This is a genomic window from Actinosynnema sp. NPDC037264 (assembly GCF_055603705.1).
Genome location: NZ_JBVJVK010000055.1, coordinates 1 through 52,061 on the forward strand (window position 1 = coordinate 1; position 52,061 = coordinate 52,061).

The 52,061-nt window shown below is 70.1% G+C and carries 45 protein-coding genes; 11 read left to right on the top strand and 34 right to left on the bottom strand.

The window, feature by feature from the left end; translation table 11 throughout:
• Window positions 1-193: 193 nt before the first annotated feature.
• The 15 genes from ACZ7GX_RS36375 to ACZ7GX_RS36445 form a co-directional block, all read right to left on the bottom strand.
• Window positions 194-469 (bottom strand): hypothetical protein, encoded by a 276-nt coding sequence (locus tag ACZ7GX_RS36375; RefSeq protein WP_498783678.1) that lies wholly within the window; start codon window positions 467-469, stop codon window positions 194-196.
• A gap of 85 nt (window positions 470-554) precedes the next feature.
• Window positions 555-1,688 (bottom strand): lycopene cyclase family protein, encoded by a 1,134-nt coding sequence (locus ACZ7GX_RS36380; protein ID WP_498783680.1) that lies wholly within the window; start codon window positions 1,686-1,688, stop codon window positions 555-557.
• 235 nt (window positions 1,689-1,923) lie between these two features.
• The gene (locus tag ACZ7GX_RS36385; protein WP_498783682.1) at window positions 1,924-2,127 is read right to left on the bottom strand and encodes a hypothetical protein; all 204 of its coding nucleotides are present in this window, start codon (window positions 2,125-2,127) and stop codon (window positions 1,924-1,926) included.
• A gap of 456 nt (window positions 2,128-2,583) precedes the next feature.
• Entirely contained in the window at window positions 2,584-3,843 is a 1,260-nt protein-coding gene (locus ACZ7GX_RS36390) for an MFS transporter (protein WP_498783684.1), read from the bottom strand.
• A gap of 43 nt (window positions 3,844-3,886) precedes the next feature.
• The gene (locus tag ACZ7GX_RS36395; RefSeq protein WP_498783686.1) at window positions 3,887-5,422 is read right to left on the bottom strand and encodes an amino acid adenylation domain-containing protein; all 1,536 of its coding nucleotides are present in this window, start codon (window positions 5,420-5,422) and stop codon (window positions 3,887-3,889) included.
• The gene (locus ACZ7GX_RS36400) at window positions 5,422-6,183 is read right to left on the bottom strand and encodes a ketosynthase (protein ID WP_498783688.1); all 762 of its coding nucleotides are present in this window, start codon (window positions 6,181-6,183) and stop codon (window positions 5,422-5,424) included. The genes ACZ7GX_RS36395 and ACZ7GX_RS36400 overlap by 1 nt, the downstream gene beginning before the upstream one ends.
• Window positions 6,180-6,857 carry a methyltransferase gene (locus ACZ7GX_RS36405; protein ID WP_498783690.1) on the bottom strand — a complete coding sequence of 226 codons (678 nt, stop codon included), beginning with the start codon at window positions 6,855-6,857 and terminating at the stop codon, window positions 6,180-6,182. The genes ACZ7GX_RS36400 and ACZ7GX_RS36405 overlap by 4 nt, the downstream gene beginning before the upstream one ends.
• Complete coding sequence (locus tag ACZ7GX_RS36410) at window positions 6,854-8,254, bottom strand: class I adenylate-forming enzyme family protein (protein ID WP_498783693.1); 1,401 nt, start codon at window positions 8,252-8,254, stop codon at window positions 6,854-6,856. Before ACZ7GX_RS36410 ends, ACZ7GX_RS36405 begins: the two co-directional genes overlap by 4 nt.
• Window positions 8,255-8,266: 12 nt before the next feature.
• Window positions 8,267-9,442, bottom strand: coding sequence for a beta-ketoacyl-[acyl-carrier-protein] synthase family protein (locus tag ACZ7GX_RS36415; RefSeq protein WP_498783695.1), 1,176 nt, complete (start codon window positions 9,440-9,442; stop codon window positions 8,267-8,269).
• On the bottom strand, window positions 9,435-11,537 hold the full coding sequence (pabB, locus tag ACZ7GX_RS36420; RefSeq protein WP_498783697.1) for an aminodeoxychorismate synthase component I: 2,103 nt from the start codon (window positions 11,535-11,537) through the stop codon (window positions 9,435-9,437). The genes ACZ7GX_RS36415 and pabB overlap by 8 nt, the downstream gene beginning before the upstream one ends.
• Window positions 11,534-12,541 carry an LLM class flavin-dependent oxidoreductase gene (locus ACZ7GX_RS36425; RefSeq protein ID WP_498783699.1) on the bottom strand — a complete coding sequence of 336 codons (1,008 nt, stop codon included), beginning with the start codon at window positions 12,539-12,541 and terminating at the stop codon, window positions 11,534-11,536. Before ACZ7GX_RS36425 ends, pabB begins: the two co-directional genes overlap by 4 nt.
• Complete coding sequence (locus ACZ7GX_RS36430) at window positions 12,538-13,482, bottom strand: hypothetical protein (RefSeq protein ID WP_498783701.1); 945 nt, start codon at window positions 13,480-13,482, stop codon at window positions 12,538-12,540. The genes ACZ7GX_RS36425 and ACZ7GX_RS36430 overlap by 4 nt, the downstream gene beginning before the upstream one ends.
• A complete protein-coding gene (locus tag ACZ7GX_RS36435; protein WP_498783702.1) occupies window positions 13,479-13,754 on the bottom strand; it encodes a phosphopantetheine-binding protein in 276 nt (91 codons plus the stop codon). The genes ACZ7GX_RS36430 and ACZ7GX_RS36435 overlap by 4 nt, the downstream gene beginning before the upstream one ends.
• Window positions 13,747-15,216: an NAD(P)/FAD-dependent oxidoreductase gene (locus ACZ7GX_RS36440; RefSeq protein ID WP_498783704.1), complete on the bottom strand. Its 1,470-nt coding sequence runs from the start codon at window positions 15,214-15,216 to the stop codon at window positions 13,747-13,749. The genes ACZ7GX_RS36435 and ACZ7GX_RS36440 overlap by 8 nt, the downstream gene beginning before the upstream one ends.
• Window positions 15,217-15,285: 69 nt before the next feature.
• The gene (locus ACZ7GX_RS36445) at window positions 15,286-15,588 is read right to left on the bottom strand and encodes a hypothetical protein (RefSeq protein ID WP_498783706.1); all 303 of its coding nucleotides are present in this window, start codon (window positions 15,586-15,588) and stop codon (window positions 15,286-15,288) included.
• A gap of 878 nt (window positions 15,589-16,466) precedes the next feature.
• Here ACZ7GX_RS36445 and ACZ7GX_RS36450 point away from each other — a divergent pair.
• The 4 genes from ACZ7GX_RS36450 (at window position 16,467) to ACZ7GX_RS36465 (ending at window position 20,530) form a co-directional block, all read left to right on the top strand.
• Complete coding sequence (locus ACZ7GX_RS36450) at window positions 16,467-18,347, top strand: condensation domain-containing protein (protein WP_498783708.1); 1,881 nt, start codon at window positions 16,467-16,469, stop codon at window positions 18,345-18,347.
• A gap of 111 nt (window positions 18,348-18,458) precedes the next feature.
• Window positions 18,459-19,259 carry an aminotransferase class IV family protein gene (locus tag ACZ7GX_RS36455; RefSeq protein WP_498783710.1) on the top strand — a complete coding sequence of 267 codons (801 nt, stop codon included), beginning with the start codon at window positions 18,459-18,461 and terminating at the stop codon, window positions 19,257-19,259.
• A 244-nt stretch (window positions 19,260-19,503) separates the two neighbouring features.
• The gene (locus ACZ7GX_RS36460) at window positions 19,504-19,827 is read left to right on the top strand and encodes a hypothetical protein (protein ID WP_498783712.1); all 324 of its coding nucleotides are present in this window, start codon (window positions 19,504-19,506) and stop codon (window positions 19,825-19,827) included.
• A gap of 322 nt (window positions 19,828-20,149) precedes the next feature.
• A complete protein-coding gene (locus ACZ7GX_RS36465; protein WP_498783714.1) occupies window positions 20,150-20,530 on the top strand; it encodes a hypothetical protein in 381 nt (126 codons plus the stop codon).
• Between the two features lie 321 nt (window positions 20,531-20,851).
• Here the strand turns inward: ACZ7GX_RS36465 and ACZ7GX_RS36470 are convergent, their stop codons facing one another.
• From ACZ7GX_RS36470 to ACZ7GX_RS36515, 10 genes are all read right to left on the bottom strand, one after another.
• Window positions 20,852-21,292: a hypothetical protein gene (locus ACZ7GX_RS36470; protein WP_498783716.1), complete on the bottom strand. Its 441-nt coding sequence runs from the start codon at window positions 21,290-21,292 to the stop codon at window positions 20,852-20,854.
• 926 nt (window positions 21,293-22,218) lie between these two features.
• Window positions 22,219-22,923, bottom strand: a complete 705-nt coding sequence (fabG, locus tag ACZ7GX_RS36475; protein ID WP_498783717.1) for a 3-oxoacyl-ACP reductase FabG — start codon at window positions 22,921-22,923, stop codon at window positions 22,219-22,221.
• Window positions 22,924-22,946: 23 nt separating this feature from the next.
• Window positions 22,947-24,134 (bottom strand): cytochrome P450, encoded by a 1,188-nt coding sequence (locus ACZ7GX_RS36480; RefSeq protein ID WP_498783719.1) that lies wholly within the window; start codon window positions 24,132-24,134, stop codon window positions 22,947-22,949.
• Between the two features lie 38 nt (window positions 24,135-24,172).
• The gene (locus ACZ7GX_RS36485; RefSeq protein WP_498783721.1) at window positions 24,173-26,161 is read right to left on the bottom strand and encodes a carbamoyltransferase family protein; all 1,989 of its coding nucleotides are present in this window, start codon (window positions 26,159-26,161) and stop codon (window positions 24,173-24,175) included.
• Between the two features lie 18 nt (window positions 26,162-26,179).
• Window positions 26,180-27,223: an LLM class F420-dependent oxidoreductase gene (locus ACZ7GX_RS36490; RefSeq protein WP_498783723.1), complete on the bottom strand. Its 1,044-nt coding sequence runs from the start codon at window positions 27,221-27,223 to the stop codon at window positions 26,180-26,182.
• Window positions 27,224-27,242: 19 nt separating this feature from the next.
• Window positions 27,243-28,454, bottom strand: coding sequence for a cytochrome P450 (locus ACZ7GX_RS36495; protein ID WP_498783725.1), 1,212 nt, complete (start codon window positions 28,452-28,454; stop codon window positions 27,243-27,245).
• A gap of 5 nt (window positions 28,455-28,459) precedes the next feature.
• The gene (locus ACZ7GX_RS36500; protein ID WP_498783727.1) at window positions 28,460-28,720 is read right to left on the bottom strand and encodes an acyl carrier protein; all 261 of its coding nucleotides are present in this window, start codon (window positions 28,718-28,720) and stop codon (window positions 28,460-28,462) included.
• Window positions 28,721-28,754: 34 nt separating this feature from the next.
• On the bottom strand, window positions 28,755-30,470 hold the full coding sequence (locus ACZ7GX_RS36505) for an acyl-CoA dehydrogenase family protein (RefSeq protein WP_498783730.1): 1,716 nt from the start codon (window positions 30,468-30,470) through the stop codon (window positions 28,755-28,757).
• Entirely contained in the window at window positions 30,467-32,170 is a 1,704-nt protein-coding gene (locus tag ACZ7GX_RS36510; protein ID WP_498783732.1) for an acyl-CoA dehydrogenase family protein, read from the bottom strand. The genes ACZ7GX_RS36505 and ACZ7GX_RS36510 overlap by 4 nt, the downstream gene beginning before the upstream one ends.
• Complete coding sequence (locus tag ACZ7GX_RS36515; protein WP_498783733.1) at window positions 32,167-33,942, bottom strand: fatty acyl-AMP ligase; 1,776 nt, start codon at window positions 33,940-33,942, stop codon at window positions 32,167-32,169. Before ACZ7GX_RS36515 ends, ACZ7GX_RS36510 begins: the two co-directional genes overlap by 4 nt.
• A 660-nt stretch (window positions 33,943-34,602) precedes the next feature.
• On the opposite strand from ACZ7GX_RS36515, the gene ACZ7GX_RS36520 reads away from it, so the two are divergent.
• Genes ACZ7GX_RS36520 through ACZ7GX_RS36535 form a run of 4 tightly spaced genes read left to right on the top strand, consistent with a single transcriptional unit; the run spans window position 34,603 to window position 40,428 of the window.
• The gene (locus tag ACZ7GX_RS36520; RefSeq protein ID WP_498783735.1) at window positions 34,603-35,976 is read left to right on the top strand and encodes a condensation domain-containing protein; all 1,374 of its coding nucleotides are present in this window, start codon (window positions 34,603-34,605) and stop codon (window positions 35,974-35,976) included.
• Window positions 35,976-37,823, top strand: a complete 1,848-nt coding sequence (locus ACZ7GX_RS36525) for an ABC transporter ATP-binding protein (protein WP_498783736.1) — start codon at window positions 35,976-35,978, stop codon at window positions 37,821-37,823. Before ACZ7GX_RS36520 ends, ACZ7GX_RS36525 begins: the two co-directional genes overlap by 1 nt.
• The gene (locus tag ACZ7GX_RS36530) at window positions 37,823-39,649 is read left to right on the top strand and encodes an ABC transporter ATP-binding protein (protein WP_498783738.1); all 1,827 of its coding nucleotides are present in this window, start codon (window positions 37,823-37,825) and stop codon (window positions 39,647-39,649) included. The genes ACZ7GX_RS36525 and ACZ7GX_RS36530 overlap by 1 nt, the downstream gene beginning before the upstream one ends.
• 29 nt (window positions 39,650-39,678) lie before the next feature.
• Window positions 39,679-40,428 (top strand): SDR family NAD(P)-dependent oxidoreductase, encoded by a 750-nt coding sequence (locus tag ACZ7GX_RS36535; RefSeq protein ID WP_498783740.1) that lies wholly within the window; start codon window positions 39,679-39,681, stop codon window positions 40,426-40,428.
• A gap of 121 nt (window positions 40,429-40,549) precedes the next feature.
• Here the strand turns inward: ACZ7GX_RS36535 and ACZ7GX_RS36540 are convergent, their stop codons facing one another.
• The 3 genes from ACZ7GX_RS36540 to ACZ7GX_RS36550 all read right to left on the bottom strand — a co-directional run bounded on the left by ACZ7GX_RS36540 (window position 40,550) and on the right by ACZ7GX_RS36550 (window position 41,384).
• Window positions 40,550-40,702 carry a hypothetical protein gene (locus tag ACZ7GX_RS36540; protein ID WP_498783741.1) on the bottom strand — a complete coding sequence of 51 codons (153 nt, stop codon included), beginning with the start codon at window positions 40,700-40,702 and terminating at the stop codon, window positions 40,550-40,552.
• Window positions 40,699-40,926, bottom strand: a complete 228-nt coding sequence (locus tag ACZ7GX_RS36545; protein ID WP_498783763.1) for a recombinase family protein — start codon at window positions 40,924-40,926, stop codon at window positions 40,699-40,701. The genes ACZ7GX_RS36540 and ACZ7GX_RS36545 overlap by 4 nt, the downstream gene beginning before the upstream one ends.
• An 83-nt stretch (window positions 40,927-41,009) precedes the next feature.
• The gene (locus tag ACZ7GX_RS36550) at window positions 41,010-41,384 is read right to left on the bottom strand and encodes a hypothetical protein (RefSeq protein ID WP_498783743.1); all 375 of its coding nucleotides are present in this window, start codon (window positions 41,382-41,384) and stop codon (window positions 41,010-41,012) included.
• Window positions 41,385-41,775: 391 nt separating this feature from the next.
• On the opposite strand from ACZ7GX_RS36550, the gene ACZ7GX_RS36555 reads away from it, so the two are divergent.
• Window positions 41,776-42,315, top strand: coding sequence for a pyridoxamine 5'-phosphate oxidase family protein (locus ACZ7GX_RS36555; RefSeq protein ID WP_498783745.1), 540 nt, complete (start codon window positions 41,776-41,778; stop codon window positions 42,313-42,315).
• A gap of 223 nt (window positions 42,316-42,538) precedes the next feature.
• Here ACZ7GX_RS36555 and ACZ7GX_RS36560 read toward each other — a convergent pair whose 3' ends face one another.
• From ACZ7GX_RS36560 to ACZ7GX_RS36575, 4 genes are all read right to left on the bottom strand, one after another.
• Window positions 42,539-43,105 (bottom strand): hypothetical protein, encoded by a 567-nt coding sequence (locus ACZ7GX_RS36560; protein WP_498783747.1) that lies wholly within the window; start codon window positions 43,103-43,105, stop codon window positions 42,539-42,541.
• Entirely contained in the window at window positions 43,102-44,268 is a 1,167-nt protein-coding gene (locus ACZ7GX_RS36565) for a ferritin-like domain-containing protein (RefSeq protein ID WP_498783749.1), read from the bottom strand. Before ACZ7GX_RS36565 ends, ACZ7GX_RS36560 begins: the two co-directional genes overlap by 4 nt.
• Window positions 44,269-44,352: 84 nt before the next feature.
• Window positions 44,353-46,266: a GMC family oxidoreductase gene (locus ACZ7GX_RS36570; protein WP_498783751.1), complete on the bottom strand. Its 1,914-nt coding sequence runs from the start codon at window positions 46,264-46,266 to the stop codon at window positions 44,353-44,355.
• A gap of 892 nt (window positions 46,267-47,158) precedes the next feature.
• On the bottom strand, window positions 47,159-48,049 hold the full coding sequence (locus tag ACZ7GX_RS36575) for a LysR family transcriptional regulator (protein ID WP_498783753.1): 891 nt from the start codon (window positions 48,047-48,049) through the stop codon (window positions 47,159-47,161).
• A 16-nt stretch (window positions 48,050-48,065) separates the two neighbouring features.
• Here ACZ7GX_RS36575 and ACZ7GX_RS36580 point away from each other — a divergent pair, with 16 nt between their 5' ends.
• Window positions 48,066-48,884 carry a flavodoxin family protein gene (locus tag ACZ7GX_RS36580; RefSeq protein ID WP_498783755.1) on the top strand — a complete coding sequence of 273 codons (819 nt, stop codon included), beginning with the start codon at window positions 48,066-48,068 and terminating at the stop codon, window positions 48,882-48,884.
• A gap of 79 nt (window positions 48,885-48,963) precedes the next feature.
• Here the strand turns inward: ACZ7GX_RS36580 and ACZ7GX_RS36585 are convergent, their stop codons facing one another.
• Both ACZ7GX_RS36585 and ACZ7GX_RS36590 read right to left on the bottom strand, forming a co-directional pair.
• A complete protein-coding gene (locus ACZ7GX_RS36585; protein ID WP_498783757.1) occupies window positions 48,964-49,602 on the bottom strand; it encodes a response regulator in 639 nt (212 codons plus the stop codon).
• Between the two features lie 76 nt (window positions 49,603-49,678).
• Window positions 49,679-50,908, bottom strand: coding sequence for a sensor histidine kinase (locus ACZ7GX_RS36590; protein ID WP_498783758.1), 1,230 nt, complete (start codon window positions 50,906-50,908; stop codon window positions 49,679-49,681).
• Between the two features lie 220 nt (window positions 50,909-51,128).
• Between ACZ7GX_RS36590 and ACZ7GX_RS36595 the strand changes: the two genes are divergently transcribed.
• On the top strand, window positions 51,129-51,824 hold the full coding sequence (locus ACZ7GX_RS36595; protein WP_498783760.1) for a hypothetical protein: 696 nt from the start codon (window positions 51,129-51,131) through the stop codon (window positions 51,822-51,824).
• Window positions 51,825-52,061 lie beyond the last annotated feature (237 nt).

Consider the following 52,061-nt stretch of genomic DNA (forward strand, 5'->3'; position numbering starts at 1 on the left):
TGCACTGGCAGGCCACCAACGACATCGTCGAGACCATCGACTGGATCCGAGCCGCACCAGACAAAACCCGATCATGACCCGGCGGACACGCCCTACGCCGAGGTGCCGCGCCGGCGGCACCCCGGGCAGGAGTTGCACGCGATCGTCGAGGAGGCCCGCGCCGACGTGCCGGCAGCCCCGTCGGTCGTGGAGGTCACCACGACCCACGGGGCCTCCGACGCCCTCGCCGAGGGTGCCGGGAACGCGGACCTGCTCGTGGTCGGCACACGCGGCCCCGGCGCGGCGGCGGGCATGGTGTCGGGCGCGGCAGCACCTCGCGCACGGCCGCTTCGCCGTGCTCCCGGAACACCTTCGGTGCGGCGCGGAACCCCTGCGGCATGTCGTCCACGTCCGCTTCGGTCAGCGGTGCGAGCGCGACGGCCCGGTCGTCGAGCAGGTCGGTGTCCACACCACCCGGACCGGTCACCACGAGCGGCCCGAACCGGGGTCGGTCACCACGCCGACGAGCAGTTCCCGCCCGCCCTCGGCCATCGGCTGGACGAACACGCCGGACCTCACGCTTCGTCGTCAGGACACCTGTCGAGCGCTGCCGCGCCTCGCGGCGCCGGAGCGCCGAGCCGTCGGCGCACGGCCGCCAGGTAGGTGGCCTTCGGCATGGCGGCGAACAGCCGCATCTCCTGCGCGAGGGACGTGCGCTCGTCCAGGAACCGCAGCCCGGGTTCGGCGGTGGTGTGCAGGAAGACGGCGGCGAACGCCCGTTCCAGTTCGGCGGGCCGCCCGGTGATGACGTCGAGCAGAGTGCCGTCGTAGAGCCGGAACCGCCTCGGCGGCTCGGGCAGGTCGAACGGGTGGCCGTGCCGGCGCAGCGACCGGGCGATGGCCGCGCTGTCGCGTTGAACGCGCTGGTAGGCGTAGCCGGTCGAGGCTTTGAGCAGGCCACCCTTGGCGCCGATGGTCAGCACGTCGCCGTGCCGCCGGGGTGTGGCGCGCGCGGAGAGCGGCAAGGTCGCGGCTTCCAGGCGCTCGACCGCGTAGTCGTCGGCGCCCAGGAGGTCCAGGTACTCAGCCAGCGCGTCGTCCTGGCGCGGCACGGTGGCGTCCGGTGCGACGAACGACGTGTGCTCGACCAGGGCCCGGTGCGCGTCGACGGGCAGCACGTAGACGAAGCTCGCACCGCCGAGCTGCGGAGTGCGGAAGTCGAACAGGGTCGGCACGTCCGGGTCGAACACCGGTCGTTCGACCCGGACGTGCCAGCCGCGGAACGTGAGCCTGGCGTCAACCGTCGCGTCAACACCCAGCACGCTGTCGAACACCCAGGCCGCCGCCATCGGCGTGCCGTCCACGACGAGCCGCCCGTCCTCGATCCGGTCCACGTGGCCCCGGTGGAACCGGCAGGCCGGGGCGATCCCCCGGACCACCCGCACGAGATCGGCACCGCGCACCACCCTGTACCGGTAGCGGCCGAGGCCGAGCACCCGCGTCCGTCCGGCGACGTGCACGCGGATCCGGTCGAACCGCCGGGACACCGCGGCGTCGAGCAGGCCGGGCCGGTCGCTCCAAGAGGCCCACGACATCGCCTCGACGGGTCTGTGCCCGTCGTCGAAGACAACCACCGGTGCGGGCGCCAGGTAAGCGGCCAGGGTCAGGCCGCTCATACCGCCCCCGGCGATGACGAGAGGATCGCTCACCGTCCCATCGTGACCGTCGGACGTGCCGGTCGCAGCCGGCCCCGCAGCGGCGGAGACGATCTCACCGGAACAGTGCGAGTTGGGGGCGGTGCAGTCACCCACTCCGGCTCCGACTCCGACCCCTTCTGGTGTGAGGGTGGCGCTTTCGACGGCTACCAGGTGTCGCCAGAGTAGTGAGTTGGCCGATTCGCCGGACGTCGTGCGACGTGATGGCAACGCATCGGCTTGAGCTGGATCACCCTGTAGCGCGGGCGAGGACGTCGGCCGGCAGTCCGTGACCGTCCGAGGTCACCGGCATCTCGGCCCAGCGCTGCACATCGGTGTCGGTCACGCCCGGCAGGCGTTCCCAGGTGGCGCGCTGCGGCACGCCGAGCACGGTCACAGCCTTGCCGACGCGTCGACCACGGCGGCCGGCGAGCGGGTCTCGGTGCCGCGCCACCGGACCTGACTCTTGGTGTCCAGCCATCCGGCCAGGTCACCGACCAGCAGGCTAACCGACGTGGCCGAACCCTTGGCGCTGCGAGCCGTCTGCGCCCTGTACGGCGGGCCCCTGCCGCAGGACGAGCGGCGGCTGCGTGAAGCCTCGCGCACGCTCGCCCTGGGGCTGGACTCCGGGCTGGCCCCCGAGCGCCGCGCCCCTCGCCGGACGCGCGGGAGACGCTCAACGCGATGATCGACCAATGGCGTGCCGCGGCCCGTCCCGGTGGCGTACCGGCCGCCGTGCACCCGACGAGCAGGTGCTGCGCAAATCAGAGCAAATGAGCACCACCCGCTTCGCGGACAGGCTCCAGCGCCGACCTCGCGGCGGTCACCGTCGGCCCGGTGCCCGGGGTTCAGTCGCCGACGTGGCGGCGGTGGCCCAGCGGCCACCGCCGGCCGACACCGGTCGTGGTCGTCACGGTTTCCCTTCTGAGAGCTTGGTCAGCTCGGCACCCGGCGACTCCGCGGGCTCGAGCACCGGCGCCGGCTCGCCGGCTTTCCACCACCGGACACCGGCCCCCGCGATCAGCAGCGCGAGCACACCGGCGGCGGTCGGGATCAGGAAGCCGGACGTGCCTCCGTAGTGGGTGACGAGCAGTCCGCCGACCGCCGCGCCGCCGGCCATGCCGACCACCACGCCGGCGTCCGCGAGAGCCATGCCCTCGTTCATCCGCTCCTCCGGCGTCAACTCCTGCAGCAGCCCCATGCTCGTGATCATCGTCGGCGCCAACGCCGCACCAACGATGAACGTCCACACCCCGAACAGCAGCAGGTTGCCACCGATGACCAGGGGGACGGGCAGCAGGCAGACGCAGAGGATGGCCGAGAGCGCGAGGGTGCGTCGGCGCGTGTCGCCCTTGAGCTTGCGCGTGCCGAAGTACAAACCGGACAGGGTCGAGCCGAGACCGATGAGGGCCAGGAACACGCCGGAGAACGACCGGGAACCCTGCAGGGCGACATACGCGACCGTGGTGACCTCCATGGCACCCGCGGACAACCCGAGGACGGGGAACAGGGAGACCGCGGCGCTGATCCCGGGCACGCGCAGCCGGCGGCGCGGCTCGCCTTCGTCGGACTTCAGCGGTGCGGGCTCCGTCTTGCGCTGGGCGGCGAAGAGCAGGGTGCCCACCAAGAGCAACGCGTTGGCCGCGGTCAGCCCGGCGGCGGGACCGATCGCACCGCACAGCAGTGCGGCCACGGCCGGACCGGAGATGAAGACGATCTCGTCGACGGTCCGCTCGAAGGAGTTGGCCGCGTGCAGCATGTCCGGCTGCCCCTGGTAGATGCGCACCCAGCGGGCACGGGCCATGGTACCCACGAACGGGACGCCGGCGGAGAGGAAGTACGTGACGTGGAGCGTCCAGACCGGTGCGCCGTACACGGCGCACAGGACCGTGCCGGTGCACGCGACCACCGAGATCACGGTGGCCGGGACGGCGACCCGGGCTTGCCCGTACCGGTCGACCAGCCGCCCGACGATCGGCGCGCAGATGGCGACGCCGACGAGACCTACCGCCGACACGCCCCCGGCCACGGCGTAGGAGCCGCGGGTATCAGCCACGAGGAGCACGACGCTGATACCGAACATTCCCATGGGCAGACGGGCGAGGATTCCGGTGAGCGTGAAGGCCACACTGCCTTCCGCGGAGAACAGCCGTCGGTATTGGCCGAGCATTGAACGAGACTCCCCGTCGTCGAGATGAGTGGTTGCTGGACGTTCATCCAGTGGCTGGTCGTTGGAGCACTGTCGAGGCAATTTCGGTGCTGACAAGGGCCGACGCGGCTCGGCGGTCCACCTTGCCGTTGGTGTTGCGAGGAAGCTCTGCGACGACCAGGACCCGCCGGGGCACCATGTACGGCGGCAGATCGCGGGCCAGTTCGGCGCGGACGTCGGTTGGATCGCGGTCCGGTGCCACGCAGACCGCGTAGAGCCCGAGCGCGTCGGCCGTGTCGTGGCACACCACGGCGACGGCGTCCGCCACGCCCGCGAGGGCCCGCAGCGCCGCCTCGACCTCGCCCAGCTCCACCCGGTACCCGTTGATCTTGACCTGCTGGTCGGTCCGCCCGAGGAAGTTCAGCGTGCCGTCGCGCAGCGTCACCCGGTCCCCGGTTCGGTACCAGCGGTCCGGCGCGACCACCGGGTCCCCCGCCTCGGCCTCGGGGTGGAACCGGCCGGTGTTGGCCATCGGGTCCAGGTAGCCGGAGAAGCGCTGCGGCCCCCGGACGCACAGCTCGCCCTCCGCGGCCGGGCGGCCGGATCCGTCGAGGATCGCGTGGTCGAGCCCCCGGTAGGGCAGACCGATGGGCACGACGCCGTGAGGTGAGGACGGCCAGTCGGCGGGATCCGGGGGCACGACGAAGTCGCTGCAGCTGATCGTGAGTTCCGTCGGCCCGTACAGGTTGGTCAGCGTGCTCGCGGGGGCGGCCGCCTTCCAGGCCCGGGCCTGCTGCCAGGTGAGCTGCTCGCCGCAGAACAGGCTGTGCCGCAGCGACGGCATGCTGTCCGGCGTCAGCCGTCCGCCTGCCTGCGCCCGGCTGATCGCCGACGGCACCGAGAACCAGTGGGTGAGGGCGTTGTCGACGACGAACCGCACTGGCCGCAGCAGGTCGTTGCGGCTCGCCACGACCACGGTGGCGCCCGCGGACCAGACCGCGAACAGGTCGAACACCGACAGGTCGAAGGTGAGGTCGAAGGTCTGCGAGCAGCGGGAGCCGGGAACGAGGCCGTACCTGCCCCGGACCGCTTCCAGGAAGGCGGAGACGTGGCGATGCCGGATCGGCACCCCCTTGGGCGTGCCGGTCGAACCCGAGGTGAACAGCAGGTATGCCTCCGACTCGGGCGCGTCGGCCAGCGGCGGCACCGGCGGCAGCCCCGCCGGGTCCGGTGCCGGGTCTGGGGTCAGCGTGCGGATCCCGTCGAGACTCGGGACCGTCGACCGGGGGTCGGCCAGGACGAGGCCGGCGCCCGACGCCGCCACCATGTGCCGGGTCCTCGCCTCCGGGAAGGCCGGGTTGAGCGGGACGACGGATCTGCCCAGCCGCTGGATGGCGAGGTAGCCCACGTAGGCGGGCACGCTGCGCTCGGCCAGCAGACCGATCCGCGCGGGTACGGTGTCCGACTCGCGCACGATGCGCGCCGCTAGGGACTCCGCCATGTCCGCGAGCTGCCGGTAGTCGAGGCGTACGCCGCCGACCTCGAGGGCCGGCCGCGTGCCGTGGCGCGCGACGGAGGCGGCGAACCAGTCGTAAAGCATCATGACTCCGTCCAGGACAACGTGCCGGCCGACGAGGTGGCGGTGCCCATCCCGAGCCGCAGCAGGTCCGTCCCCCGCCGGCAGAGCCGCATGGCACCGTCCAGCCAGCCGAGGTCCCCGGCGTCCTCCACCGGGCCGTGGCCGTCGACGCGAAGGCGCAGCCCTCCGTCGCCGGCGACCGGTCGGGCGAGCAGCAGTGCGAAGGCCGCCTCCGAGGCGGGTGCCTTGGCGTGCACCGCCGGCGCGTCCAGCTCCAACCGCGTGACCCGGGCGTTGGGTGCGGACTCGGCGCCCACCAGCAGCACGTCCCGGATCCCCTCCAGCCCCAACAAGGTGTCGGCGACGGAGAAGGCACGCGGGAGGAGGTCCGTTCCGAGGGCCGAGACGCAGGCCATGGGCCCGAAGAAGCCGTGAACACGGCAGAGGTGCCCGAGCGCCGCGGTCGGCGCCGACTGGAAGAACAGCAAGGGACCGACGCGCCGGTCGGCGGCCAACCGGCGCGACGCGCCGTCCAAGGTCTCGGTGTCACCGTGGCCGCCGACCAGGACGAGCGCCGTCGCCTCGCCACCCGCGGCCCCGCCGGGCGCGCGGTCGAGGCAGTCGCCGGCGACGGCGACGACGAGCGGGCCGAACCGGGAGTGGCCGAAGCCGGGGATGGAGGGCAGCGATGCGGGCGCCGCGCCGGGAAGCCCGCCGGCCTGTTCTCCCCACGGTGCCCGGCAGCTCAGGCCCTTCACGGTGAAGACGGGATCGGCGGTCACGCGGCGCTCCTCGCCCGGACGAACTCGAGGAGCGAGTACTCGAGCCGGGCCGGTCCGGGAACGGTCACCGTGTCGAGGACCTCCGTGCGCAGCCCGGCCTCGTCGGCGATGCGCCCGAGCAGGTCCTGGTTCCCCAGGCTGCCGAAGCCGAGCAGCAGGCGTCCGCGCGGAGACAGGAAGTCCCGGGCCTCGCGGAGGTAACGCCGGTGGATCAGGTAGCCGGGGTCGAACACGATCCGCGCGAGGTCCTCCGTCACGCCCTCGGGCGCCGGCGCGTCGACGAAGGACGAATTCCAGAAGATGATGTCGAACTCGCCGGCCGGCACCTCGGCGAACAGGTCGCTGTGGACGGTGTGCACGGTGTCGGCCACGCCGTGGCGGCGGGCGTTCAGCTCGGTGTTGCGCACGGCCGAGGCGTTGACGTCGACGGCCGTCACGTGCGAGCTGCCCTTGAGAGCCGCGGTGACCGCGGTGACGCCCGCACCACAGCCCATCTCCAGGAACGGACCCGGGCCGTACGGGAGGCGGAAGGTGAACCAGGCCGTGGAGAAGTCGTCGGTCGGGCAGTGGACGCCGTCGAGCACGTCCCATTCCCGTCCCAGCAGCGAGCAGACGATGGGCCCGGTGCGCTCCGCCGGTCGCCGGGCCAGGCGCGTAGCCAGATCGAGGTTCACCGCGAAGCCTCCGTCGTGAAGCGGTGCGCGTCCGCATGGTGCCGCAGGGCGTCCGGGTCCCGCACCACCTTTCCGGAGACCGTGCGGGGCAGGGTGTCGCAGAGGACGAAGACGTTCGGGATCTTGAAGCCGGACAGGTGCTCGCGGCACCAGGCGATGAGATCGGCGGCCTGGACGCCGCCCTCCCGGGCCGTGACGTACGCCTTGATCGACGAGTCGTGGACCACCACGGCGTCGGAGACGTCCGGATGACGGTTCACCAGCACCTCCACCTCGCGCAGGTCGACCTTCAGGCCGCCGATCACCACCAGCGAGTCGGCGCGACCGTGCAACTCCAGGCGTCCGTCGGCGGCGAAGGCTCCCCGGTCGAAGGTGCGCAGCCAGCCGTCCCGGACGCGGTCCTCCATGCCGGGGCCCAGGTACGGGGACTCACCGACGTGCACGTGGACCTCGTCGTCCTCGACCTTGACCCGGCCCTCCTGGAGAACCTTCCCGACGGACGGGGGCGGGCAGGGCGTGACCAGGTCGGCCGTGATGATCCCGGTCTCGGTGGTGCCGTACACCGGGCTGATGGGAATCCCGAGGCGCTCGTGGAACCGCGACCACAACTCCTGCTTCATCAGCTCGCCGGCCGACACGGCGAGCCGCAGCGCGGGCAGGTGCAGGGCACTGGTCCTGGAGATCACGTCGAAGTGCATCGGCACGCCCAGGATCGCGTGGATGCCCGCGGCCCGCGGCCCGCGCAGCAGGGTCCCCAGGCCGCGCGCGCTGGGCAGCACCGTCTCGGCTCCCACGTTGAGCGCGTGCAGGATTCCGCCGATCAGGCCCATCGTGTGGACGGGCGAGTTGAGGACCAGGACCCTCTCCCCGGCCGTCGGCATGCCGGGCAGCGCCGCGTACCTGTCCAGCTCGTCGAGGATCGACCCGCTCGACCGGCCGATCATCTTCGGGGTGCCGGTCGACCCGGAGCTGAACTGGATGAGGCAGTGCTCACCGGTCGCGGGCCGGCCGCCCGGGAGCTCCAGGACGTCGACCCGGCACTCCTCCGGCGGCGCCGAGTCGATCACCTCGGCCGGGGCCGTCACCAGGGTCTGCGGGCGGCTCAGCTCCAGCAGCCGGCTCAACTCCGAGGCGGTGTGCCGTGAGTCGATGAGGACGACCGTCGCCCCGCGCGACCAGAGCGCCAGCAGCACCTCGATCAGCGTGAAGCTCGGCGGCAGGTACAGGGCCACCGACCGGCCGGCGCCGATGCCCTCGGAGGCGAAGCGGCGGCCGTGGTCGCTCACCCGGGCCGCCAGCTCGCCGTGGGTCACGGCGCCCTCGATGCGGGCGAACACGGCGGCGGGGTCGGCGTTCTCCAGCAGGTTCGCGCCCCACCACTGCGGCGTGGATGTCATCGGCGTCTGCTTTCACTCGGTACTGAACAGCAGGGCGGCATTCGCTCCCCCGAAGGCCGCGTTGAGCGACAGCGCGTACTTCAGTTCGGCGGCTCGGCCCCGGTTGGGCACGCAGTCCAGGGCGCATTCCGGGTCCGGGTCGAGGTAGCCGGCGGTGGGCGGGATCCGCTGGTCCCGCAGGGACAGCACGGTGATCACGGCCTCGACCGCCCCGGTGGCCTCCAGCATGTGCCCGGTGGCGCCCTTGGTGGAGCTCACCGGGACCGCGCCCGCGCGGGCGGCGAACACGTCGTGCACCGCCGCGGTCTCGGCCTTGTCGTTGACCGGCGTGCCGGTGCCGTGCGCGTTCACGTAGCCGACGTCGTCCGGGGAGCACCCGGCGACGCGTAGCGCCGCGCGCATGGCCCGCGCCATGCCGCGGCCGGCGGGATCGGGCTGGATGGGGTGGTGCGCGTCCGCGGACATCCCCCACCCGCGCAGCAACGCGAGCGTCGTCGCCCCGCGACGGCGCGCCGACCGCACGGACTCCAGCACCAGGACCGCGGCCCCGTCGCCGTGCAGCATGCCGTCGCGTTGCCGGGAGAACGGGCGGACCACGCCGCTGTCGCTGAACGCGCCGCCTGCGTCGAACTTCGAGAAGATGTCCTCCGACACCGTGTACGAGCCACCGCAGACGACGAGGTCGGCCTGCCCCGAGCGGATCAGCTGGGCGCCGTAGGCCACCGCGGTGGTCGAGGAGGTGCAGGCGTTGCTGAACGCCATCGGCGACGGGCCGAAGCCGAGCTCCTGCGCCAAGTCGGCGGCCAGCGCGGCGGGCGCGCTGGTGCCGAGCCGGTCGTCCTCCCACCGGTCTCCGCGCTCTTCGGCTCGCCAGAACTCCAGGACCGCTGACCGGTCACCCAGCGTCCCGAGCAGGAAGGGCGCTCCCCGTGCGCGGGTTCGCGCGCCGTCGAGGGCCTCGTGCGCGCAGGCACGCAGAAGGCCCAGCTGCGTGGGAGCGCCGGACGCCCAGACCGCGTGGTCGTCAGGCAGGGTGGCCGCGAACCGGTTGTGGTAGGGGGTGGTGTCGAAGCGGGTCACCGGCGCGAACGCCGCCTCACCCCCGAAGACCCCGCGCCGCACGGCATCCACGCCCGCGCCGAAAGCCGTGCACACCCCGATGCCGGTGATCGCCACGGGCTCAGACATCGCTCGTCGCCTTCGCCGTGTCGCGTTCCGGGAAGCGCGCGTCGAGCAGGGTGAGCAGCGGAGTGGCCTTGACCGCGGTCTCCTCGTACTCCGCGGCCGGGTCGGACATGGCCACGATCGCGCCGCCGACGCCGTAGCTGATGCGACCCGGCTGTGCCACCAGCGTGCGGATGGCGATGCTCAGGTCGACGCTGCCCGACAGCGAGAAGTACCCGATCACGCCCGAGTAGATGCCGCGGGGCCCGTCCTCCAGCTCGTCGATGATCTCCATGGTGCGCAGCTTCGGCGCCCCGGTCATCGATCCGCCGGGGAACGCGGCCCGAACGCAGTCGACCGGGCTGCGGTCGGGGCGCAACCGCGCCGTCACGGTGCTGATCAGCTGGTGGACCGTCGTGTAGGACTCGACGACGAACAGCTCCGGGACCGCGACCGAGCCGGTCACCGCCACCTGGGCCAGGTCGTTGCGGAGCAGGTCGACGATCATGAGGTTCTCGGCTTGGTCCTTCTCGGAGGTCGCCAGGTCCTCGCGGAGCCGGCGGTCCTCCTGGGGCGAGCTCGACCGGGAGCGCGTGCCCTTGATCGGCCGGGCTTCCACGCGCCCCTCGCCGTCGATGCGCAGGAAGCGCTCGGGCGAGGTGCTCAGCACCGACAGCTCACCCATGCGCAGCAGCGCCCCGAAAGGGCCCGGGTTGTCACGGCGCAGCGAGGTGTACGCGGCCCACACGTCCAGCGTGCAGTCAGCGCTGAGCATGTTGGTCAGGCAGACCTCGTAGCTCTCGCCGGCGGTGATGGCGCGCTGGCAGGACTCGATGAGGTCCAGGTAGGTGTCTCGGTCGTGGCGCAGGGACAGCGACTCGGTGACCGGCTCCGGGCGCGCCGGCGAGCGTCCGGGAGCACCTGGGATCGCCTCGATCCGCGCGCGGGTGTCGGCCAGCCAGTCCCGGGCCGGTGCCTCGTCGCCCGTGTGCAGGGCGACCAGGTACGTCGTCAGGGTGCCGTGGTCGAACACCACGTACCGGTCCGCGAAGATCAGCGACGCGTCCGGGTGCTCGGAACGGTGGCGCGAGCGGGCGCCGCACTGGGCCTTGAGCTCGTAGCCCAGGTAGCCCACCCAGCCGCCGCGGAAGTCGAACGGCAGGCTCTCGCCGCCGACGACTTCCGAGTTCTTGAGGCGGTCGTCGAGCCAGTCCAGGAACGGCCGGGTCTCGTCGCGGGTGCCGTCTCCCGCCCGCACGGTGACCGTGCCCTGCGCGACATCGGCCGTGACGACCTCCGACGTGGGGCTCTCGGCCGCCCCGAGCACGGAGAAGCGGCCGAGACGCGGATCGGGACGGCTGCTGTCCAGCCAGAACGCGAACGGCCGGTCGAGGAAGAGCTCCTCGTAGACCTGCTCCGGGGCACGGTCGGTCGGAAGCTGCTCGACCAGCAGGCGGTACGTCACCCGCTGGTCGGTGTCCACGCGCGGCGCGGACACCGGCTGCGGGGGTCCCGGGCGGACGGTTCGGCCGTGCCGCCGGTTCCAGTCCTGGCTCAGCTCCGCGAAGTTGGCCAGCAGGCGATGACCGTGCTCCGTCGCGATGGACTCGGGATGGAACTGCACCCCCCACTGAGGGCGGTGGCGATGGCGTAATGCCATCAGCACCCCGTCGGGCGTCCAGGCGATCGGATCGAGGTCGTCCGAGAGGCGGTCGACCACCCACGAGTGGTAGCGCACGACCTCGTACTGCGTCGGGATGCCGGCGAACAACCCGGTGCCGTCGTGCCGGACGAGCGACTTGCGGCCGTGCCGGGGCTCCGGGGCCAGCGCGATCGACCCGCCGCCCAGCATCGCGATGCCCTGGTGCCCGAGGCAGACGCCGAGCAGCGGGATCCGGCCCGAGGTGACGACGTCGCGGCAGATGCCGAAATCGGCCGGGACACCCGGTGTACCCGGACCCGGCGAGATGACGACGTTGTCGAACGCGTCGAGGTGCTCCGGCCGCCACCCTGGCTCGTCGTTGCGGATGACCGTGGGCTCGACTCCGTTGACCTCACCCAGGTAGTGCGCCAGGTTGTACGAGAAGGAATCGTAGTTGTCTATGAGCAAAGTCCTCATACGTGCTCCTCGGCGCGGTTCCGGGCGATGTCCAAGGCCGCCGCGATGTGCTCCAGGTCTTGTTCCTCCGCCGGGGTGTCCAGGATCAGCGTGGTGTAGCCGAGGTCGAGGTAGCGCCCGATCTCGTGCCCGACCGCGGCGTAGTCACCGACCAGGTACGGGCAGAAGGTCCGGTAGTTCTTGAACGGCCGCATCCAGTACGTGTCGTGGTGATCGGCAGCCTCGGCGAGTTGCCGGTGCCACTGCGAGTCCGAGCGCGACATGGCGAGCCGGTGGCTGACCTGCCCGGCGCGGTCCTCGGGGAAACGCGCGAGGGCGACGTCCCACGCCTCGGCCGACGTCGGCCGGGTGATCACCCCGATGCGCAGGCCCTGGGGGATCGACGGATCGGCCGCGACCTGCTTCCCCGGTTCCTCCGGGTAGGAGACAGCCGTCGCCGAGGCGGCCCGCGCGGCGGCCATCCCGGCCGCGGAGGAGCCGGAGAACAGGAACCGGGGAGCCAGCTCGGCCGGGAGCGCGGTCTCGAGGCGCAGCCCGGTCACGGAGTAGTAAGCGCCCTCGAAGGTCACCGGTTCCCGGGAGGCGAGCAGCCGCCTCATGATCAGGGAGTACTCGACAGCCCGGTCGTAGCGGTCGTCGTGGGCGAGGTCGTCACCCATCGCCCGCAGATCCCCGGTGAACCCGCCCGCGACCATGTTCAAGTCGACGCGGCGGCGGTGCAGGTACGCCAAACCGGCCACGAGCTTCGCGGCGGTGAACGGGTGCATGTACGCCGGCTGCACGGCGACCAGCGGAGCCAGTCGCGCGGTGGCCTGGATGATGGTCTGCGCGATCAGCCACGGGTCGACCGACCGGTTGTCCGTGTAGACCAGGACCCCTTCGTACCCCGCGCGGTCGCTCCAGCCCGCCACCTCGCGGACCCGCCGCAGGTAGTCCGCGCCGTGCTCCTCGACCGAGGGAGGACAGGTGCCGAAGAGGGTGATCCCGCTGCGTGGTCGGCTCATCGGGCCACCTCCTGACCGGGGGTGGTCGCGGCCGGGGAGCTGCCGGCCAGCGGTCGGCGTCGGGTGAGCAGGGAGATCCGCGCCGGTTGTCCCGCATCCTCCACCAGGGAGATCCAGTCCTCCGCGACGCGGCAGAAGGCCGAGTTCAGGGCCTGTTCGGCCGAGACCTCGTCCGGCGCCAACACCTCCCAGCGGACCAGGCTGTTGATCAGGTGGGGGTCGAAAGCGGTCCAGGCCCCGTCCAGCCTGATCTCGGGCCAGTAGTGTTCCAACGAGTAGGGGCTGGACAGCAGCAGCCCGAAGCTGCGCCGGGCCTCCCACTGCTCCTCCGTCGCCCGCCGGACGAGGAACCAGGTGGCCAGTTCGCAGTCGGCCAGCGAGGTCTCGGCCAGGAACGAGAGGTCGCGGCGCAGGGCCTCGGGCAGGAAGTAGAACTCGAACCCGGACACCTCGGCGAAGAGCCGCCCCAGCTCCGGCGGGGCGTCGGCGGCACGCCCGGTGGCGCCGACCTCCAGGCTCAGCGTGAACTCCCCGGCCGCGCCGGAAGGGCTCGCCCCGAGGACCAGCGCCTCGGCGCGCGGACGGAAGTCGCACCGGTGGCCGGGGTCGGGGGACTCGCACTCGGCCGCGACTTCGACGTCATACCGGAACGGGCGGTTGTCCACCACCGCGCGCAGCACGTCGGGCCATCGTCGCATGGCGAGGTAGCGGGGCGAGGGCAGGCGCAGGGCCAGGGAGGCGTTGGCCAGGTCGAGCTCGTCGAAGTACTGCTCCTCGCCCGACGTGCGGTGCGGGAACCCGAGGTCGAGGAGCGCTGACAGGACCGGCGCACCGATCCGGAACACCCGCTGGACGACCGAAGCGTCCTGGTCGAAGACGCGGTGCCGGTCGGGCACGAGCCGTGCCCGGTCGGCGATGACCCGGAGCAGGTCGGCGTTCACCCGGAGTCCTCCCGCGAGTCGGAGATCAGGTTCCAGAGGGAGCCGGGCGAGGAGAAGATCTCGAAGGCGATCATCTCGTCGGGGATCACCACCCCGAAGGTGTCCTCGATGGTCACCAGGAGCCGCACGACGGTGAGCGAATCCATCCCGAACGCCGTCAGGTCGCTGTCCTCGTGCAGCGTCGTGCCGGGCGGGAGCTGGCCGGCCATGCACTCCCTCAGCACCGCCTCGAAGTCCGGGTTCAGCGCGGTGATCTCGGACCCCTCAGACACCAGCGGCCTGCCGGTTGCCGTAGAACTTCCGGAGCATCCCCACCAGTTCGGGCGCGTAGCGCGCGGCCGCGAGGATCTCCGGGGGCGGCGTGAACCGCGGGTGGATCATCTCGGCGAACCGCGAGAACTCCATGCGCAGGCTGTGCTCCATGGTGCGCGGCCACTCGACCGGGACCCTCCAGTCGTGCTCGTAGCCGGTGGCGACCATGTGGGTGACCGAGGACTCGACGATCTCGCGGCGGCTCGCCGGCTGGATCGGAGCGCGCACCGGCTCGAAGGGGGCGAGGTCCGCACGCGGCTCATCGCCGAGGATCCTGGCGGTCAGCTCCGCGGCCAGCAACGGGGAGAGGTGCAGACCGTCGCGATAGGTGCCGGTCAGCATCCACAGTCCGGGCATGGCCGCACCGATCAGCGGGAAGCCGTCGAGTGCCACGGGCCGGTTCCCCACCTGGATCCGGTTGACGCCCGCCGTCCAGAAGTCCCGGTGCAACTGCCGTGCCGCGCAGTCGAGGAGGAACTGCACGTCCCGGATCACCGGCGTGCTCACCGGCGCGGCCGAGATGACGTTGGTCGCCCCGACGTACACCTCGGTCGCGTTCCTCGGGACCAGGTGCAGGCCGCAGGCGAAGGCGCGGTTCGGCGTGCGGATGACGTGGCGGGGCCCCGGTGACTCGGGAGCCGACAGAAGCATCGAGAGGCCGTAGCCGGAGATCAGCGGCGGCATCCGCTCCGCAAGTCCGGGAACGCTCCCAACGACGGCCTGCGAAGCGGCCCCCGCGGCGAGCACGACCTCACCGCCGGACAGCGCCGCACCGGAGGCGAGGACGACGCCGCGGGCCCGCCCGGCGAGGTGATCCAGTGCGGTGACGGAGCCGTCGACGAGCACCCCGCCCCGGGCGAGGAAGGCCGCCTCAAGGGTGGTGAGCAGCGCGGCCGAGTCGATCGCGTGCTCGTCGGGGATGAACAGGGCGCGCAAGGGCCTTGAGGCGGCGTCGGGCGAGAGCCAGGCGATGTCGTCCACGTCGAGCTCTTCGTGCTTCTGCTCGTAGGTGGTGAGCGCGCTCTGGATGGCCTGGAAGTTCGCGCTGTCGATGCCGGCCACGCCGACGGTGTTGAGGATGACCACCGTGCCGTCGGCCGTGACCAGGTCGGCGGCGTTGTCGCCGGTGTCCGACGTCAGCTCTTCGAGCCACCGCGGCCACAGCTGCTGCGCCTCCACGCCGAGGTCGAGCTTCCGCCGGCCCTCGCTGCTGGCCAGCAGCGAGGAGGTGACCTCGCCGAAGCATCCGAGCATCGCCCCGGCGGCCACCGACGCCGCGTACGGGCGCGACCGCTCACCCACCACCGCCACCGAAACGCCGCGGCGGACCAGGCTCAGACCCAGGGACAGGCCGAGCACGCCATTGCCTACCACGACCACGTCGTAGCTACCGCCGTCCGAGACGGCACCTCCGTGCGGCACGCGACTACCCCCTTGCGACTCGGAAACTGATGCGTGTGATGGCTCGGTGGCCGAGCCCTCGAGAGGACTTCAGTCGGTCACGGCGAAGCGATCCGGGTAGATCTCGGCCAGGTACTGGTGCACCGAGCGCGCCGAGTTCAGGCTCAGGATCACGTCGCGGCCCGGCTGCTGGAGGTCGACGCCGAAGCGCTCCTCGAGCAGGTGCTGAAGCCAGACGAAACCGAAGGAATCGATCACGATCTCGGTGTCGTAATCAATGGGAGCATCGATCATCTGGATGGACATGCATTCACCGATGATCGCGGTTATTTCATCGCGCGTTACCATGAACTCCCCCTCCTGCATCGAGCACCACAACGCGGAATGCGTCATGGAACGACCCTGGAAGCATGGATCCCGAAGGCACGGGAACGGGAGTGGGCACGTCGCCACGATGCCATCAGATACGACGTCCCGCAGCGCCGGCATGAGCCACTGACGATGCAGAACAATCCAGGGCATCAGCGCCCCGCAAACCCACAGATGTTTACCCCCCTCGCAGGACCTCCCCCGTGGCCGCGGAAGTCAGACAACCACACGTCACTCAATGCATCAAGAGTCCGATTGGCACACGCGGTGGCACGTCCACCGGAGCGAATCAGACGCCGCCGCGGTCGACCTCGGCGATCCGGCGCGGAGCCGTGTCCCGCGTGGCGAGACCCCGAGCAGCGCGAAACTGCTGGTAACGGGCGTCCGCCGAGATCAACTCGGTTGACCGGAAGCTTTCACGATGCTGCCCCATCCGTCCGAAATGACCGTGTTTGGCCGCGCGATCGGCTCGATCACCGATGCACTGCGGCACACCGCATCCAGCGTCCGACGCCGGTAGCGCGAGCCAGTCCAGGCCCTCAGTTCTTGTCGGTCGTCATCCAAAGGGCGGGAAGAACTGACGACGACCTGGCGCGCCGACCTACGCAGCTGACGAATGGTTGAGGCTTGCACCCTCCCAGCCATCTATGGTTCGCTGATGTTCGCTGTCGATGTTGCCGACGCGTCCACCGCGCCACTATTCGGCGTTCGCCGACAGGGACAGCGGCAGGACAAGACGGTTCCCGTTTTCGCCGACACACCGCTCCGCACTTGCGGTGGTGTGGAGTCGCGTGCGACCGGCGAAGCCCGCACGTGTCGAACGAGCAACTCGGCGCCGCGCCGGCATTCCCTTTCCCCGCCCGGCGAGGGCGTCATCTTCCGTCCAGAACAGGGGTAGCGGCGTGCGAGAAGAGCTGACGAACTTCTCCGGCGGGGTGCGACGCGCCGGACCACTGCAGTCGGGCATCTGCCAGCTGGAGTGGATGTCCTACCGGTCCGGCGCCCACGGGCTGTTCCCCAACATCTGGCGCGTCGTCGCCGTACCCGAGGGTTTGCCGGACGAGGCGGTGAGCGCGGTGGTGGGCGACCTGCTTCGGCGGCACGAAGTGCTCCGGACCACGTTCGACGCCGACGAGGCCGGGCGGCCACGGCAGAGCGCGCACGAAACCGTCCTGGCGACGCTGCCCCGCCTCGCCGACGAACACTCCCGCAGCCGCTTCGTCGAGACCCCGTTCGACGTTGCGACCCAACCCCCGATCCGGTTCGGCCGCACGGCGAACGGCGACCTGATCTTCGCGGTGGCCCACATCGCGGCCGACGAGGCGGCGGCCGAGACCCTCGTCGCCGAGCTCACCGAGCTGCTCGCGGCGCGGCACCAGCGGCGACCCGCCCGGCTCGGCGCCGACGTGCCGCAACCGATCGACCGGGCGCTGCACGAGCGGGGACACGGCAGGCCTCGCGTCGAGTCCGCTCTACGGCACTGGACCGGCACGCTGCGGGACTTTCCGGCGTCCGCCCTGCCGGTGAGCCGTGGCCGGCCCGGAGCCGATGTGGTGTTCGCGGACCTCGAATCGCCCGCCGCGACCCGAGCGCTGGCGATCCTGCACCACACGTACGCGGCGTCACCGGCGTCGGTCTTCATCGCGGCCGTCTACACCGCCTTGGCGATCCAGTACGACCGGGCGCAGCTCGGCTTGAGCCTGACCTGGTCGTTCCGGGAACTCCCCGACACCGGCGAGATGATCGCCTCGGTCTTCCGGGACATGCCCCTGCTCGTCGACGTCGGCGGGCAGCCATCGTTGTCCGAGGTGCTGCGCCGGGTGCGGAAGGCGATCCTCGTCGGCGGTCGGCACATGGGCTTCGACGTGCTGGAGTTCCACGAAGGCGCGGGACGGGTCGAGGCCGAGCGGGGCACGTTCCTGGCGGGTCCCGAAGCCGTCAGCTGTCGCTTCGACGGCATCGACTGGGAGGCTTCGGACCCCGGCGTCGATCCGCGCGCCCTGCTGACCCGCTCGCGGGTCACCGTCGGCCGGATGAACGAGTTCCACAACCTTTGCAACCTGTTCGTCAGCGCCTCCCCCGTCGAAGGGCGGCTGCAGATCCACGCAGCCATCGACGCGGCCATCGCGGGCGACCGGGACGTCGTGGGGCTCGTCCGGCTGATCGAGGCGATCCTGGTGCACGCTTCCGCCGCCGGTGACCTCGCCTACCCGGAGGCCGAGGCCCTTGCCCCGGAGCGCTGGCGGCCGGGCGCGCGCTGGACCCGGATCGGCGGCGTCTGGGTGGACTTGGACTTCCTCGCCGACCGCCTTCGCGAGCATCCGGCGATCCACGGCGCCGAGGTCCGCGAGGACCAGGGCGTGGTCACCGCCCATGTCGACGCCGACCTGGAACCGTGGGAGCTGCGCGACTTCCTGCTGTCGACCGACAACGGCCGGTGCGCCATGGCGAGCCCGCACCACTTCGTCGTCCGTCGGGCGGACGGGCGCACGGTCGCCGGTTCGGGCGCCCAACGACCCGCACGGGCACCGCGAGGCCCGGCCGAGCAGGCGCTCATGCGCGCGGTGGCGGAGGCCAACGGATTGGTCGGTCTGACCATGGCCGGCACCTACCTGACGGTCGGCGGCCGCCTCCACCACGGCCCCCGCGTGCTGTCCCTCCTGTGGGACAACGGGTTCGACGGCATCTCGGTCGCGGACCTGCGCCGGCCGACCAGCCTCGTGGCGCTCGCCGGACGACTGCGGGTGCGGTCGTCCGTTCTCCAACCCGGAGGTGGTGCGTGACCCTCAAGGACCTGCCCGGGGAACGTTCGTGATGTCGCGCAGGAGTCGCCGGCCGGCCCACCTGGGTCGGGTCGTAGGCGTCGCGGACGCGACCCGATCGGAGGCTCGTCGATGGGAATGCTGACCGGCGTGGAGCTGAACGGCGCCTCTGCCACCATCGACCAGGTCAAGGCTCTCGCGCTGACCAACTACGGGCACTTCACGTCGATGCTCGTGGAGCGCGGCCGCGTCCGCGGCCTCTCCCTCCACATGCAACGGCTGTCACGGGACTGCCGGCAGCTCTTCGGCACTGATCTCGACACCGACCGCGTCAGGCAGCACGTCCGCCACGCCCTCGGCAGCGGTGGTCCTACGACCGTGGTTCGCATCACCGTCTTCGATCCAGCGCTCGACCTGGGCACCATCGGTCACGACGCCACACCTCACGTGCTGGTGACCACGCGGCCCGCCGGTTCCGGCAGTGGGTCGCCGTTGCGACTGCGATCCGCGTCGCATCAACGCGAGATGCCATCGGTCAAGCACATCGGCCTGTTCGGCGCACTCCACCAACGGAGGACGGCGCAGCGGGAAGGCTATGACGACGTCCTCTTCCTGAATCCCGACGGGTCCATTTCGGAGATCGCCACGTCGAACATCGGATTCGTACGATCCGGACGCGTCGTGTGGCCCGAGTCGGCGTGCCTCGCCGGGGTCACCATGACGTTGCTCAACCAAGCCCTCGATGAGCCGGTAGCCACCGAATCGCTGACTCTCGGCGACTTGGAGGGCATCGATGCCGCCTTCGCCACGAACGCGGCCACCGGCGTCCGAGCTGTCGCCTCCGTGGACAGCACCACTTGGTCGTCAACCGTCAACCCGGTGTTAGGCGGGCTGCGTGACCTGTACGCCGACATTCCCGCCGAAGTCGTGTAGCCGGCCCGTGTCGAGCCGCAGCCGGGCTGCGCGAGGTGGACGGGTTCTTGTCGGATGAGGTTGGAAAGGCTCACTGTTCCGCCCTGCGGACGTGCCGGCTCCCGACGTCACCCGAAGGTGTGCCCGACTGCTCGCGGCCGACCAACGTCGGGCATCCGACACCGCCCCTGTTCGAGCCGGGCGGAGCACCGGCCTCCAGACCACTACTTCGAGTGATGAAACGTGCACGGTCCCGGCGCTAACCTTGGTCGACTACTGCTTCGACAGCACTCTCGCCGGTGACGCGGAACCGCTCAAGGTGGCCTCGCCGAAGAGGTTGCGCGCCGAGGCGACCCCGGCGATCACCGACCTGCTCCACGAGATCAAGTCGAAGGCCCGGCACGCACGGATCGTGGTGCTGGGGTACGCGCCGATGTTCGAGCCGGACACCGACTGCACCGGAATGATCAGCAAGCAGGAGAGCAACTGGTTGAACGAGATGGCCGGCCTGATGCGCGAGTCGGTGCAGGCCGCGGTGGCCGCGCTGCATGTCCGTCGACGACACCGGCGAATCCGGGGAGCCGACTGAAGTGGTGTCGAGGTGGTACCAGAAGAAACTCCGGCGACCCGGCCACCGGCCGGTTCTCCTACCAGCCACACAACTACCCCCGGAAGTCCGCAGCGAGTGGCGGGCGGTCGCGGCGGGTGGGGTGACCTCGTGGCGGGACCCGCGGACCGGGTCCGACTGCTACGGCGGCGGTCTGGAGGTCCAGGGCGACCCCGAGTTCTACCTGGACCACTACCCGATCTGCTGACCGCCCGGCCCCCGGCCGGGACGCCCACGGGACTCCCGAGCCGGTACCCCTGCCGACGACGTAATCGAGAACAACGACCAGAGGAGTGGGATTTTCATGTTCGCCAAGACCGCCCGACTCGCCGCCGCCCTGTCCCTGGCGGCCGCGGCCACCGCGACGGCGATCGGAACCGCCGCCGCCGAGACCTACTGCCAGGACATCGGCAACGGGAACTTCTGCATGAGCGTCGACGGCACCCCCGAGGAGGGCACCCTCGTCACGATGACGTACCACAAGGAGGAAGGTAATCCGATCACCATCCGGTTCGCGTGGTGGTACTACGCCGGTGACACCTCCTACAGCGGCTGGCTGCCGGCTGCGGCGGGCGATCGCCTCGTCTTCTACGACTCGGCAACTTACGAATGCGTCTACGGGAAGATGGAAGTGCAGGGAGGCCCCACGTACTACCTCGATCGGAACCCGATCTGCCCGGGGTGACCGAACACGGCCGGCGGCCGAAGGCGCGTCCGAGAGGACTCCTGACCATCGGCGGTTCCTCGACGGCCCCGACCCGCGCCGGTACCGCCTGAACCTGGTCCAGGTCGGCCTGCGCGGCAACGTCTCCGCGGTGGCCACCCAACTCGACGGCGCCATGCGCGGCTCGACCCGGACCGTCCACAGTGACACCCCGGTGCCGGAGTTCCTGCAGTAGCCCGGCCCAACTACGAGTCAACGACAGAGGGCCGTCCGCGCAGTGCGGAGGGTCCTCTGTCGTTGATCGACGGCCAAATCAAGCCGCTGCGACCACTTCAACGTTGGTCAGGTGCACATCTGCCGGGCAGGCGACCGGATCGCGAAGCCGTACCCCTGGACGTGGACATTCGACCAGGCCCGCATCACCGCGTCGCACGGTCGCTGCTGCGTCGGCGCGAAACAGGCTCGCGTGAAGCCGCCGTTGAGCGTGCTGGACAGGCAATCCCGGTCGTAGGTGAGGACCCCATTCACGTAGAGGGCCACGTTCGGTGCCGCGAGGGAAACTGCCGAGCTGCCGTGATTGGCGACGATCGCCACGGCCTGCGTGGCGTTGCCGTTGACGACCACGCACGACTTGACGGTGACATCGTGTGTTGGATGGCTGACGGAGGTGCAGTGGAACTTGTTGGTCTGCGTGACCTCCTGCCAGTACGGATCGGCGCTCGCGGTGCCGCCGAGCACGAGGAACGAGCCGGCGAGGGTGAGCACCGTCGCCAAAGTCTTCACCAAACGGATCGCTGATCCTCCTCGGAACGCCCATTGCGTGAAATCGTCCCCGAACGCGGGTCCCGATCCACGCGGATCTCCGGAAGGCTGACGAGCCGGGAGTGGACGCCGGGGCTTGGTGCGACAGCGCCCCGCCCCCGTGAACTACCTGTGCCGCCGAGGTGCCGGTTCTCGTGGGCAGCTTTGCTGCACCGACGCCGTGGCCCCCACGCGATCCCTCTCGTCCCCGCCTCGTGGAAGGCCCGTCCCTGAATGCTATTCAGCACTGGGACCCGAAGCTGTCAGGTGAACGCCTGACAGGACAGGCGCCCGACGGAAGCTGTTCGTCGGCCTGCACGGTTCCAGTCCCGCCGGGCGGCCGAACGAACCGGCCGACGCGGCGCGCGGGTTCCTCACCGCCCTCGGCGTCGACCCGGACGTGCTTCCGGCGGAGCTGGACGCGCTGGCCGCCTCCGCCGAGCAGGTCGTGCCGCCCGCCACCTGCCTTCGGACCTCCTCGCCCGCGGCGAGGCCCGTGCTCTGCCGGCCGCACGCCTCGGCGGCCAGCGCATCGAATCCGAACCCCGGGTGACCAACCCGGTCCCGTGCTTTCGTTGTTCGAGCCCCTGCCACGAAGGCCACGACATCACGGACGCGGACTCCGGCGACGGACTCGTGGACGCCAGAGCGTGTTGACCTGCGAAGGGACAGTCCACATTGGACCGCACAGGCAAAGCGGCCTCACCCTGGCTGTTTCCCGGCGGACAACCGGGTCGGACCACTACCAACTGGGCGGTGTTCCTGTCAGTTCGGAGCCATGAGCCTGGCCTCCGCTCGCACCTACGACTGGTTGGCCGACGTGTTCGAGCGGGCGCAATGGGTCGGCGACACAGCAGCCCGCCGAGGCACCTCGACGGCACCGACCACCTCACCCACGCCGAGCAGAACTAGTGGCCCATGCCGAGACCACCGTCGACCGGGATCACGGCACCCGTGATGTAGGCCGCGTCCGGGCCGGTCAGGAATGTCACCACTCCCGCGACCTCGTCCGCGGCCGCGTCCCTGCCGAGCGGCACCATGCCGAGGATCTCGGCCTTGCGCTGCTCCGAGAGCGGCGCGGCCATGTCGGTGTCGACCAGGCCCGGCGCGACCACGTTCGCGGTGATCCCGTGCGGGCCGAGCTCACGCGCGAGCGACCTGGCGAGCCCGACGAGACCTGCCTTCGAGGCGGCGTAGTTCGCCTGGCCGGGCCATCCGTACAGTCCCACCACGGAGGAGATGAAGACCATCCGCCCCCGGCGCATCTTCATCATGCCGCGCACGGCGCGCTTCGCGGCCCGGTACGCGCCGGTCAGGTTCGTGTCGACCACGTCGGTGAACGCCTCTTCCTTCAGGAAGGCGAGCATGTGGTCCGACGTGATCCCGGCGTTGGCCACCAGCACCTCGACCGGTCCCTGCTCCTTCTCCACGGTCCTGAACGACGCGTCCACCGATGCCGCGTCCCGCACGTCGCACCGCACCACGGACAAGCCCTCGACCGGTTCGCCCGACCGTGAGGTCACCGTGACGCTGTCGCCGCCGGCGGCGAGGCGCCGCGCGATCGTCAGCCCGATCCCTCGGTTGCCTCCTGTGACCAGTACCGAACGCCCCACGTTCCCATCTCCTGTCATCATCGTCATCGTGCGCCGGCGGTGATGGGCAGCGCGGCCCAGCCGGATATCGTGTGAGAGTGCAGCCGCACCCCTGGCCCGGCCGGGGCGAGGTCGGTGAATCGGCCGAACAACTCGGCGAAGAACAGCTTCAGGGTTTCCCTGACGACGGAGTTCCCCACGCAGTAGTGCGGTCCGATGCCGAAAGCCAGGTGCTTGTTCGGCTGCCTCCGGACATCGAAGGTGAACGGGTCCGCGAAAACGTCCTCGTCACGGTTGGCCGAGGCAAGCCAGACGACGACCGCCTCACCTGCTTTGACCTGCCGTCCCCGCAGCGTCACGTCCCGAACGGCGTACCGCATGAAATGCGTGTTGGGCGTGGCCCAGCGCAAGGCCTCCTCCACCCCACTCCCCAACAGGGACGGATCGGCAGCCCACTGGTCCAAGGTCGCCGTCCCCATCAGGTCGGCCAACGTGCTCGCCGGGACCTGGGAGATGGTCACGCTGCCGCCGAGCAGCAGGCTGTAGCAGTTCGACACCACCTCGCCCTGGTTCAACGGGCGACCGTCCCACACGGTGCCGATGAGCAAGCTGACCAGGTCCTCACCCGGATGGGCACGACGGTGGCGCACGATGTCGTGAAAGTAGGCGAAGAGCTCACGGTGTGTCGCCTCGAGCACCGATTCGGCCGCACCTGCCCGTCCGAAGAGCGGGTCCTCGGGCGCGACGGAGGCGATGCTGAGCTCGGCCAGGTGGGGCCAGTCCCCGGCCGGCAGGTCCATGAGGGTGCCCATCACCGCCACGGCCAGCCCTCGCATGTGCGCGGCCAGGTCGTAGGACGTGCCGTCGGCCAGGCTCGCGAGCGTGTCGCGCACGATCTTCCGCAGGCGCTCGTGCATCGACAGCACCGGCTTGGTCCCGAGCGCCCGCTGCATCGGCATCCGCAGCGTGGTGTGCCGGGGTGGATCGGTCGCCACCAACTGCTTGCCACCGGCCGGGTCGTCCCGGCCGAGCAGGTACAGCAGGGTTCCGCGCTCCGACGTGAACGCCGTGGCGTCTCGGAGCACCTCGGCGGCCTCGCGGTACGACGTCACGGACCAGAACGCGCGTCCGTCGGGCAGGGTCTGCCGCATCACCGGCGACTCGCGGCGCAGACCGGCCCAGAGGGCGTGCGGTGCGCCTCGGCCGTGGAACGCGGGATCGACGAGTGCCATGGCGTCAGCGGCGACCGGCCACCGCGGGGTGTGCGTGTTCACGGGGCCGGCCGAAGCGTGATGAACCGCTGCTGCCACAGGGCGTGCAACTCGTGCCTGACGTCCTGGTCGATGCCGCGCGAACCAGCGAGGGATCGCAGGGTCCGCACCCCGTCGGCGGACGCCAGCAGGGTGAAGAGATCGAGGGAAACCTCCATGGTCGCGCCTTTCGGGTGGTCCAGGGAGATCTCGCAGGAGACCTCGCGTCGGCCTGCCGCGGTGTGCCTGATCCGCTGGCTGAGGCGGGTGACGGGCCGGAGTCCGGGGGCCAGGTCGTCGAAGGCGAGCGTGACGTCCCCGCGCCGGCGCACCAGGAAGTCCTCGATCACGAGGAAGTCCAGCTCGGTGGTGAGGAAGCAGGTGACGGCGTCCTGCGTGGTCTGCACGATCGGCTCGGCGTTGTTGTTGAACGACGTGTTGAGCAGCACGGGCGTACCGGTCAGCTCGCCGAACCGATGAACGAGGTCGTGGAACCGCCTGTTCGACGCCGGGTCCACGACCTGGACCCTGGCGCTGCCGTCGATGTGCGTGACGGCTCCCAGCTCCGCCCTTCGATCCTCGCGCACGGCGACCACGAACGACATGAAGTCGTAGTTGGCCCGGGTCGCCGGCAGCACGAAGTAGTCACCGGCGGCCTCCGGCGTCACGACCGGCGCGAACGGCCGGTACGCTTCTCGCTTCTTGATCATCGCGTTGATGCGCCGCTTGTTGTCCGCGGGCCGCGCGTCGGCGAGAATGCTGCGGTTGCCGAGCGCACGCGGGCCGTATTCGGAGCGGCCCTGCGCCCAGCCGAGCACCGCGCCGTCGGCCAGCAGCCGTGCGGCGGTCGCCACGATGTCCGGCGGTCGCTCGTAGTCGATGAGGTCACCCCAGGAGGCGAGCTCCCTTTCGACCTCGGCGGGGGTGCCGAGGTCGGGCCCCACGCTCGCGGTGCGCATGCGGGGCTGTCTGCGTGGGGCTGCCCCCAGCTGCAGAGCGGCGGCCAGGGCGGCCCCCTCGGCGGCCCCGGCGTCGTGCGAGACCGGGTGGACGAAGACTTCCCGGAACTTCCCCGAGTCGAGGATGCGTCCGTTGAGGGTGCTGTTGTGCGCTACGCCACCGACGAAGCAGAGGTTCTTCAGCCCCGTCTGGTCGGCCCAGTGGCCCAGGACGTGCAGGGCGATCTTCTCCAGCGCTTCCTGAAGCGCCGCGGCGAAGTCCTTGTGCGCCTGGGTGAACTCCTCACCCTTGCGGCGGGGTGACATGCGGCTCGGGGTGAAGTGCCGGAGCGTGAAGTCGCCGCCGTCCTTCAGGTCGTACAGGGAGCTGAACATGTCCCGGTAGGTCGCGGGGTCTCCGTAGGGCGCGAGCCCCATGACCTTGTACTCGTCGCCGAGCCCGTAGCCCAGCACTCGGGTGTTCGCCAGGTAGAGGCCGCCGAGCGACTGCCCGAGACCGTAGGTGGCGAGGCTCTCCAGGTGTCCGTCCCTGCCGCGGAAGATCGTCGTCGAGTGCTTCTCACCGCGGCCGTCCATGACCACCACCAGCGCGTCCGTCATCCCCGAGCGGAGGTAGGAAGAGATGCCGTGGGCGACGTGGTGCTCGGTGAAGACCAGCGGTCTGTCCGACACGTCCACCCCGAGGGCTTCCGCCAGCCGAGCCATGACGAGCTCACGCGCGGTGGGCACGGGAAGCTGCGGCCGGCCGGAGTAGATCACGCGGAGCGACTCGTCGAGCAGGTCCTCGGCGAAGAAGTGCCCGACCGCGGCGATGTCGGACGGCGACACCCCGGCGACGTCCAGGCAGGCGCGAATCGCGTTGATCGGGAACTTCGTGGTCTTCTTGATCCGGTTGAACCTCTCCTCCTCCACCGCGGCCACGAGTTCGCCGTCCCTGATCAGGCAGGCGGCCGCGTCGTGGAACGCATCGTGGAAGAAGGCCCCCTCCATGTTGGGCACCAGATCGGTGTCTTCGCCCGAGAAATGCCCGCTCAGGCCAAGTACGAGCATGCTGCACACTCTCTTTTCTCAGTCGGGGTCTCGGAGTCCGGCCAGGTCCCGCGCGTGCACGGCGGAACCGAGCATCGCCAGCCGTTCGGCAGCGCTTCCGCCGAACGGGGACACCGTGAGGGTCGTGACACCCGCGGCGGCGAACGCGCGCATTCGTGACGCGATGCGGGAGACCGGTCCCAGTAGCGAGGTGGCGTCGATGAAGTCGAACGGCACGGCCGCCGCGGCACCGGCGAGATCTCCGGTGAGGTAGCGCTCCTGCACTTCGGCGGCCTGCTCGGCGTACCCCATCCGGCGTGCGAGCTGGTTGTAGTAGTTGTCTTCCCTGCTTCCCATACCTCCCAGGTACACGGCCGTGTACCAGCGCACGGCGTCGGCGCAGGCGCGCACGTCGTCGCCGACGACGATGGGGGTCATCGACACCACGTCGGGTGCGCGATCCGCGGGGGCACGGGCATGAAGGTCGCCGAGCAGCTCGGGCGCGAACTCGGGCGCGAAGAACGAGGCCAGCCAGCCGTCCGCGATCTCGCCGGTCAGGCGCAGGCTCTTGGGGCCGATCGCGGCCAGGTAGACCGGGATCTCGTCCTGGGTGGGTCGAATGCTGAGCGTCAGGGGTTTTCCCGGACCGTCCGGCATCGGCAGCGTCCAGTGCTCACCGGAGTACGTGAGGAGGTCCCGTCGCAGCGCCGTGCGCACGATCTCCACGTACTCCCGGGTGCGGCCGAGCGGGTCGGCGAACCTGACGCCATGCCACCCTTCGGACACCTGGGGTCCGGAAACGCCCAGGCCCAGCCGGAACCGCCCGCCGGACAGGTTGTCGAGGGTGGCGGCCGTCATCGCCGTCATCGCCGGGGTCCGAGCGGGGATCTGGAAGACCGAGGATCCCACCGCGATCCGCTGGGTGCGCGACGCGATCCATGAGAGGACGGTCGCCGCGTCCGAGCCGTACGCCTCCGCGACCCAGCACACGTCGTAGCCGAGGCGGTCCGCCTCGCACGCCAGTGCCAGACCGTTCGCGGCGTAGCCCGCGCCCCAGTAACCGATGTTCACGCCGAGCTTCATGCTCGCCTCGCCCCCACCGTCATCGCAGCGTGGCCGGGAGTGCGTCCAGGCCGAAGGTCAGAGAGCCGTCGCGGTAGCGCACGGCGGTGTCCGGGGCGAGCCGGGCGGCCGGGAAGGACTCGAAGAACGCCGGGAGCACGGTGCGCATCTCCAGGCGGGCCAGTGGGGCGCCGAGGCAGAAGTGGATGCCGTGGCCGAAGGCCAGGTGCCGCGCTTCCGCACGCCCCGGTTGGAACTCGTCGGGGTCCGGGTACCGGCGCGCGTCCCGGTTGGCGGCCGCGAAGGAGCACAGGATGCGGTCCCCTGCCTCGATCGTGGTCCCGGCGACGACGGTCGCCCGCCGCGCGGTCCTGGGCAGCGAGAAGTGGAACACGGTCAGGTACCGCAGCAGTTCCTCCACTCCCCGGACCAGCGACTCCTCGTCGCGCAGCACCGTCTCGCGGTGCTCTGGGAACTCCAGGAGCAGCAGCAGGCTCTGCGCGATGAGACTGGCCGTCGTCTCGTGGCCGGCGAGCAGCAGCAGGTTGCCGGTGGCGACGAGTTCGGCGTCGCCCACGCTCGAACCGTGGCGAGCGATCAGCGCACCGAGCAGCCCGTCACGGTCACCCGGCTCACGCCGCAGCCGCGCCACGAGGTCGCTCATGTAGGCCTGCATCTCCGCCCGGTTCTCCGCCCTGGCCAGGGCGGGCAGGCGGGTGTCGATGGCGATCGCGCTACGTCGGCAGAACTCGTCCCGATCCGTGGGGGGCACGCCGAGCAGCTCGGCGATGACCACGGCGGGGACCGGCTGGGCGAACGACGTGACGAGATCGGCCTGCTCCTGGCCGCGGAGCCCGGCCAGCGCGTCCCGGGTCGCGGCGGCCACCACTGCTTGAAGGCCCGCGACGCGCCGGGAGCTGAACTCCGCGGACAGCAGGCCACGTAGCCTGGTGTGCTGCGGGGGATCCAGCCCGAGGAGTGATCCCGGACCAGTTGGCGAGGCGTCCCCGCCCGGTCCACCGGCCGGCAGGCGCAGGACGTTGCTGAACAACGCGGGATCCCCGAGGACCTCGTGGATGTCCGCGGGCCGGGTGATCAGCCAGGTCCGTCCCCGTCCAGGGGTGACCATCGGCATCGAGATCTCCACGATGCCGCCCGCCGCGTCGACCGCCAGCAGCTCCGGTGACGGGTGCAGGGGTCGGTGGGGGTCGCGGCGCATCGCCAGCGGGGAAGGGCTGCCTACGTCGGACACCGCCATCAGGTGGTCGCGATCTGGGTGGCGAGCGCCGACGACAGCGCGGCAACGGACGGGTGGTCCCACATCATCGTCGCCTCGACGGGGATACCGAGGTGGTCCTCGATATCTGCGACGATGGCCAGTGCGTACAGCGAGTCGACGCCGTAGTCGGCGAGCGGGGTGTCCACATCGATCTCGGCGGGCTCCCGCTTCAGGTGCGTGGCAAGGCGTTCGACGAGCCAGACGCGGAACTCGGCCTCGTCGAAGTCGGCGGACACCATGGTGTTTCCCCTCTCTGGAACGGAATCGGGCGCGTCACGGGCGTGCCTGGGCCGTGAAGCCCAGGCCGCGCCGTGCGGTCGTGCGGTGGGCGGCCTCCTCCACGAGGAACTCCGCCAGTTCTGCGGGCAGGCTCCTCGGTCGGTTCCACGCCGCGTTCCTCAACCTGTGCAAGACGGCCGCGAGCCACCGCTGATCCGCCGTGAAGGTCGTGGTGTCCACGGCGGCGGTTGTCCGCCGCCAGGTCTCGAAGCAGGCGCTCGCCACCAGGACCCGGACGTACCGGGTCACCAAGTCGTAGCTCCGCGGATCCGCGGCGACTCCCAGCGAGGTGACGTCGAGGTCCCGGCAGCGTTCGGTCAGGACCCGGTGCTCAGCCGCGAAGAACTCCGCGGCCTCGGCGACGTCCGGGCGGAGCAGGCCCGGCCGGGATGCCGCGAGGCCCGTGGTCAGGGCCCCCGAGAGCCCTTCCCGGCCGGCAGCGCTGATCGCGAGGGCGTGGAAGTCCAGTGCCGGCAGGGTTCGGCCGGCGACGAACACCTCGTCCGGGACGACGCCGGGTTCCGCCCAGCCACGCCGGGCCAGCAACGGGAGCTGGGAGAGCAGCGACACCTGGCACGCGGCGCGGGCGGCGTGCCCGAAACCGGCGGGCTGGACGTCGCGGAGGAGCTTCTGGAAGATGGCGGCCTCCCCGTCGCGCACGTAGAAGTGGGCGCCGAGAACCTCCGACAGGTCGTTCATCGCGTCGATGAGGATCTTCGACACGAAGAACTTCACCGCCTGGGCGTAGATCGCGGTCTCGCCGGGGAGCACGTGCAGTGCGCGGGTGGCCACGGACGCGAGGCAGTCGGCCGCGAGAAGATCGGCGTACGCGCCGGCGATCACCGATCGCACGTGCGGCATGTCGACCACCGGACCGCCGTACAGCCGCCTTCTGGTCGAGTGACGAAGTGCGACCTCCAGCCCGGTGTCCAGGACGCCGCAGAACATCGACACCAACGTCGTCCTGGTGATCTGGAACGAGCGCAGTGCGGTTTCCAACCCGGACCCCGGTCGCCCCATCAGCGCCGAGTCCGGCACCGGGCAGTCCCGGAACTCGATCCCGCCGAGTTGGACGCCGCGCATTCCCATGGTTCGGAACCGCGGGAGGTAACCGAAATCGCCGCCGTCGAGCGACGCCTTGTCGATCAGCAGCTGGGAGTGGCTCCGGGCGCCCTGCCGCGCGGCGGTGCGAGCGAAGAGCACGAACGCTTCACTGCGCTGGATGTTCGTGACCACTTCCTTGCGGCCGTTCAGCGTGATCCGGCCGGGCTCGAGACTGGCTCGACACTCGGTCTCCGCCATGTCGTTGCCGTGGGACAGCTCGTGGTATGCGACGGCGATCCGACCACCGGAAAGGAGCAGGTCGGCGGCGGACCGCTGTTGTCGAGGGCTTCCCGCGGTCCAGATGTTCACGCCGGCGATGAGCGAGCTCGCGCCGTACCCGAGCCCGAGACAGGGGTCGCGGCGGTAGACCGAGCGCATGATCTCGACCAGGTCGTCGAGGCGGTCCAGTCGGCCGCCGAGCCGTGCCGGCACGAACTCCGCGTTCAGACCGAACTCCGTGAGCGCCTGTTCACCGGGCCCGAACATGGTCTCGGCCTCGTCCGCGTCGAGGATCCGGTCGAAGCCGAGGGGGTTGCCGGGCTCGAACGGGTCGCCGAACTCGTGCTCGAGGCGGGCGAGCCGCCGCAGACCGGGAGTCGGGTTCACAGCGGTGTCACCCCGGTTCCGAACAGTGCCGGCACCGGCCCGCCCGCCGCCGCGAGCAGGTGGTCTGCCAGCGCCTCGAACGCGTCGCCGTGCGTGTCCGCCGTCCCAGATCTGTGGGGCAGCTTCTCTTCTATCACCGCGAGGGCGCCGCCGAGCCACAGTCCCCCGGCCCACAGGGCGTCGCCGTCGCCCGGACGCGGTTGGCCCCGCGTCCACAGGTGGCACGCGGCCGCTGCGGCGAAGCAGAGCTCGAAGTCACGCGCGACGTCGAAGGCTTCCTGGGGGATCCGGTGTGGCTCCCAGGACTGTTCCGCCATGCGGGCCCTGGTGATGCGCAGCGACTCCCGGGCGGCGGAGGCGGCCGCCGCAATCCGTTCCGGTAGTTCGCCGGCCGCGGCTTGGCGCGCGATGACGTCGCAGTCGGCGTCGAGCCCATCCACGAGGGAGCAACGACGGGACAGCACGCTCAGGCGTGCCGCGCCCAGCGGCTGGGTCTCCTCCGCGAGGGGACTGCCGTTCCCGCTCGCGTCGGGAGCCGTTCTGGCGAGCAGGGGGAAGTGCTCGATGAGCTGGTTCCGGCACACCGCGGTGCCGCCGTCGAAGATGGCGACGATGCGATGATCCCGGTCCAGTTTCTGGAACGCCCGGTACGGCTCGTCCGCGGACAGGAAGCCGCGCAGTCCGAGGACCTCGCCGACCGCGGAGATCGCTTCCTGGCAGAGCTCGGGGACGAGCGCCTTCACGACTGCCGAGACGACGGCCATCTCGCCGGGCGCGGTCGCCGCGAGCCGCGCGGCGGCGAAGACGACCGCCTCGGCGACGTGCAGTGTCGCGACCGCCCGTCCCAGTTCGTGCCGGATGTTCGGGAGGTCCGCCAGCCGCTTGCCGTAGAGAGTTCTGCGGCTCACGTAGTCCGCGCCGAGTGCGATCGCGTGCTCCACGGCGCCGAGCGACAGCCCGCAGCAGACGGTCCGGGTCAGCTGCAGGGCCTTCAGCGTCGTCTCGATGCCCGTGCCCGGCGCGCCGATCAGCGCCTCGGGACCGAGCTGCGCCGCCGCGAACGCGATCCCGCTGATGTCCGCTCCGCGGATGCCGTGTGTCGCCACCTTGGGCAGCGCACTCCACGTGCGCGGATCGGCTTTGCGCTTGTCGAACAGGAACAGGCTGAACCCGCGCGCGCCACCTTCCGGCCGGGTCCTGGCCAGCACGCAGACCAGGTGCCCGCGCGTGGCGTTGTTGATCAGCCACTTCTCGCCGGTCAGGCGCCAGCCGTCCGCGGTCGGTTCAGCGCGGACACCGCCGGCCAGCAGGTCGCCGCCGTGCCCGCGCTCGGTGAGTCCCCATGAGACGACGGCGCCGTCGAGGATGTCCGCGGCCAGCCGCTCGCGCTGGTCGGCGTTGCCGGCCAGCCATACGCTCACCGCTCCCAGGAACGTCTTGGCGTGCCCGACGGCGATCGTGATGTCCCGGCGGGCGAGGAGCCTGATGAACCAGGTCAGGTCGAGCAGTCCGCCGGGCCCGCGATCGAGGTAGAAGCCGGCGGCTCCCACCTCGTCGAGGAACTTGGCCGCGTCCTCCGGGAACGCCTGCCGGTCGTCGAGGGAGAGCAGGTCCTCCTGCCACAGCGGGCCGCCGGGGACCTCCGCCGCGGTCAAGGCCTCCTCGATCCTCGCCGGCGTGCTGACGATCGCCTCCCTCATGCGGCCGTCTCCGGCTCACCGAACGGGATCGACGGCTCGACCGATGACCACAGCGGGGCCGTCTCCCCGGCCAGGAACGCCTTGCGCACGGCCAGGCGCTGGACCTTCCCACTCGTGGTCCGCTGCACCGTCCCCCGGCGGACCAGTTGCAGCCCGCTGATGGTCACGCCGATCTCGCGCGCCACGGTCTGCCTGATCTCCGATGCGATGACCTCAAGGCGGTCCGCCTTCACGCCGGGCCGGATCTCGTGGACCAGCGCGACCAGTTCGGCGCCGTCGACACCCGGCACCCCGAAGGCCGCGCCGAACAGGCCGCGCAGATCGGGGATCTCCTCGCGGACGAGGTGCTCGATGTCCTGCGGGTAGAGGTTCCGTCCACGTGTGATGAGCAGTTCCTTGATACGACCGGTGACGAAGAGCTCACCGCCGTCGAGCACCGCGAGGTCACCCGTCCGCAGGTAACCGGAACGACCGTCCGCGGTCGTGCCGTTGAAGACCCGTTCGGTCTCCTCGGCGTTTCGCCAGTAGCCGGTTCCGATGCCCGGGCCGCGCAACCACAGCTCGCCGACCCGTCCCTCCGGGCGCACCTCACCGGATTCGGGATCGACGACCAGGGCGTCCAGGTCGCGCACCGACCCGCAGCTGACCAGCTCACGAGTGGCCGACGGGCGCTCGCCGCCGCCGGCCTCGGCCAGCGTTCCCCCGGCCAGGGCCGCGTCGTCGACCCGGCGGACCACCGGGGTGCGGCGGCCGGTTCCCGAGACGAACACGGTGGCCTCCGCGAGCCCGTAACAGGGGTTCAGCGCCTCGGGGCGCAGCCCGGCCGGTGCGAAGCGCTCGGCGAAGGCGGCGAGGGTGTTCGCCCGCACCGGCTCGGACCCGTTGGACGCGTACCGCCAGCGGGACAAGTCGAGCCCCGCCAGCTGCTCATCGGTCACCGTCCTCGTGCACAGGTCGTAGGCGAAGTCGGGGCCCGCCGACCAGTCGAGGTCGTGCTCGTCCACCAACTCCAGCCACCGCACCGGCCGCTTGAGGAACGCCGTCGGGCTCATCACGGTCACCGAGCTGCCCACGTACCACGCCGGCGTGATGAGCCCCGTCAGCCCCATGTCGTGGTAGTGGGGAATCCAGGAACCGAACTTGGTCGTCGCGGTCATCCCGAACGTCGACACCAGGGTCGCCGCGTTCTCGACGATGTTGCGATCGGTCAGCATCACGCCTTTGGGGCTGCCGGTCGAGCCCGACGTGTACTGCAGCAGAGCCAGCGAGTCGGCCCGACCGTCGAACCGCGGCGCCTCGACGAGTTCTTCCTCGTCGAGCGGCATCACCAACACCGGGAGACGGTCCTGGCCGGAGATCCCGGCGAAGGCCTCCACCTCGGCGCGAACCGTCGCGGTGGTGAGGACGGCGCGTGGTTCGGCGTCCTCCGCGATCGCCGACACGCGCCGCTGCTGGTGTTTGTAGCTGCCCGGCAGCGGTGACGGGACCGCGACCACGCCGGCGTAGAGACAGCCCAGGAACGCAACGGCGAAGTCGACACCGTCGGGGAAGAGCAACAGGGCCCGGTCCCCCGGCACGCAGACCCGGCCGAGCGCGGCGGCCACGCACCGTGCGCGGAGATCGAGCTCGCGGTAGGACAGTGCGGTGGTGCCGTTCGGCGTTCCCGGATCGGTGACGTGGGCGACGGCCAGGGCATCCGGCCGGGCGGCCACGTGTTCCCGGATCACCTCGACGAACGGGGAGAGCACGGTGGTTCGAGAAGGCAAGGACATCAGCGAGCCACCACCTCACGGGGCAGCCCGAGGCCTGAGCGGATCGCCATGAGTCCTCCTTGCTGTCTTCCGGAAAAAGGCGGGATCGGAGATCACGGCCTGGAAACGCAATTCACCCGACATGTCAGGCACGGCTCGACAGGCAGTCACGTGGGGAGTCCTCGAGGCGGACGGATCTCGGCAGAGAACCCATCCACTGAGGACTCGACGTCCACGTCCGCCATTGTCCGATACAGGCGAAACGCCCGTGTCAGGAAGACTGCCTCGGCGAGTTCATCTCAGCGCACGAGACACCATGAGCTGCCCCCCGGTATCGAAAGTTGCGATGTCTACTCTCGATGTTTCGAGATCGAGGCTAAGGATCTCCGCGCTGGCATGTCAAGGTGGTTCAACGGTGGAGAGTCCGGCGCGCACGCATCTGGCCGCACAGCTTGGGTTGACGGCCGCTGAGCCTCGGTGATACCGTCGTGAATCGGGTCGAAAGTTTCGGACCCAGGGTTCGCATTCAGCTGGTCGACAAGGGCGCTGTTATCCAATGGACCGCTCACGCTCCCGGCGATAATCTGAAAATTAATTCGACACTGGACAGCTGCCGCATTGACGAGACGGCGAGGTGGAGGGTTACCGTGCACAACCGACGGCCAGTCGAGCGGGTCGCCGATGGATGAGCCCTCGGTCGCGCTCCTGGCCCAGCCTCGCCCGGTTCACTTCGCACACTGCTCGCGGCGTTCCGGGGACATCGGCTGGGCGCAACAGATCCAGTGGGACTCGATCAACGGACTGGCCGTGCGCACCAGCGCGAGTTACGACATCTGCCTGAGCGTGGAGGTCCCGGCTGGTACCACCGTCGACGACTTCATCGCGGCCATAGGCCGCATGGTGAGCCGACATGAATCCCTTCGCACGAGATTCCACATCGTCGACGGCCGCCTCGTCCGCCAAGAGGTCGTCGGCAGCGGGTTCGTGGAGGTCACCCAGTACCACGTGCGCACCGGTCACACGCCCACGGACGAGCTCCTGCGGAACCGGGTCGGCGCCGAGGTGCTCGACATCGAGAACGGGCACACGTTCCGCGCGGGTTTCGTCGCCGCAGCCGGAGAGGTGACGCATGCGGCCTTCGACGTCTCGCGGATCGTCGCGGACGCGGGTGCCTGCGAGAACGTGGTGTCGTCATTCATTTCGGAGCTCCGGGCGGTGAAGAGCGGTGCGTCCGCGCGACCGGAACCGGTCTTCCAGCAACTCGACCAGGTCGAGTGGGAGGCCGGCGTGGAAGGGCGGCGCGCCGAGCACCAGGCGTTGAACTACTGGCGGGAGAAGATGGCCATGGTTCAGGCGCTGCCCCGGCCTCCCGTTCTCGACGGCGGAACCGTCCGCTCCGTCATCGTGTCCGCCGAACCAGTCCTGCGTGCCGCCGATGACATCGCACGGATGTTCGGAGCCAGCTCCTCCGGTGTCATCCTCACCGCTTTCCTGCGCGCTGCCGCGCAGACCCTCCGACTGGACACAATCGGCTGCTACCTGCATTCGTCCAACAGGTCCGACCCGGCACGCCAAGGCTCGATCACCCGGCTGAAGAACCTGACCGTCCTCGTGTGGTCACCTGGCAGCACCGACCCCCGGTCCGCGGTGCGCGAGGTGTTCCGGAACTCGCTGGAGGCCTATCGCCACGCCCAGTCCCCCGGTGCGCTGTTCCTCCCGCGACTGGATCTGGCGTCGGAGAACACCCCGTTCATCCACTTCAACGACGTGCGCTCGATCGTCCCCATGGACGGGCTGAAGGGAGCGGTCCACCAGATGGGTCCCAGGGCAGCGGTAGATGCGGCAAAGCCCGTGATGAAGGAGACCGCGCCGGGTTATGCGGCTGGGCCCACCCTCAACCTCGGGGTCGGGGCGATCCAGGGCGCTTCCCGGGAACCGATCCTGCGGGTCGAGACCAACCTCCTGCGCACGGAGGGCATCTCGCTGCTCCTGGAGCGCATGAACAGCTTCCTCGCCAGGGCTGTCCTCGTGCCGTCCGCCGGGTCGCAGGCCTGATGCCGACGGACAGCCTGGCCGACCCGCGGTTCACCCTCGGCGCGTTCCGCCCGTCCGCGTTGCGCGAGATGGCCACCGAGCGGGTCAAGCTGCTGCGCTTGTTGCGGCACGCCGGTGTCGGGACAGTGGCAACGCTCGTCGGTGCGCAGGCGGTCGGTGTGGCGACGGCCGCGTTGGGTGCTGTCTCGACGGGTTGGCTGATCGGCGCGGTCACGCAGAGCGATCGGTTCGCGCAGGTGCTCGGGCCGCTGCTGGCGGTCGTGGGGATCATCCTGGTCGACCGCGTGGCCCAGGTCGCGCTGGTGCTGCCGTCCGCGCTCGCGGCACGGCGGGTGGACGGAGGGGTGCGCCTGCTGGTGCGCCGGATCGCGCTGGCGCCCGAGGAGATCGGGCATCTCGCCGACGCGGAGTTCCGTGACGACGTCGAACGTGCCTGCGACCTCGGCGTCGGCTGGCGAACCCGGTCTCCCGGCAACGCGGCGGTCGGCCAGTTGACGCTCGTGTTCCGGGTCGTCACCGGCCTGGTGTCGGCCGCGGTCCTCGCCGTGCACTTCCCGTGGCTCGCGGTCGCCCTGTTCGCGGTCTCGCTGTTCATCCGGATGCTCACCCGCCGGCAGTGGATGTGGCTCGCGGCCATGGACGACTCCCGAATGAGCGAGCACCGCAAGGCGCAGTACTTCGCCGGGCTGCTCACCGAGGCCGGACCGGCCAAGGAGGTTCGGCTGTTCGGGCTGGCGGACTGGCTGCTCACGCGGTTTCGAAGCGCGAACGTCGCCGCGCGCAGCCCGATGTGGGAAGCCCGTTCATCCGTGCTGAAGCGCCAGGGCCTCACGTTCTCGCTCACGGCCGGCAGCGCCGCCGTGACGTTGGTCGTGCTCGGCGCTTCCGGGCAGAGCCCGGCGACGGTGGCGCGCTGCATCGTCGCGGCCTGGGTGGTGATGGCTCTGACCAACCTCGGCCAGGAGGCCTTCGACATCGACTACGGTGTGGCGGCCGTGCGCGCCCTCGACCGGATGGCCTCCCGGCACGCTCCGTCGACCCGTGACTCCCGACCCCTGGTGTCGACCGGCCGTCCCCCGCACGTGCGCTTCGAGAACGTCACCTTCACCTACCGAGGCACCGGCCGGCCGGTGCTCGACAACCTCTCGCTCGAGATCCGGCCGGGCGAGACGCTGGCCATCGTCGGCGTCAACGGCGCGGGCAAGACGACGCTGACAAAGCTGTTGGCCGGGCTCCACCACCCCGACTCCGGGCGCGTCCTGGTCGACGGCGTCGACCTGCGCGAGCTCGACCTCCGGGCGTGGCGCGCACGGATGACCGCGCTGTTCCAGGACTTCATCCACTACGGGACGACCGGTGCCGACAACGTCGCGTTGTCGGCACCGGAACACTTCGGCGACACCGCCGGTATCCATGCCGCGATCGAGGCGGCCGGCGCCGACGAGGTCGTCGCCGGGCTTCCCGACGGGATCGCCACGAGGCTGTGGCGCGGCGGCGAGCGCGGTGTCGACCTGTCCGGCGGGCAATGGCAGAAGCTCGCGATCGCGCGTGCGTTGTTCGCCGCGGCGCACGGACGTGAACTGCTCGTGCTCGACGAACCGACCGCCCACCTGGACGTCGAGGCGGAACAGGAGTTCAACAACCGGGTGACCGCCGGCGCTGGCGGGGCGTCGGTCGTGCTGATCTCCCACCGGCTCTCCAACGTCCGGGGGGCCGATCGGATCGTCGTGCTCGAAGGCGGCTCGATCACCGAGTCGGGCACCCACGAACAGCTCATGTCCGCGGACGGCAGCTACGCCGCGCTGTTCCGCCTGCAGGCGTCGCGGTTCGCGAGGGCGGAGGCGTGATGAGCCGGGCGAGGCAGAGCATCGCGGTGCTCCGTCATCTGGCCGCGTTGTCGTGGCGAGTCAGCCGCGCGGGCTCGATCGTGACGGCGGTGGTGTTCCTCGCCGTGGCGTTCGGCAGCGTGGGCGTGGCCCAGAGCCAGCGGTGGCTGATCGACGGGCTGGTGAGCCATGCTCTCGACCCCGGCCTGACCTGGCTGGTCATTCCCGTGGTCGTCGTCGCGTTCGCGCAGGTCGCCTCGACCATCGCGACCCGCGTCGCCGCACACCTGCGGGTGAACCTCGTGCACAAGGTCGAGGCCGAGCTGTCCGAGGAGGTCTACCGCTACGTGGCGCGCGTCCCCTCGATCGAGCACCTGGAGCGTTCCGCGTACCTGGACCGCGTCTACCTCGCCGCCAAGGGCAGCGGGGCGCTCGCCTCGTACGGGTGGTCGATCGCGGAAACCGGTGTCTGCGCGCTGATGCTCGGCCTCAGCGTCTGGCTGCTCGTGCTCGTGCACCCGGCCCTGCTACTGCTCGGGCTCACCACGCTGCCGCTGATGCTGCTCGCGAGTCGCGGGCAGTCCGCGCTGCGCCTGGTCCACGACCAGCACGCCGAGGTGGCGCGCCTCGAGGCGAACCTGCACGGTCTGTGCCTCGACGCGGACGCCGCCAAGGAGCTCCGCATCAGCGGCTCGGGGCCCGAGCTGTCGGCTCGGGCCGACCGGCTGTGGGGCGAGGTCACCGACGCCCAACGCGCGGCGCTGGCGCGTGGCACGCTGCTGGAGGCGGGCGGCTGGCTGTGTTACCTGCTCGGCCTGGCCGGCGGGTTGGCGTTGGTCGTCAACGAGGTGATCGCCGGGCGGATCGGGACGGGTGCGCTGGTGCTCGTCGTCTCCCTGGCCACCCAGCTGCGCACGCAGCTCTGGATGTTGCGCGACAACTACGCCAGAGCCGCGGACGCCGGGCGCGCCGCGGGCCACTACCTCTGGCTGCGCGACTACGCGTCGGGGTTCGACGACATCAGGACGCCCGCGCCCGAACGGCTTGCCGACGGCATCACGCTGGAGAACGTCTCGTTCCGGTACGCCGAGGGTGACGCGCCGGTGCTGCGTTCGCTCGACGCGCACCTGCCCGCGGGTTCGGTCGTCGGCCTGGTGGGCATCAACGGTGCGGGCAAGTCGACGCTGGTGAAGCTGCTGACCGGTCTCTACCAGCCGACCTCGGGGCGGATTCTCGTCGACGGGCAGCCGCTGGCCGCGATCGATCCGCGGTCGTGGGCGGCGGTGTCGTGCGGCGTGTTCCAGGACTTCGCCCGCCTGCAGCTGCCCGTGCGGGAGTCCGTCGGTGTCGGCGACCTGTCGGCCCTCGACGACACGCACGCGATCAGCCGTGCGGTGGAAGCCGCGGGCGCGGCGCGGTTCGTCTCCACGCTGCCCGACGGCCTCCACACCCAGCTCGGCACGATCTTCGGCGGCGTCGACCTGTCCGGCGGGCAGTGGCAGCGACTCGCCCTCGCGCGCGGAATGATGCGCACCGCACCGCTGCTGCTGATCCTCGACGAACCCACGGCGGCAGTCGATCCCCAGGCCGAACACGACCTGTTCGAGAACTTCGCCCGGCACGCGCGGGAAGCCGCCGCGCGGTCCGGTGCGGTCACCGTCCTCGTCTCGCACCGGTTCTCGACCGTGAGCATGGCCGACCACGTGCTCGTGATCGCGGACGGCGGGATCGTCGAGTCGGGCAGCCACCAGGACCTGCTCGAGTCCGGTGGTCGCTACGCGAAGCTCTACGCGACCCAGGCCCAGGCCTACGAAGTACGAGTGGGAAGGAGCGTCCCATCGAAATAGGTGCTGGATTCGACCTCCGAGGTGCCGGGGTGGTCATCACCGGCGGGGGTGGCGGCATCGGGTCGGCGTTGGCGCGCCGGTTCGCCGCCGCGGGAGCGCGGATCGTGCTGGCCGACGTCGACGGTGACGCGGTCGTCGAGGTGGCCGAGCAGACCGGCGCCGTCGCGGTCGTGGTGGACACGGCGAGCGAGGCCGGTGTCGGACGGCTGGTCGCGACGGCGACCGACGAGCTGGGTGCCATCGACTTGTACTGCGCCAATGCGGGCGTGGCCCCCGAGGGCGGCCCAGAGGCTCCTGCGGCCTCCTGGGCGCGGGCGTGGGAGGTCAACGTGATGGCGCACGTCCGCGCCGCCGAGCTGCTCCTTCCCGCCTGGCTGGCGCGGGGCCGCGGTCGGTTCCTCGCCACGGTGTCCGCGGCGGGGATGCTGACCACGCTCGGTTCCGCCCCTTACGCCGTCACCAAGCACGGCGCGCTCGCCTTCGCCGAGTGGCTGTCCGTCACCTACCGGCACCGTGGCATCACCGTGCAGGCGCTGTGCCCGCAGGGCGTGCGTACCGGCATGCTCGCCGGGGCCGGGCCGAGCATGCGTTCCCTCGTGGAGCCGACCGCCATCGATCCGGAGGAGGTCGCCGACACCGTCGTCACAGCCCTCGCCGACGACCGGTTCCTCATCCTGCCCCATCCGGAGGTAGCTGGTTACTACCGTGCCAAGGCCGCGGACACCGATCGGTGGATCATCGGGATGAACGCCCTGCAACGCAAGATCGAGGGCACCTGACGGGCCTCGTGCGGACCAATTCTCCGCGGTGGGCCGGTCCTCCTGTCGTTCGTGGTCGAGCGGATCGTCGATCGACCGTCCCGTGCGGTGCAGGGTCGGTCGTGCGGCAGCGAGGTCGTCGTCAATGCTCGAGGTCTGCGATCCTTCGGTCGATCTGACGCTCGTGCTGGTCGGCGTGGAGCTGCCGCGTCATGTGCGCGAGGCCGGCCATCGGCGACGCCGCCACGTGCGCGGAGTTGCTCGTGATGTTCGAGAACGAGCCGAAGTTGGTCAACGACCGACTGCGCCGTTGCCGGAACGCGCTGGTATAGCAGCCGGGGTGGTGTGGTCATGGTCGACACCCTGCCGGTTCCACATCTGCCAGCCCGTGTAGCGCGGGTTCTGCAGGATCACCGTGAGCGTCTCGACCGTCCGGCGACGCCTGGTGCGGTGGGTGTTGCGCTCGGCGTCGTGCGCGGCCGGGCACGGGACGCCGCGCTCGTTGAGATCCGGGACCAGAGCAGATCCGGACCTCGGCGGGCGTACGGACGCCGAGCTTCACAGCCCGATTACCGGGTCGACGTGTCCAGACACCGCACCAGCTACGCACGCACCTCCGTCATGATCAGCGCGACATCCGGAAGAGCACGAGGCACCTCATCCCCGTACCAGGCGTACTCGATTGCCGAAAGGTATCCACGGGTCGCCCAGAGAAGGATCTCCCCGGACGGCACACCCGAATCGTCTACCACCGTCGCATCCACCGGGATCACTCCACTGACACCCTGCGCCGGGAGAGCTCCTTCCGGAACCACGAGGTCGACGCTGACCGAATCTGCCGCCCACCGCGCAACCACCTGCACGAAGTCGACTTGAGCCCGCAATTCGACTACACCGGGGAAGTCGTTGGCGAGGATCAGTTCGACTACCGCCCTCTCGCTCGGGGTCAGGGAACGAGGAGTGGTCGCAACGGACACGTACGCCTCCAGTCGGTCATGTGTTCGGCGGCTGCCGGAGGGGGTCGTGGTCGGTGAACGCCTGCATCGGCGTGCGCGGCGGGCTGGAACGTGGTGGCGATGGTGTCGACGAGCCGCCTGGCCGCGCACCGATCGAGTCCAGTTGCACCATACCGACACCCGCCAAGACCTTGATCAACGGCCGCGAACGGGTATGACCACGTTCTACGCCACCGACGTGCCGGACTGGGGCACGGCGTGCGCGCACTGCATGGCGCTGAGCGAGCAGGTGGTGGTGTTGCCTGGACACCGGGCACCACGCGCCGGGCACCACCTCCTCCGACTCCCCCACGCCCGGTCGGCGACTGCGCACCGAGCCGAGACTGTCGGTGGGAGCTGATTAACTGGCCGGATGTTCGAAACTCCCGACGAGCTCCGCAGCCTCCAAGTCCTGCTCGACACGTCTTTGGCCGACTCCAGCAACCACCTCAAGTCGATCATCCGGCCAGGTGAAAGCACCTTGGACGCCGAGCAGGTCGTCCGAGTCTGCCAAGGCATGTGCACCCTGGCCATCGCCACGGTCACCCGGAGCGGTGAGCCGCGCATCAGCGGCGCCGACGGGCACCTCCTGCACGGCCGTTGGATCTTCGGCACCCACCGCCAGGCCGCCAAAGCCCGTCATCTCGCGGCGCGGCCCGGCATCAGCGCGACCTTCATGCGCGGCGAGCAGCTCGGCATCTTCACGCACGGGCACGCCGTTCCGCTGAACCCCGAAGGGGCGAGCAGCGACCCGACGTGGCCGGCGATCCGCGACTACCTCGTCAACCACTACGACGGCGACGGCGACGACCCGTTCTGGGACGAGAACGTCTGGTATCGCATCGACCCCAGCTGGATGGTCGCCTACAGCACCGACCCCGTCGGGCTGCTCGACCAACAACCGCCGGCCTAGGAACCGCCGCCACGAAGTGTCGCTGTTGCGCTCGGGTGCGGGCGGTATGTGTAGGCGCGCTTGAGCACGCGGCGCACGGTCGAGGCGGCGCCCCGGTGGCCGAGCTTGAGCAGCGCGCCCCGGATCCTGCGGAAGCCCCAGCCGGTGTTCTCCGGGCCATCCGCCCGATCAACGCCAGCACGGCATCGTCAACCGGCGGTCGCCCGATCCGGTACGGTGCTGCTCATTGCACCTGCCCCTTTTGGTAGTCATCGAACGTGGGCGGATTGGCCCACGACCCGTAGCCCGGCGCCTTCGCGCCGGATGGGTGGGCGCCGATCGCCCGCCACAACAACCCTTCGGTGTAGGCATCCGGGGAGACGACAAACAAGGGTTTGCGTCCATCTCTGGCGTGCGCGCCGTTTTCCCCGGCCTGGTGCTGCCCGGGCACATCCAGCCAGGGCCGACCTTCCTCGGGCCGGCTGTCATCCGGGACGGCGGGCTTCGCACCGCTCCGGCCGGGCGCCGTCCAGGCTGCCACGTCCACACGTCCGGTCAGTTCCGGGCCGTACCAGACGCCGACGTACCAGAGCTTGATGATGCTTTGCACCACTGGATCGGGAGGGACGGCGGAGGGATCGGAAGAGATCGCGTTCCGGATCGCGTCCCACCCTTCTTGATTGACGACCGTTTCGTAGTACACCTCCGCCTGGCCTGTCCCCCACAGGTCGAACTCGCTGAACCCGGTCACCGCGGCGGAGAACTTCACGAATTCGCGCAGCTTGTCTTCCGTGGCCGTTCCTTGCGTCACGGTGCTTCCTCCTCGACGGTATGGAGTTCGAACGTCGGGCCGGCGTTCGCCCCCGGATGGCCGGTGAGCGGGTTGCGGATGAGGCGGTTCATGCTGTCGCGGATGCGGAACATCTCCCACACCGCCTTGAGCAGCAGGTCGGGCTGACCGTTGTAGGCAAGATTGACATTGGCAAGGAAGGTGGCGTAGGACTCGTTGAACTCCTTGGCCGCCGCCAGGATTTCCGGGTCCCCCTCGAGGTCCTTCAATTTGAGGTCCGGCTTCACCGGGTAGACGGCCGTCCAGTCGACGTTCAGTGTCGGGCCGGAAGGCTTGTTCGGCTTGTCGCCCTTCTGGTAGTACTGCCCCTTCTCCAGTTGCTGGAACCTGTAGTAGTGGGCGATTTCGTCCTCGCTGTCGTAGATGCCGCCGTGCAGCCCTTCGCCCTGCTCCGCGACGAGGGTGAGCGCCGCGACCGCGGTGTCCCGCCCCGTCACCTTGATCACGTCGCCGCCACCCGAGTAGAAGTACTCGGGGGTCACCTGGCGGGCGGGATTGCCGGTGAAGATCGTCTTCCCCACCTTGCGGGCCTGGTCCTCCAGGTGGTTGATTCCCCGGATGATCTCTTCGTAGAACTCGCCGATGCTCGAGAAGCGCTGGGTGGGGTCTCCGGGGACGAGGCCGAGGACGGTGCCGGACTCCTCGAGTTCCGCCAGTTCGTCCGATGACGGCGCCGAGCCGTTGGACGTCAGCCCGAGGGCCGCCCAGTCCACCGGTACGAACCTGTCTTCCTCGCTAGCCGCCTGCGCGGGCTTCTCGATCCTCAGGAACGTGGCGAGAGCCTCGGGAGAGAACGGTCGGAGATGCACCTCGAAGTCATCCGGACCAGACGGCAGGCGCGTCGGGTAGTTCGGCACGAAGCCGCGCTTGGTGAGGTCCGGCGTCCCGCCCACGGCGTTCATGACGTTCGCGACCAGGGTGAGGTGCAGCATCTCCTCGACGGCCACGACCCTTATGACGTGCCATGCATCCGAGTTCTTCCCGGGGTGCAGCGAGTAGAGGGCTGTCAGGTAGGGCGGGAGCGTCGCATGCTCCAGCTGGAGCCCCTTGTAGAGGTACTCGTGCAGCTTTTCGATGGTCTGGATCTGGGAGCCCTCGGACGGCTCCGATTCCGAAACGGACACTACTTCTGAAACGGACATGTTCTCCCGATCGTGGGCGGCGGCGGTGGCCGGTGTCGCGTTCGACCCCGCCGATCTGTCGGCCGTCTAGCTGTGCACGGTGACCGGCGCTTTCGCGGCACGCAGGTACCTGACGATGTGGGTCGAACTGCGGAAGGCGAGCGCCGCCATGGTCAGGCTGATGTTGGAAGTCGCGATGGAGGGCAAGCTGCCCGGCCCGACGAGGTAGAGGTTGTCGTGGTCCCACGAGTGCTGGGTGTGGTCGACCACCGAGTTCGCCGGGTCGGTTCCCATGATGTGGGTGCCCGCCAGGTGGTTGCCGCCCACGATGTTGTACCACTGGCCGTCGTGCTCGACGGCGCTGTAGCTCTTCTCGTCGTACTTGGTCCTGTCCTCGGCGCCGAGCCTCTCGAAGATGTCGGCCGCGAGCTTGCGGGCGAACGCGGCGCCACGCATGGTGTAGGGCGGGATCTTGAGTGACACGACAGGTTTCAAGTTCCCGATGGCATCCTTGTACCGGTCGTCCACGGTGACCGTGTTGCTCTTGTCGGGCAGCAGGTCGATCATGAAGGCCAGCAGGAGCTGTCGGGAGATCTGGTTCCCGAGTGTCCTGCGCAGCTCCGACCCGCGCAGGCCCCGCTTGTCGACGAGTTCGACCAGGTCTGTGTAGGGCGAGCCGGTTGCCCATCCCCAGCCGTCGTTGTGGATGTCCACGCCGAAGCCGGCCTGGGTCCTGCGGAATCGCCCGCCGCGCAGGTCGGTGATCCCGCTCGTGCAGGTTGTGCCTCGCATCGTGCCGGCCGGCTTGGGCAGCAGGCCCCACGACAGCAGGTAGGCGTGGTCCATCAGGTTGCGGCCGATCAGCTTGCTGCGGCTCATGCGCTGCATGTCGGAGGCCAGCATGAGCCGGGCGTTCTCGATGGCGTGCGCGCAGAGAATGTAGACGGTGCCCTTCACCGTGTACGTCTCGTAGCTGTCGGAGTAGAGCGACTGGTACTTCTTGATGGTGATCCCGGCTACTCGGCGGTTCTGCTCGTTGATCTCCACCTTGGACGCGACGGCTTGCGTCACGATCTTCACGTTGCCCTTGCGGAGCGCCTTGGTCAGCGTCTTTCCCGCGTGATACTTGGCCTGTACGGGGCAGAGCGGGACGCAGTTGGTGTTGCCCTGGCAGCGCTCGCCTTCTTCGGCCTGGCTCGTGCTCACCGCGCCGACCGGGACGAAGCCCTTGCCGCCGTCGTACGCGGCGTTCGGCACGCCGTTGCGGGCCTGCGGAAAGCTCCGCACCCGGAGGGTGTAATCGTCGTCCGCCAGGTTGACCCGCATGCCGTCCACGCCTCGGGCGACCGTCTGGTCGAGGTAGGACGGCGGCATGCGGTGCATCGGGAACACGTATCCCTCAGGGAAGTGCATTCCGAGGTATGCCTGGTCCTCGACTTCGGCGGCTACGCCCAGTTCGGCCTCGGCCTGCCGGTAGTAGGGCTCCAGGTCGTCGTAGCCGAGCGGCCAGTTCAGGCCCTGGCCGTACTTGGTTTGCAGGTCGAAGTCCTCGGGAAGCATGCGCAGCGCTTTCCCCTCCCAGTGCATGGAGGTGCCGCCGAGAACCCGGGTGAAGGTGGTGTCCGTGCAGTACCTGTCCTCTTGTACGAGGTAGAAGTCGTCTCGGGGCGTGTCCGGACGCACCGGCATGGTGTCGGTGCTCCTGGGCATCCGGGCATTCGGGTTGAACGGGTACGGAGACTGGTTGTCCTTGACGACCGCGCCGTAGAACCGCGACAGGTACGACTCGTACTCGGCGAGGTCCAGGTCCTTGCCAGGGCCGGCTTCGAGGATCAGCACGCTGTAGCCCGCTTGGCTCAGCCGCTCGGCGACGATGGAACCTGCCATGCCGGCACCGACGACAACGGCGTCCCAATGGCCTTGCGCGGCCTCTGCGGCGCTGGTCTGCGTCGCGGCACCGGCCGGGAAAATGATTTGGTCTGCATCATCGAAAGATGTCATTGATACCCCTTTCCACGTCTGGGGTGACCTCACCCGATTACGGGAATAATTCCGGTGACAGATCCCACCAGTCGTCAGAACGGATGGTGATCGAATGACTATCCGAGGCCCGCCACTGCCACTGGCAAATAGAGGACCTGCTCAGAATCCGAGTTCAAGCCGAAGAACCGAGTCGAGCAGGCATCGCGTCACCCACCGACGAACTGCTAAGGGATTCCAGTGATCCCCAGCGGGTCCCACCGCCAACCGCAGCCACTCGCCGCGTTGTCGGCCGGTCCGCCTACGCCGCATACGAGAATCACCCTCCGCTTTGCCATTGACCACCTCCGACGCCGCTCGCCGATCCACCGGGATCACGGCAAGGGGCCTCGGCACGAGGCTTGCATATGGCGCTGTCTCCCGCACCGGGTCTTGTCGGTGAATCCACCGTTCGGGTGTAGTAAAAGAGCCTTTTCAGCGTTGCCTCTCCAGGTCGAGGACGTAGCGCGATTGCGTGGCCGGACAGCAACGCGCTGAACTGGGAGTTTGCGGGGTGAGCGGCCTCCGCGGAGGCGACGGCGGCGGGTGAGCCCGCATCGGTGATCATGGAGTTGCGACGCTTCACGACTCCGAGGAAGACCCCACTCTCCGGTGCACGTGCAGATCCACATCCACGGCGAGGTCACCGCCGTCGACCCGGTCGAGTCCAATCAGGTCGACCTCGCCTCACCGCCGAGTCGGGCGCGCACCAGCAACGCCGCGGCCCGGCTCTATTCGCGCCGGTGCTGTTCGAACCGGGAACCACTCCCGTTCGAATCGAGGAACGACGACGCTGAGCACACCGTGGCAGCAGTCCGGGAGCGCGTCGACCGCCAATGGTGTCCCCGGTCGGAAGCATCGAGCGGCCACACCATCATCGCGCGGTGGCGCGAAGGAGTTCTGCGAGCTGCTCCTGTGCTGCGTTCAACGGTCGCCTGGGCAGGAAGAGCGTGCGGTCGACCGAGGTCGAGGGGCCGTAAAGGGGGATGGTGCGGATTCCGGGGAGGGTTCGGTGGGTGATCGCAGAGGAGACTGCCATGCCGATGCCGGTTCCGGCGGCGACATGGGTGCCGATCGTGTCGATGTCCTGTGCGGTGCGGACGATCCGCAGGGTGGCGCCGGACCGTTGGAATGCCGCGATGAGGCGGTCGCAGAGGCCGCTGTTGACCTGGTGGGGCCAGGTGAGGACGCCGAGGCCGGAGAGGTCGTCGGTTCGTAGTGAGCGTCGCGCGGCGAGGGGGTGTCTGTCGGCGATCAGGGCGACGAATCGTTCTCTGGAGAGTCTGGTGGCCGTGACGCCGGTAGAGGCGACGGGACCCCATCCGATGCCGATGTCGAGTGTTCCGCGTTCGAGGGCGTCGAGTTGGGCGGCGGTGTCCATGCGACGTGGTACGGGCGTCACGTTGGGCAACTGCGCGCGTAGTTCCGGTAGGCAGCGCAGTAGTAGGTCGTGCCCGATGTCTTCGGCGTAGGCGACGGAGAGGACTTCGGTCGCCTCTCGCGCGAATGTCGTGCCCACCTCGTAGGCGCGGCGTACTTGCAGCAGCGCGGCACGTGCCTCGGGGAGGAGGCGTTCGCCCAGTGGGGTCAGTCGCACCTGTCGGCTGGTGCGGTCGAACAACCCGCCGCCGATCTGCGCCTCCAACTTGCGGACGGCCTCGCTGACCGTGGCCTGCCCCAGGAAGATGCGCTCGGCGGCACGACCGAAGTGGAGTTCCTCGGCGACCGCGACGAAGCACTCGAGCCGACGGAGATCGAGTTCCACGCTCCGAGGGTAGTCGATGCACCCGCAGTCATCGATCGGCCACACCGATCGCTGTGGTCTTCAAAGACGCGTTGCTCGCCGGCTCCGCACCAGGCTGACTGGGGATGCGCCACCAGACGCGGTCGCGCATGGCATCGACCCACTCGAGGAACTCATGACAACCGTCTCAGTCGTCGTTCACTCGCGGCAGGGCCGCGGACAGGCACTCGCGGAGCACATCGCCGCCGGGGCGGAGGACGTCGACGGAACCGACGTCCACCTCCTGCAACTCCTCCCGGAACAGGTCACCGACGGCCGCTGGGCGGATGCCCGCATCAAGGCGCGCCTGGCCGAGTCCGACGCGATCATCTTCGGCTCGACCACGTACATGGGCAGCTTGTCCTGGGTGTTCAAGGCGTTCATGGAGTCCGCCTTCGACGAGTGGTTCGTGCAGGGCTGGAAGGACAAGTTCGCCGGCGGCTTCACCAACTCCGCCTCCCAGAGCGGCGACAAGCTGATGTCGTTGCAGCAACTGGCCGTCTTCGCCGCCCAGATGAACATGTTCTGGATCCCCGTCGGCGACCCGCCCGGGAACAACTGGAGCGGCGGGAGCCGCGACGACGTCAACAGGCTTGGTTCCTGGCTCGGCGTGATGAGCCAGAGCAACGTCGACCAAGGCGCCGAACTGGCCGGAAGCCACGGCGACATGGTCACCGCGCGGCGCTACGGCGCCCGGGTGGCCCGGGTGACGGCCCGTTGGGTGCACGGCAGGGCCTATCAGACCGAACGCATCACCGAGACCGAACTACGCGAACTCAACAACCGCGTGACGACCGAGGCAGCCACCACGCACTGACGACGTGTCCGGAATCCGTCCCACGATCGGCGATTCAGCGTCTTCGACAGGTGCGGGCGGGGGGCGGAAGGCTCCGGTGTCAGCCGGTGAGGCCGGCGTCGTGGGCGAGCAGGGCGACCTGGGTGCGGTTGTTGAGATCGAGTTTGGTGAGTATGCGGGAGATGTGGGCTTTCACGGTGGCCACGCTCATGAAAAGCTCGCCCGCGATCTCGGCGTTGGACTTGCCCCGCCCGACGGCGACGGCGACCTCGCGTTCGCGTTCGCTGAGCCGATCCAGCGCGGTGGTGGCGTGCCGTTGCCGGGCGGCGGCGCCGGTGTCGCTGAGGTGGGCGATGAGCTGTCGGGTCACGGTCGGCGACAGGATGGGTTCGCCGGCCGCGACCCGCGATATCGCGCGCAGGATCTCGGCGGGTGGGGTGTGTTTGAGCAGGAAGCCGCTGGCCCCGGCGCGCAGCGCGCGCAGGACGTGCTCGTCGGCGTCGAAGGTGGTCAGGACGATGACCTCGGGTGGGTCGGGTCGGGCACGCAGCTGTTCGGTGGCGGCGAGGCCGTCGAGGATGGGCATGCGGATGTCCATCAGCACCACGTCCGGGGCGCAGGCGTCGACGGCGGCGGCTACTTCGCTCCCGTCGCCGGCCTCGCCCACCACGGTCAGGTCGGGTGAGCCGCCGATGACCATCGCCAGGCCGGCCCGCACGAGCGGGTCGTCGTCGACCACGAGGACCCGCACCGCTGCGTTCACGTCGGGCTCCTTCTCTCCGCCCAGCCGGGCCGCGGACCGACCCTGGCCGCGATCAGAGGGTAGGCCACGGTAGCCAGGCCCAGAGCCGGAACTCACCGGCCGGGGTGGGTCCGTGCTCAAGGCGTCCGCCGGCGAGGGCGGCCCGTTCGGTGAGCCCGATGAGGCCGATGCCGGCGCCGGGAATCGCGGTAGCACCGCCGGTGCCCATCGGGCACGGGTTGCGGATCTCGACGGTCACGCCGTCGCGCGGGGTTGCCCGGACGGTGACGGCCACCTCGCCGCCGGGGGCGTGCTTGCGGGCGTTGGTCAGCCCTTCCTGCACGATCCGGCACGCGCTGCGCCCCACACCAGCCGGTACGGCGGAACGCGCGTCGGTCTGCCAGTCCAGCCGTACCCGCATCCCGGCGCGCCGCGACTGGTCGACGAGGTCAGGGAGGTCGGCCAGCGTGGGCTGCGGTCGTTCCGGCGTCTCGTCGGACCGGTCGACACCGGTGCGGAGGACGCCGATCACCTCCCGGAGGTCCTCCAGCGCCTGGTAGGCGCTGTCGCGGACCACCCCGGCGGCACGGGCGACCTCCTCGGGCGCGGCGTCGGGGCGTAGCTCCAGCGCCCCGGCGTGCAGGCTCAGCAGGGTCAGGCGGTGGGCGAGCACGTCGTGCATCTCCCGGGCGATCCGGTTGCGTTCGCCCTGGCGGGCTTCGGCGACGCGCAGTTCCTGTTCGGCCTCGACCCGCCCGGCCCGCTCCCGCAGCGACTGGCGTCGGGCCCGGACGAACATGCCCCAGGCAAGCACCGCGACGCCGACGACGACGCCCAGCACGATCTCCGACGGGGACCCGACTGGGACGTCGGGCCGAACCAGCAGCGTCAGGAACGGTACGAGCGCGCACCCAGCCGCGATCGGGGCGACCACCGCGAAGCGCCGGTGCACCGCGACGGTGAACAGCGCGATGAGCGACGCGCCCCCGGCGGACGTCGCGTAGACGCTGACCAGACCCGCGGCCACGGCGAGGCCGACCGGCCGGCGCCGGCGCAGCCACACCCCCAGACTGCACAGGCCGCCGAGGACGAGGTCGACGGTGAGCAGACCCGGCGCGACGTGCTGCGCGCGGCTGTCGACCAGGGTCAGCACCACCACGCCAAGGGCCAGCACGAAACACGCGGCGTCGACCACCCGGCCGCGGGCCGTGCGCTCGGCCGGGCGTGCCGGATCGTGGTCGGCATCGCTGATCACGCCCGCCGGCAGCGGGCTCCGATCCCGCGGGTCCGCCGGGGCCGTCATGATCAAAGCGTACGGCCGGGTCGGGCCCCACGGCATCCGACCAAAGTCGAACCCGGGGTGTAGACCTTCGGCCCGCCGCCATCGACCTCGGCCCGTAGCGGCGCGTGCGGACGCATCGGCAACCTTGTTCCACCTGACCGGAACAGACGGCCCGACACCCGAACGAACATCCCGAACCTGCTCGACAACCCGCCATCCGACTGAGACGAAGGAGCAAGAGATGAGATCACCGCAGGACACCGCCACCACGCCGGCCCGCAGTTGGTTCGTTCGAGGCCGGCTCCTCGGCGCCGCGGCGATCGCGTTCGTGGTGTCGGTGGTGGTGGAGAACGCGGTGCTCGCGGTAACGGGCGCGCCGACCTTCGACGCTCCGATCGAGGACGTGCTGGCCTACTACGCGGCCAACCGCGACTCGGTCGCGATCGCGTCCGGTCTGGTGGCCCTGTACCTGCCGCTGCTGCTCGTGTTCGTGACTGGCCTGCACGGCCTCGTGGAGCGGCGCGGCGGAGAGGGCGCCGACTGGTTGCGCCTCGCCGTGGCCGCCGGCGCGACGCTGTCGGCCGTCTTCGTGCTCGTCAACGTCCTGCAGATCGGGCTCGCGCTGTCCGCCGGCGGGCTCGCCGAGCCGACGCCCGCGTTCGAGCTCGTCTGGCAGGTTCACGCGGCGGCGTTCGCGCTGGCGCTGCCAACGCTCGGCGCCACCTTCATCGGCGCGGCCCTCGCCGCGCACGCGAGCGGGCTGACCCCGGCTTGGCAGCGCCTGCTGGGCCTGGTGGGCGGGAGCCTGCTGCTCGCCGCGGGGCTCGGCAACCTCGCGATCGCCGACGGCTCGCCGCTGCTCTTCGTCGGGCTCCTGGGGTTCGCCGCCTGGCTCGTCTGGCTGCTCGCGACCGGCGTGCGCCTCGTCCGGTCGTGACCGAGATGCGGTGGTGCCGTCACTTTCGTGGCGCAGTGGCAGCTGGACCGGCGCCGCGGGGGCAGGAACCGCCGCCGGTACCGAAGGAGCCCACATCGCCCACACATCCCATCCCTCGACCTGACCAAGCGCTACCAGGCTTAGAGGTCCTAACAGAATCGCTGGACGTGCCTGTAGCAAATGATGCAGGTGGCGAGGCCGAGGAAGGCTTCGTGGATGTCGGCGCGGCGTTCCCAC

Bases quoted from the DNA above. Each gene is read 5' to 3' on its own strand.
- ACZ7GX_RS36390 (WP_498783684.1), bottom strand. From the start codon at position 3,843: ATGCTCGGCCAATACCGACGGCTGTTCTCCGCGGAAGGCAGTGTGGCC.
- ACZ7GX_RS36395 (WP_498783686.1), bottom strand. From the start codon at position 5,422: ATGCTTTACGACTGGTTCGCCGCCTCCGTCGCGCGCCACGGCACGCGG.
- ACZ7GX_RS36410 (WP_498783693.1), bottom strand. From the start codon at position 8,254: ATGACATCCACGCCGCAGTGGTGGGGCGCGAACCTGCTGGAGAACGCC.
- ACZ7GX_RS36415 (WP_498783695.1), bottom strand. From the start codon at position 9,442: ATGTCTGAGCCCGTGGCGATCACCGGCATCGGGGTGTGCACGGCTTTC.
- pabB (WP_498783697.1), bottom strand. From the start codon at position 11,537: ATGAGGACTTTGCTCATAGACAACTACGATTCCTTCTCGTACAACCTG.
- ACZ7GX_RS36425 (WP_498783699.1), bottom strand. From the start codon at position 12,541: ATGAGCCGACCACGCAGCGGGATCACCCTCTTCGGCACCTGTCCTCCC.
- ACZ7GX_RS36445 (WP_498783706.1), bottom strand. From the start codon at position 15,588: ATGACGCATTCCGCGTTGTGGTGCTCGATGCAGGAGGGGGAGTTCATG.
- ACZ7GX_RS36455 (WP_498783710.1), top strand. From the start codon at position 18,459: ATGGGAATGCTGACCGGCGTGGAGCTGAACGGCGCCTCTGCCACCATC.
- ACZ7GX_RS36465 (WP_498783714.1), top strand. From the start codon at position 20,150: ATGTTCGCCAAGACCGCCCGACTCGCCGCCGCCCTGTCCCTGGCGGCC.
- ACZ7GX_RS36480 (WP_498783719.1), bottom strand. From the start codon at position 24,134: ATGGCACTCGTCGATCCCGCGTTCCACGGCCGAGGCGCACCGCACGCC.
- ACZ7GX_RS36485 (WP_498783721.1), bottom strand. From the start codon at position 26,161: ATGCTCGTACTTGGCCTGAGCGGGCATTTCTCGGGCGAAGACACCGAT.
- ACZ7GX_RS36490 (WP_498783723.1), bottom strand. From the start codon at position 27,223: ATGAAGCTCGGCGTGAACATCGGTTACTGGGGCGCGGGCTACGCCGCG.
- ACZ7GX_RS36500 (WP_498783727.1), bottom strand. From the start codon at position 28,720: ATGGTGTCCGCCGACTTCGACGAGGCCGAGTTCCGCGTCTGGCTCGTC.
- ACZ7GX_RS36510 (WP_498783732.1), bottom strand. From the start codon at position 32,170: ATGAGGGAGGCGATCGTCAGCACGCCGGCGAGGATCGAGGAGGCCTTG.
- ACZ7GX_RS36515 (WP_498783733.1), bottom strand. From the start codon at position 33,942: ATGTCCTTGCCTTCTCGAACCACCGTGCTCTCCCCGTTCGTCGAGGTG.
- ACZ7GX_RS36520 (WP_498783735.1), top strand. From the start codon at position 34,603: ATGGATGAGCCCTCGGTCGCGCTCCTGGCCCAGCCTCGCCCGGTTCAC.
- ACZ7GX_RS36525 (WP_498783736.1), top strand. From the start codon at position 35,976: ATGCCGACGGACAGCCTGGCCGACCCGCGGTTCACCCTCGGCGCGTTC.
- ACZ7GX_RS36530 (WP_498783738.1), top strand. From the start codon at position 37,823: ATGAGCCGGGCGAGGCAGAGCATCGCGGTGCTCCGTCATCTGGCCGCG.
- ACZ7GX_RS36555 (WP_498783745.1), top strand. From the start codon at position 41,776: ATGTTCGAAACTCCCGACGAGCTCCGCAGCCTCCAAGTCCTGCTCGAC.
- ACZ7GX_RS36570 (WP_498783751.1), bottom strand. From the start codon at position 46,266: ATGACATCTTTCGATGATGCAGACCAAATCATTTTCCCGGCCGGTGCC.
- ACZ7GX_RS36580 (WP_498783755.1), top strand. From the start codon at position 48,066: ATGCACCCGCAGTCATCGATCGGCCACACCGATCGCTGTGGTCTTCAA.
- ACZ7GX_RS36590 (WP_498783758.1), bottom strand. From the start codon at position 50,908: ATGACGGCCCCGGCGGACCCGCGGGATCGGAGCCCGCTGCCGGCGGGC.
- ACZ7GX_RS36595 (WP_498783760.1), top strand. From the start codon at position 51,129: ATGAGATCACCGCAGGACACCGCCACCACGCCGGCCCGCAGTTGGTTC.